Here is a 56,716-nt window from a genome sequence, read left to right on the forward strand (position 1 = left end):
CGTGCCGCGCCTCGATGAACGGCCGCACCATGTCGGCGGCGACCGGCCCGGGGCGGAAGAGCGAGATGTCGACCACGAGGTCGTGGAAGGTGGCCGGCTGGAGCCTGCCGACCAGGTCCCGCTGGCCCGGCGACTCGATCTGGAAGCAGCCCAGCGTCTCGGCGGAGCGGATCATCCGGTACGTCGCCGGGTCGCCCTCCGGTACGGCGTCCAGGTCGACCTCGGCGCCCGTCGCCCGCTTCACCTCGGCGACCGCGTGCGCCATCGCCGACTGCATCCGCACGCCGAGCACGTCCAGCTTGAGCAGCCCCAGGTCCTCCACGTCGTCCTTGTCGAACTGCGCCATCGGGAAGCCCTCGCCGCTGGTCGGCATCACCGGCGTACGGGAGAGGAGGGAGGCGTCGGACAGCAGGACGCCGCAGGGGTGCATGGCGATGCCGCGCGGGAGGGCGTCCAGGCCCTCGACCAGGTCCCAGAACTCCCCGTACCGCCCCCCGCCGTCCCGCCGGGACTCCTCGGCCAGCTCCCTCAGCTCGGGCAGCTCCTCCAGCGCGGCGCGGGCGTCGCGGGCGCGGATGTGCGGGAAGGACTTGGCGACGCGGTCGATCTCGGCCGGGTCCATGGACAGGGCGGCGCCGACATCGCGGACGGCGTGGCGCACCCGGTACGTCTCCGGCATCGCGACCGTGGCGACCCGCTCGGTGCCGAACCGGCCGATGATCGCGCGGTAGACCTCCAGCCGGCGCGCGGACTCCACGTCGATGTCGATGTCGGGCAGCACCACCCGCTCCCTGGACAGGAACCGCTCCATCAGCAGCCCGTGCTCGACCGGGTCGGCGTGCGCGATGCCGAGGAGGTGGTTGACGAGCGAGCCCGCGCCGGAGCCGCGCGCGGCGACCCGGATACCCATGTGCCGCACGTCGTCCACGACCTGGGCGACGGTGAGGAAGTACGAGGCGAAGCCGTGGTGGGCGATGATGTCCAGCTCGTGGTGCATCCGCTCCCAGTACTCCCGGTGGCCGCGCCGCCGGTCGTAGCCGCGCAGCACCATGCCCGCCGCCGCCCGGGAGGCGAGCGCCCGCTGGGCGGTGCGGCGCCCGGCGCCCACGAGGTGGGGTTCGGGGAAGTGGACGGCACCCATCCCGAGGTCGTCCTCGGGGTCGACCAGGCACTCGGCGGCCGTGGCGCGGGTCTGCTCCAGCAGACGGTCGGCGGTGTCGCGCCGGAAGCCCGCGGACTCGACGATCCGCTCGGCGGCGTGCCGCATGGCGGCGGCGTCCTTGAGCCAGGCCTCGCCGGAGTCCAGCTCCTTGGTGGCGTCGATGGGGACGAGGCGGCGGGCGGCGTCCAGGACGTCGGCGACCCGGCCCTGCCCGGGGTCGGCGTACCGGACGGCGTTGCTGAGCACCGGCCGGACGCCCTGCTCGGCGGCGAGGCCGACGGTGCGGGCGGCCAGCCGCAGGGAGCCGGGGCCGGTCCCCTCCCGGCCGTGCCAGACGGCCTCCAGGCGCAGGGCGTCGCCGTAGACCTCCCGCCAGGGGACGAGGAGCTTCGCCGCGCGGTCGGGGCGGCCGGCGGCGAGGGCGCGGCCGACGTCGGAGCCGGGGCCGAGCAGGACGGTCAGCCCGTCGGCGTGGTTGTCGGCCCAGGCGAGCAGCGGGGTCTCCTCGGCGGTGTGGGCGGCGGAGACGAGACGGCACAGGTCGGCCCAGCCGCGCGCGCCGTCCCGGGCGAGGAAGGTCACCCGCGGGGCCGACTCGTCGACGAAGGCGCCGCCGCGCACGGGGACGCGGCGCCGGTCCCGGCGTACGGAGGTCTCCGTGCGGCCGGTGCCTGACTCGGGGACGGCCACCGCCAGGTCCGCGCCGAACAGCGGACGGACGCCGGCCTTCGCGCAGGCCTTGGCGAAGCGGACCGTGCCCGCGAGGGAGTCGCGGTCGGTGAGGGCGAGGGCGTCCATGCCCCGCTTCGAGGCGCGCTCGGCCAGCCGCTCCGGGTGGGAGGCGCCGTAGCGGGCGGAGAACCCGGAGACGGTGTGCAGATGCGTGAACCCCGGCACACGCACCTCCGATCTCATGAACCGACGTCTTATCGAACGTCTGTTCCCAACTACCTCACCCCCACCATAGACCAAATTTCGAATACGTGTGCGACATCCGTTCGGCCCCGTCCCACCTGCGCAAACACCCTCCGACCCGGACCGTGGGGACATGTCACACACACCGGGCCACTCCGGCGGGCGCGGCGGTTCCTTCCTCTCCGAGGTGAAGGACGCCGTCACCCCGCGGGCCACCCTGCTCGTGCTCGGCGTGCTCGCGCTCCAGCTGCTGTTCATCGCCTCCTACGTGGGGGCGCTGCACGACCCGAGGCCGAAGGACGTGCCCTTCGGCGTGGTCGCTCCCCCGGCGGTCGCCGACCGGACGGTGAGCGCCCTCGCGGGACTGCCCGGGTCACCGCTGGACCCGCGGACGGTGGCCGACGCGGACGGCGCCCGCAAGCAGATCGAGAACCGGGACATCGACGGCGCCCTGGTGGTCGACCCCTCCGGCCGCACCGACACCCTGCTGGTCGCCTCCGGCGGCGGCACCGTCCTCGCCACCACGCTGGAGGGCCTGGTCGCCGAGGTGGAGCGGAGCCGGGACCGCGCGGTGCGGACCGTCGACGTGGCCCCGGCCTCGGCCCGGGACTTCGACGGGCTGTCGTCGTTCTACCTGGTCGTGGGCTGGTGCGTCGGCGGCTACCTGTGCGCCTCGATCCTGGCGATCAGCACCGGCGCCCGGCCGGCCAACCCGCGCCGCGCGGCGATCCGGCTGATCGTGATGGCGCTGGTGTCGATCACCGGCGGGCTCGGCGGCGCGGTGATCGTCGGGCCGGTCCTGGGCGCGCTGCCCGGCAGTGTGGTGGACCTGTGGGGGCTCGGCGCGCTGATCACCTTCGCGGTGGGCGCCGCCACGCTCGCCCTCCAGGGGGTCTTCGGGATCGTGGGGATCGGGCTGGCGATCCTGCTGGTGGTGATCGCGGGCAACCCGAGCGCGGGCGGCGCCTTCCCGCTGCCCATGCTGCCGCCGTTCTGGCAGGCGATCGGCCCGGCGCTGCCGCCGGGCGCGGGGACCTGGGCGGCGCGTTCGATCGCGTACTTCGACGCGAACGACGTGACCGAGTCCCTGCTGGTGCTGTGGGCGTGGGCGGTCGCGGGGACGGTCGTCGCGATGCTGGCGTCCGTCCTGCGCCGCGCGCGCCGGGAGCCGGAGCTGCCGCCGACGCGGGCCGGCTGACCCACGGCCTCGCACACCCGCGGAGTACACACGCGGACGTACACACGCGGAAGTCCCGCCCCCACTAGGGGACGGGACTCCTGCGTGCCGGTCGGGGCCGGTGCTCAGCCGATCTGCGTGCCGGTGGCCGACAGGGCCTCCGTCACCGGCTGGAAGAAGGTCTCGCCGCCCGAGGTGCAGTCGCCGCTGCCGCCGGAGGTGAGGCCCACGGCCTTGTCGCCAGAGAAGAGCGAGCCGCCGCTGTCGCCGGGCTCGGCGCAGACGTCGGTCTGGATCAGGCCGTTGACGACGTCGCCGTTGCCGTAGTTGACGGTGGCGTCCAGGCCGGTCACCTTGCCGTCGTGCACCTGGGTCGTGGAGCCGCTGCGGGTGACCTCCATACCGACGGTGGCGTCGGCGGCGCCCGAGATGGCCTGGGCGGAGCCGTTGTAGAGGTTCACCTCGCTCGGGTGGTCCACGTCGCCGCTGTACTTGACGAGGCCGTAGTCGTTGTCCGGGAAGCTGGACGTCACGTTCTCGCCGAGCTGGTTGCCGGACGAGTCCTGCCAGCTGGTGATGCCCTCGGTGCAGTGCCCGGCGGTCAGGAAGTGCGGCTCGCCGCCCTTGGTGACGTTGAAGCCGAGCGAGCAGCGCCCGCTGCCGTCGGTGATGGCGTCGCCGCCGGCGATGAAGGGCTTGTACTCGCCCTGCGTCCGCTTGAGTTCGGCCTTGGCGCCGAGCCCGTCGACCACCTTGGTCAGCTTGGCCAGCTCGGCCTTGGAGACCGTGCGGTCGGCGGTGACCACGACCTTGTTGGTGGTCGGGTCGGTCGCCCAGGACGTGCCCGGGATGGCCGCGTCCTCGGTGAGCGTGGTGCGCGCGCTCTTCAGCTCGGCGAGCGAGTTCTCCACGACTCTGGCCTTGGCGCCCGCCTCCTCGACGGTCTGCGCGGCGTCGTCGTCGAGCACGTTGACGACGAGGCTCTTGGCCTGGGCGTCGTAGTACGTGCCCGCGGCGTCGGTACCGAGGTCGCCGAGCAGCGTGGAGGCGAGCTTTCCGGCCGCCGTGACCGACAGGGTCTCGGGGGCGGCGGACTGCGGAGCCTCACTGGCGTTCGCAGTCTGGAAGGTGACTCCCGCCGCGACCAGTGCGGTGATGCCCGCACCTACGACCGCGGCCCGTCGCTTGGGTATGCGTCGGTGCTTCAACTCATGTCCTCCTGTGGGGGGTCGGCCCGGGAGGTTGTGGGGACCTCGCGAACCGGAAGGCTGGTTGACGAGCGCTAACTCTTCCGATTCCACAGGGAGCACACAAGGTCGACTTCAGGACGTGCGCACGACAACACCAGCGTGGTCACACGTCCTTCACCATTCATGTCCCTTCCAGCAGGATTCGCGAAGTGAACGCAGCAGCAAACGCTACGGGCGAGTAACCGAAGACCGGCCGACCCCGCACCTCCCTGTCTGAAAATCGACTCTTGCCTTTCGTCCACCGGATGTGCGTCTACACGCGGCGGTCGCGCGGGCGTCCGGTTCCGCGCACGGGAGAGCCCCCGCACACCGGTGGTGTGCGGGGGCTCTCGTCGTACTGCCTGCCGCGTCCCGGAGGAGGGCAGCGGAGCCGGGCGGACTAGTAGACGCTGACGCCGTAGGCGCTCAGGGCCTCGGTGACCGGCTGGAAGAACGTCGTACCGCCGGAGGAGCAGTTGCCGCTGCCGCCGGAGGTCAGACCGTAGGCGGTGCCGTTGCTGCCGTAGAGCGAGCCGCCGGAGTCGCCGGGCTCGGCGCAGACCGTGGTCTGGATCAGCCCGCCGACGACGTCGCCGCCGCCGTAGTTGACGGTGGCGTTCAGGGCGGTGACCCGGCCGCTGTGGGTGCCGGTCGTGGAACCGTCGCGGATGACGGTGGTGCCCACGCTCGGGGTGGCGGCGCGGGTGATGTCCACGCCGTTCGCGGTGCCGGGACGGGAGACGGACCCCGTGTACTGCACGATGCCGTAGTCGTTGCCCGGGAAGCTGGAGCCCGCCGTCTGTCCGATGACGGTGCCGCCGGAGCTGGAGCGCCAGGCCCCGGCGCCGTCGGTGCAGTGACCGGCGGTCAGGAAGTACTCGGTGCCGTTGGAGGCACGGACGTTGAAGCCGAGGGAGCAGCGCCAGCTGCTCGCGTAGATGGCGTCGCCGCCCTGGATGAGCTTGTTGAACGTGCCGGGGGTGCGCTTGACCGTGAGCGCGCCGGCCTTGTCGCCGGCCTGCTCCTTGATCTTCGCTATCTCGGCCTGGGAGACGGTGCTGTCCACGGTGAGCAGCACCCGGCCGGACTTGGCGTCGACGGCCCAGGCGGTGCCCGGGACGTCGGCCTTGAGCACCGCGCCGCTGGCACTGCTGAGTTCGGCGGCGCTGAAGGCGACCGGGGCGGGTGCCGCGGTCGCGCTGGGGATCGCGACGGCGGCCGCGGCCACGAGGCCGGTGGATACGGCGATCAGCCGAGTCCGTCTCGTGATGCCGCTGCGGGGGGTGGTGCGCTTGATCCTCACTTTTCGTTCCTCCACATGGGAAGTCGGGGGCCCTCGTGTGGGGTTGGGGCCCGTGAGGCGCAGCCAGGGACGGACCTCCGGGTTCCGGATACGTCGTGCCCCTGACAAGCGCTGAGGTTGGAGTATTCGGCCGAACGACCGGTCGGCACAAGGGCACCTTTCGGCCGTTGATCTTTGAACGATCTTTACCGACCCCCGCCGGTCCTCAGCGCAGTTCCCGTTCTCCGGCCTCGACGCGGATCCCCAGGGTGTTCCCGGGCGGCGGGAAGGGGCAGACGAAGTGGTCGGCGAAGGCGCACGGCGGCAGCAGCGCGCGGTTGAGGTCGACCGTCGTCAGACCCTCGGCGTCGGGCGCGGCGGGGCGCAGGAACCGGAAGCGGTAACTGGTGCTTCCGCTGGTGCCGTCGGCGAAGACGGCCCACAGCGAGCCGTCGTCCTCGACGCTCACCTGGAGCGTGTGCTCCCGTCCGTCCAGGGTGAAGGCCAGCTCTCCGCCGAGGGCCAGCCCGCGCTCCCTGCCGTCCGCGTTCGGCACCCGCACGCTGCGCCGCCCGGTGGCGTACGGCGTGAAGCGCCCCGGCACCGACCAGCGCGGATCGTACGGCGTGGCCGCGATGCCCCGGAACGCCCGCCGCGGACCGGCGTTCGGGTCGAAGTCGCGCACCCCCCACAGCCCCTCGCGGACCAGGACGACCAGCCGACGCTCCCCCAGCGCCACCCTGGCCTCCTCGGCCGGCCCCGGGTCCGCGGCGAGCCGCACCCGCCCGGCCGGCGGCCGCCCGTCCACGGTGAGCCCGTCGGCGGCGGTGGCCGTCAGGAGCACCCCGTCGCCGTCCGCCGTCCACCGCCCGGGGATGTCCGGAAGCCGCCCGGCCGGATGGTCCTCCAGCCAGTGCGTGCCGGTGAGGGCGAGCGGCCCGTAGGGCGCCGACACCGTCGCCGTGCGCCGCCCGTGCCACCGCTTCCACTCGTCGGACGCGTCCTTCGTCATGGCGTCAACCCTTCCACACCGGGGCGTCCAGACCGAGGTGGGAACGGAGGGTGGCGCCCTCGTAGGCGGTACGGAACGCACCGCGCTCCCGCAGCAGCGGGACCACCCGGTCCACGAACTCGTCCAGCCCGCCCGGTACCAGGTGCGGCACGAGGACGAAGCCGTCGGCGGCGCCCCGCGCCACGAGCGACTCCATCCCGGCGGCCACCTCGCCGGGGGTGCCGACGAAGGAGTGCCGGGTGCTCGTCAGGTCGACGCCCCAGACCCGCTCCAGCGTGCGGAGCGCGGCCCGCGGGGAGACCTGGCGCCGGCGGATCTCCGCGGACCGTTCGTGTGCCTCGGCGGCGGTGTCCCCGAGGACCACGGTGGCCGCGGGCATGACCTTGAGGTCGTCCGGGTCGCGGCCGTACCGCGCGAGGCGGCGCCCCAGGTCGGTACGGAGGGCGCCGCCGGCGTCCGGGGGACGGTGCCGGGTGAGGAGCACGTCGGCCGAGGACGCGGCGAACTCCCGGCCCTCGTCGGAGCCGCCGGTCCGGGCCATCACCACCGGGTGCCCCTGCGGGGAGCGCGGCAGGGTGAACTCGCCCGCGATGTCGAAGTACCGGCCGCGGTGGGCGAAGGGGCGGGGGGTGCCGTCGGGGGTCCAGGAGTCCCACAGCTGCCGCGCGGCGGCCACGGACTCGGCGGCGCGGACGTAGTGTTCGGGCCGTTCGAGGTGCCCGCCCCGACGGAAGTTCTGGTCGTCGGCGGCGTCGGACGAGGCCACCGCGCTCCAGGCGGCCCGGCCGCCGCTGAGGTGGTCCAGGGTGGCGAACCCGCGGGCGATCTCGAAGGGCTCGGTGTGCGAGGTGCCGGCCTCGGCGGCCAGACCGAGGTGCCGGGTGACGGTGGAGAGCGCGTTGAGCACGGTCAGGGGCTCGGGGCCGCCGGCCGCGTCCGGGTCGTGGACGTGGTCCCCGTGCTCGCGCGGCCGAAGCTCGTCCGCGAGGAGGAGGAAGTCGAACAGACCGCGCTCGGCGGTGCGGGCGAGGTGTTCGAAGGCGGCGAACTCGATCTGCGAGCCCGCCCCGGGATCGTCCCGGACGCTCGTGCCGCGGGCGCCCGGGAAGAGCACGGCCAGGTGCATCGTCCTGTTCCCCGGTCTCCTCGGTCCGGTGCCGCCGGGTCCGGTCATGACGCCCCCCGCGCGACGGCGTACCGGTTGGCGGGGCGGGCCAGTCCCAGGTGGTCGCGGAGGGTGCTGCCCGGGTAGAAGGTGCGGAACAGCCCCCGGTGCTGGAGCAGCGGCACGGTGCCGTTGACCAGGCGCTCCAGATCGCGGTCGGGCTCGACCGGCGTGAGGTGGAAGCCGTCGACGGTACCCTCCCGGTGCCAGCGCGCGATCAGTTCGGCCAGGTCCACGGGGCCGCCGCGGTACAGCGGGCCGCGTGGTGTGGGCCGCGGACCGCCGCCGTGGCCGGGGTGGGCTCCGTACTCGCCGGCGCCGAGGTCGACGTCCAGGGCCGCGAGGACCCGCAGGCCGTCGGGGTCCCTGCCGTGTGCCGCCGCGGAGGCCCGCAGGTCGGCCCGCGCGGCGGCGGCCCGCTCCGGGTGCGCGGTGCGGACGAGGGCCACGTCGGCGTACCGGGCCGCGACCGCGCGGGCCGGCCCGGCGGAGGCGTCCACCACGCGCACGGGGTGTCCCTGCGGGGGCCGCGGCACGGTCTCCCGGCTGTCCCACAGACGCGCCGCCACGTCGGCCGCCTCACCGGCCTCCCGCCACAGGACGTCGGCGGACGCGGCGGGCCGGCGGCCGAAGAGGCGGGCCTCGCCCTCGGTGGTGGACACCCCGATCCGCCAGCCTGCCCGGCCGCGGCTGACCCAGTCGAGGGTGGCCACGGCGGCCTGGACGCGGAGGGACTCGGTGTGGGTGGTGGTGAGGGTGGGGACCAGGCCGACACGGCGGGTCACGGGCGCCACCCGGGCGAGGACCGACGGCGCGTCGGGGCCGGGGCGGGCGAGGCAGTCGTCCAGCGTCACGAAGTCGAGCGCGCCGAGTTCGGCGAGCCGCGCCGCCGCCAGGTAGGCGCCGGCGTCGTACACGGACGGCCGGTCGAGGGCGGCGGCCAGGTGCAGCCGCCGCCGGCCGTGGGAGGTGGTCATGCGGGCCGCCGCGGGGCGCCGGGGCGGGCGAGGGTGTCGGAGGGCATGCGAAGGCTCCGTGACATGGGGTCAGTCGGACACGGTGGGTGGTGCCTTCACACGGCCGAGCCCCTCAGCAGAGCCGTGCGCCGAGAGTACGGCGGCGCTTCGGTCCGCTGTCAAGGTCGTCCGCACTGTGGGCGCCGCGTCTCAGAACGTTGACGCGGCACCGGATGCCTGTTCCACTTGGCCCATGCATCCACAGCAGTGGCTGGTCACGCGCTCCCACATCGACCTCGGTCGAGTGTGGTCCTGTTCCTGTTGAGCCGACCCCGCTGACCTCTCGCCGGTCACCAGATCCGCCGGTGCCCTCTCGGATGTGACGATCCGTCTCCCGCCTTCACGCGCGCGCCCCTCGCCCCGCCACGCACCTCTCCGGAGTCACCCGACCCTCCGGAGATCACTCAGCAACTGCACCCGCAGTCGCAGCCGTCACACCCGCAGCCGTCGCCGTCACAGCAGTTGCTGCAGCAGTCGCAGCAGCTGCAGCAGCCGTCGCACCCACCGCAGTCGCAGTTGGTGCAGGAGCCCTCCTTGCGCTCTCCGCTCCACGGGTCGGAGTAGGTGCCGCAGCACAGTTGGCACGTGCAGGCCAGTCCGGCCCACACCGCGCACCCCGCGAGCAGCCCCCGCCGGTTCCGGCGGGGCGGCTCCGGGGGCGTCGGCCCGCCCGGGCCGCCGGGCGCACCGGGAGTGCCAGGCGGGGCGTACGGGTGGCTGCCGTGGGCGCACGACACCGTGCCGAACGCGCGGTCCACGGAGGCGCCCAACTCGTGGGCCAGCAGCCGGTGCACCAGCCGCCCGTCGGTGAACTCCGCCTCGCGCAGCGCGAGCCGCACCCCGTGCACGGCGTCGTCGGCGAGCCGCCGGGCCTCGGCGAGCGGGGTCCCGGTCGCGGTGAGCGGGTTCCAGGCGCCGGACGCGGCGTCGGCCTCCCGGTCCTCCACGGCGTCCAGGAGATGGGCGAGCCGGCCGAAGAGGCGCCCGGCCTCGGCGAGCGGCTCGGCGTTGTGCGGGCGGCCGGCGAGGTGCGCGGTGTGCGCGAACGCCGCGGCGGTGGCCGTCTCGGTCGGCTCGGTGACGGTGAGCAGCGGTGTGCCGGGGCCGGCGAGCGCCTCGATGCCGCCCTGCCGGTCCACGGCGTCGACCAGTACGGCGGTGTCGAACCCGACGGCCCCGCCGCCGCGCGCGCCCGCCGCGTCCCAGCCGGTGGCGATCCGGCGGGCGGCGAGGGCCACCGGACGGCGGGCCAGCAGGCCGTCCCCGTCGGCGACGTGGTCGCGCACCTTGGCCGAGGCCAGCACCAGCGAGACGGCGGCCGCGAGCCGGGCCCCCTCGCCGTGTGCGACGGACGCGGTGCGCATGCCGCGCAGCGGGCAGGGACCGGCGTTACGGCGTCCCGCGCCGGCTCCGCCGCGGCCGGCCTGAGCCTCCGTCAAAACCGATATGAGCAGCCCGTCATAATTCGTCACGATACGTGCGAACTGTCCGTGGTCCTTGCGCAGAGCGAGGCACAGCCCGCACAAATGCGCCATCCACTGACTCGTGAGGCTCTCTCCGAGCCCGTGCCTGCACGGCCTGACGATTCCGAACACGACATTCCCCCGTGGTTGCCGAGACGCTGAGCTGCGGCATCGTACCGAGTACTCGTTCACCCGTACGCACCCTGTCTCACCCGTCCGCCGTGAAGAATCATATTTCACTCACAGTCAGCAGCCGTTTGGGAAACAGCCCTTGGGACACAAGGACTCTCGACGGATTCGCTGTGCACCAGTACCGTCACAAACCCCCCGGGCGGCGTCTATCCACTTGGCGCGACGTCCGCATCATGGATGACCATAGGGATGCGGAAGCACGAAAGACCGCTGTGAGAGGAGGCGTCCATGGGATCGGTACGCAAGGCGAGTGCGTGGCTCGGCCTCGTCGACGACAACGATGACGAGCGTTACTACGACGACGACTACTCCGAGGGCACCGACTCCGGGGACGCCTGGGTCACGGACCCGCGGGTGAAGGTGGCCACGGACGTGGCCGAGGAGAAGGGCCGCCGCATCGCGACCGTCACCCCGGACAGCTTCCGGGACGCGCGGTCCATCGGCGAGCTGTTCCGGGACGGCGTCCCGGTCATCATGAACCTGACGGCCATGGAGGCGACCGACGCCAAGCGCGTCGTCGACTTCGCCGCCGGGCTCATCTTCGGCCTGCGCGGTTCGATCGAGCGGGTCTCCACCCGGGTGTTCCTGCTGAGCCCGGCCGACACGCAGGTGATCAGCGGCGAGCCCGCCGCGCACCGTTCCGACGGTTTCTTCAACCAGAGCTGAGGCGGGGCCGCTCACCACGGCCCCGCACCACCCGCCGGACAGGCCCTACCGGAAGGCGTCGAGTCCGGTCAGCGCCTTGCCCAGCACCAACTGGTGCATCTCGACGGTGCCCTCGTAGGTGAGCACCGATTCCAGGTTCGTCGCGTGCCGCATGACGGGGTATTCGAGGGAGATCCCGTTGGCGCCGAGGATCGTACGGGCCGTACGGCAGATGTCGATGGCCTCACGCACGTTGTTGAGCTTGCCGAAGCTGACCTGCTCGGGACGCAGGCGCCCGGCGTCCATACGGCGCCCGAGGTGGTGGGCGAGCAGGATCCCCTTGTGCAGCTCGACCGCCATGTCGGCGAGCTTGGCCTGGGTCAGCTGGAAGCCGCCGATGGGCCGCCCGAACTGCTCGCGCGACTTCGCGTACTCCACGGCCGTCTCGAAGGAACTGCGGGCCGCGCCCATCGAACCCCAGACGATGCCGTAACGGGCGTGCGACAGACAGCTGAGCGGGCCGCGCAGTCCGACGACCCCCGGCAGCACGGCGTCGGCGGGCAGCCGTACGCCGTCCATGACCAGCTCGCTGGTGACGCTGGCCCGCAGGGACCACTTGTGCTTGATCTCCGGGGCGGAGAAGCCGGGGCTGTCGGCCGGTACGACGAAACCGCGGACGCCCTCCTCGGTCTGCGCCCAGACGACCGCGACGCCGGCGACCGACCCGTTGGTGATCCACATCTTGCGGCCGTCGAGGACCCAGTCGCCGCCGGCGTCGCGCTTGGCGTGGGTGCGCATGTTGGCGGGGTCGGAGCCGTGGTCGGGCTCGGTCAGCCCGAAGCACCCGATGACCTGGCCGGAGGCCATGCCCGGCAGCCACCGGTTCTTCTGCTCCTCGCTGCCGAAGCGGTGGATCGCGTACATGGCGAGGGAGCCCTGCACGGAGACCAGGGAGCGGATGCCGGAGTCGGCGGCCTCCAGCTCCAGGCAGGCGAGGCCGTACTGCACGGCGGTGGCGCCTGCGCAGCCGTAGCCCTCCAGGGACATGCCGAGCGCGCCGATACTGCCGAGTTCGCGCGCCAGCTCCCTGATGCCGGGCAGCTCGCCCTTCTCGTACCAGTCCGCCACGTACGGCAGCACGCGGTCGGCGGCCCAGTCCCGCACGGTGCCCCGGATCGCCAGGTCCTCCGGGTCCAGGAGGTCGTCGATGCCGAGGGGGTCGACGGGGTCGAAGGCGGGCAACTTGGGGGACGAGGCCATGGAACACCCTCCGGGGCAGTAAAACTAGCGCCGCTAGTTACGACTCTGGTGCCGACGTTACGACGCTGGGTCGCCGCCCGTCCACCATCCCGCTCTCCCACCCGCGCGCCATCCGTTCACCGTCGGAAGCAAGGGGAACGTCGCCCGTGGGGGTGCACCACCATCGGCGGCCGCGGGCGAACCCGAACCACCCACCCACCACCACAAGCCGCCGACGGCGCCGCACCCCCGCCGGCGACGTTCACCCCTTTCTCGGCGGTGAACGGGTGGTGCGTGGGTGGGAGAGCCCTTCGGTCACACCGAGACGCGGGACTCCACCGCGTCCCGGGGCGCCGGCACCGACACCGCCTCCTCCCCCTCGCACTGCATCACCCGCGGCAACCGCAACGCCATCACCGCACCCAGCAGCAACAGCCCCGCACTCACCACCAGCGTCACGTGCAGCCCGTGCACGAAAGCGTCCCCGGCGGCCCGCCGCAGCGCGACCCCCGCGGGCCCCCCGAGCTGCGCGGCGACCTCGTAGGCCTCCCCCAGCGAATGCCCCGCCGCGGCGGACGCCGACGAGGGCACCCCGGGCACACCCCCGGCCACCCCGGGCCCGTACGCCGCGTTCATCACGGTCCCCAGCAGCGCGATCCCGATCCCCGCGCCCAGCTGGTACGACGTCTCGCCGATCGCCGCCGCCCCGCCCGCCTGATCCTGCGGCGCCTCGCTCAGCATCGACTCGTACGCCCCGAACAGCGTCGTCTCCAGCCCGAACCCCAGCAGCACGAAGCCGGCGAGCATCAGCGCGCAGTTGTCGGTACGGCCCAGCGCCGTCAGCAGCACCACCGCGAAGGCGGTCAGGCAGAACCCCGCGCACACCATCCGGCGCGGCCCGAACCGCCGCAGCATCCGCGCCCCCGCCAGGCCCGCCGCCATCGCCGCGAAGGTCAGCGGCAGCAGCCGCAGCCCGGTCTCCAGGGGCGAGAGCCCCAGCACCAGCTGCAGGTACTGCGCCGCGATCAGCTCCAGGCCCACCAGCGCCAGCATGGCCAGCACGATGCACCCCACCGACGTACTGAAGGCCGGCCGCCGGAACATCTCCAGGTCCACCAGCGGATGCGTGCGCCGCCGCTGCCGCCGTACGAACCCGGTCAGCAGGACCGCGCCCAGCGCCAGCGGCAGCACGGTGAACACGCTGGCGACCGGCTCGCCGCCGCCCAGCCGCTTCACACCGAGGACGACCCCGAAGAGGCCGGCCGCCGCCATCAGCGCGCCGACCACGTCCCACGGTCCGCGCCCGTCGCCCTTCGACTCGGGCAGCAGCAGCCGCCCCACCGGCAGGCTGACCAGCATCAGCGGGATGTTGACGAGGAAGACCGAGCCCCACCAGAAGTGCTCCAGCAGGAACCCGCCGAGCAGCGGCCCCACCGCCGCGCCCACCGCGGCCACCGCGCTCCAGATGCCGATGGCCAGCGCCCGCTCCCGCCGGTCGGGGAAGACCTGGCGCAGGATCGACAGCGTAGCGGGCATGATCATCGCGCCGCCGACGCCGAGCAGCGCGCGGGCCGCGATCAGGACCTGGGCGCTGTCGGCGAGGGCCGCCAGCGCGGAGGCGACGCCGAACAGCGCGTAACCGAGCAGGAGGATGCGTCTGCGGCCCACGCGGTCACCGAGCGTGCCGAAGAGGATCAGCAGCGAGGCGCAGACCAGCGGGTAGACGTCGACGATCCAGAGCAGCTCGATCGCGCCGGGCCTGAGGTCCTCGGTGACGGCGGGGACCGCCACGTGCAGGACCGTGGCGTCCACGGCGACGAGCAGCAGGCTGACGCAGAGGACGACCAGGACCACCCAGCGGTTGGCACCGGCCCCGGCCGCCCGGCGGCGCAGCGCGGCGCCGGCCGTGGTCGTACCGGTCATGTACGTACCTCCAAGATGTTCCCTCGCGTGCGGCGGGCCGCGGGGTGGGGACTCCCTGCGGCTCGGCCGGAGAGGAGCGGGCCCCCGGGCCGGGCAACGGAACGCGAGTGACTCGTCAGGGTACGCGAGAGTGCGCAGGCGGCACGTGGCGGGCCTCACACATCCCCGGTCAGGGGTGTGGTGTGTGCCACTGCGCCGCCGGCCGCGGCGCCCCGGCCGTCGGGGCGCGCACCGGGCCCGCCGATAATCGGGCCCGTGACCGATCTCGAGACGCGCACGGAGCGCGGTACGCCGGGGCCGCGCGGCGCCCTGCGCCGGGCAGCCCCGGCGCTCCTGGGCTACGCGGCCGTACGCGCCCTGGGCCTGCTCGCCCTGGCCCTGTGGAGCGCGGCCCGTGACAAGAGCGCGTACCAGCTGCTCACGGCCCGCTGGGACTCCCTCTGGTACACGAGGGTCGCCGAGCTGGGGTACGGCTACGAGGTGCGGCTGCCCGACGGGGACGTGCACTCCAACCTCGCCTTCTTCCCGCTGCTGCCGTGGCTGGAGCGGCTCGGCGCGGCGGTGACGCCGCTGTCGCCGGCGGATGCCGGGTTCGTCGTGAGCCTGCTGGCCTCGCTCGCGGCCGCCTGGGGGATCTTCGCCGTGGCGGAGCACCTGTACGGGCGCCGGGCCGGTGTCTGCGCGGTGCTGCTGTGGGCGGTGCTGCCGGTCGCGGTCGTGCAGTCGATGGCGTACAGCGAGTCCCTGTTCACGGCCCTGGCCGCCTGGTCCCTTTACGCGGTGCTCACCGGGCGCTGGGTCACGGCGGGGACGCTGGCCGCGCTGGCCGGGCTGACCCGCCCGGTGGGACTCGCCGTCGCGGCGGCGGTGTGGGTGGCCGCGGTGGCTCCGTTCGTGCGAAGCCGGAGCGGTGCCGGACCGGACGGCGCCCGCGGGCCGGAGCACGCCCCCGGCGACGGCGCACGGCGCGTGCTCGGCGTGCTCCTCGCGCCCCTGGGCGCCGCCGGCTACGTGCTGTGGGTCGGCCACCGCACCGGCGGGGGCCCGCTCGGCTACCTCGACGTCCAGGCCGGCTGGCGCAACGGCTTCGACGGGGGCGCGGCCTTCGCCCGCTTCGTCGCGGGGAAGTTCACGGCGCTCCCCGGGGCCCTGGCGGGCGTGGGGCTGATCGCCGGGGTCGCGCTGCTGGTCTGGCTGTACGCGGTGTGCGTACGGCGGCGCCAGCCGCTCGCGCTGCTGACGTACTCGGGTCTCGTCGTCGTGCTCGCCCTGTGCGCGTCGAGCTACTTCGGTTCCAAGCCCCGGCTGCTGCTGCCCGCCTTCCCGCTGCTGCTGCCCCTCGCCGTGGCCCTGGCCCGGGCGCGAACGTCCAGGTCGGCGACGGTTCTCGGGGGCCTCGCGGTGGTGTCGGCGGTGTACGGGGCGTTCTGGCTGAACGGGTCGGGACCGCCCTGACCGGCCGCGTCCGCCCGGTGGCCGCCGGGAGAATTCCGTACCAGCATTCGGTTAACTAATTCATAAGCACGATAAAACCGCCGACCGGACCGATCAAAGGAATTGAAGTCCGCGACCGAAGGCGATTGCGCATTCGCCGGAAATGGATCGGCGCCTGAGAGGAATCCCACATCACATCGTCATCACAAAGCCGTTGATTCGGCCGGGATCACTCCTCACTCGCTGTAACGTCGATTGGGTGCGTACCGAACGGAAGCTCACCCGTCTGGACCGGGTGTTCGCGAGACTGGACCGGGAGCCGGAACGACCGGCGCTCCTGGACGTGCCGGAGATGAGCCGGCACAGGATCGCGCTGTTCGCCGGAACCCTCGCGTTCTACCTCGCGATCGTGTGGGCCGTGCTGATCAGCTCGTGGCTGGTCCGGCTCGACTGGCAGGTCATGTTCTTCCGGCCCTACCAGCAGTGGCCGGAGATCCACGCCTTCGTCGACTACTACGTGGTGCTGGGCCAGCGCGGCCCCACCGCCGTGATGGTCGCGGCCTGGCTGGGCTGGCGCTCCTGGCGTCAGCACACCCTGCGCCCGCTGATCGCCCTCGGCGTCTCCCTGCTCCTGCTGAACGTCACCGTCGGTGCCGCCAAGTACGGCATGGGCCGGCTCGGGCCGCACTACGCGACCACGATCGGCTCCAACGAGATGTGGCTCGGCGGCGATATATTTCCGAGCGGTCACACCGCGAACGCCGTCGTGACCTGGGGCATCCTGGCCTACCTGGCCTCGACGCCGCGGGCACGACGCTGGCTGTCGGCGCTGATGGCGGTCACTTCGCTCGGGGTCGGCATGTCCACCGTCTACCTCGGCACGCACTGGCTGAGCGACGTGCTCCTCGGCTGGGCCGCCGGGCTGCTGATCCTGCTGGCGCTGCCCTGGTTCGAACCCCTGATCACCCGTGCCGAGTCCTGGATCCTCGGCCTGCGCGACCGCTGGTACGCCCGGCTCCGCCGCGCGGGCGCCGCGACGCGTCCGGTCGGCCCGCCCGTGGCGGTCGGCCCGTCCGGCTCCGCCCGGGAGGACGCGCCGCCCCGCGAACCGGCGGCGCCGCACCGCACCCGCTCCCCCGCCTACCTGGCGCCGGGTCCGCACACGGCCCGCTCGGACCGCACGCCGGTGACCCCCGCGGGCAGCCGGCGCCCGCCGCACGCGGACCGCCACCCGCGCAACACCGCGCCGGCGGCACGCCCCCTGTCGGGCGGCTGAGCGGCCCCTCAGCCCTTCCAGGCCCGGGACACGCGGCCGTCCTTCACCTCGAAGTTGAGGCGGCCCACGCGGTACTCCATGGTGATGACGGTGCCGGGCGCCAGGGACCGCACCGTCGACCAGCCACGCTCACTCGCCAGCCGCTCGGCCTCGTCGGAGGCGAGGCCGACGTAGGCGTCCGGGCTGTCCTGGGGTTCGTCCGGGGGTGTCGGAATCGGTGCCATGCGGCCACGCTATGCCCTGCCCCGGGGCCGGGGAAGCCCGCGCCGGTAACACAGGGCACCGATGCACCTACGGTCACACTTCTGTCACAGAGTCGCGGGACGCGTTTTGCTGGAAGTCCGTCACACGAACGGACGGTTTTGTACGTCTTTCGCGGACGCGCGAGGTGAATTACCGCGTGTCGCCGCGCGGGCTCGAATAGATGGCGGCGAATGGCCCGCATTGCACCCCAGGACGGGTCGCATTCCACACTCGAACACCCCCGAACGGACTTGCGGACGACTTCGGAACCGCTTACGCGAACCGAACGCGGAGCACAGGAAACCCACTCCTCGCTCACAAGTTCTCCCCATGCCGGGTCAGGACTCCCGCGGCACGACGGCGAGCGAGAGGTCGTTGTCCCCCGTGTAGTACGGCCCGGCCTCGACGGGACCGTCCGCGGTGACCACCCGGGCGCGGGGCCAGGTGAGGACGGGGCGCTTGTCGGCGACGTCGTCCAGCAGCCGCGCCAGGCGCACGACCGGTCCGGACGCGCCGGCGGGCCGCAGCCACAGGCTCCAGTCGCCCGGCGCCAGGCCGTCGTAGGGCACGGTGAAGGCGAAGTCGGCGCGCTCGGTCACGAGGTCCAGCCGCCGCACGCGGCCCTGATCGGCGCCGGCCCGCAGCTCGGCGTGGGCGTCCGGCGTGGGCTGGGTGCCGTAGATCCGGCCGCGCACGGTCAGGCCGCCGGGCACCGGCTCCAGCTCCGCGGTCTCCGCGTGCGGGGCGCGCAGCCAGCTGCGGACGGTGAGGTTGCCCTGACGGGTGGCGTACGGGATGCGGACGGCGACGTGACCGAGCAGCCCGCCGGGGACGCGGGCGGCGAGGGAGCGCAGATCCGTGACGCCGGGGACCAGGCGCCGGGGCTCACCGTCGGACAGGGCGGCGTAGGCGTCCCAGCGGCCCTCGGGCAGGGCGACGCTGCTGGGCAGCGCGGCGCGCAGCACGCCCTCGGCGGCCGGCGCCAGGGGCAGGCCGACCGTCTCGTCGCCGTCGGTGTCCCGGCGGCGCAGGATGAGCAGGGGTGCCCCGGTGGTCCCGCGCGCGGCGACGTCGAAGGTCAGGCCGCCCGCGGAGTCGCCGACGCAGTCGGCCCGCAGCGGAGCGGCCGGTGGGTTCGGCGGCGTCATGCGATGCGGTTCCTCCCTGGGTCTCTCGTCGTCCGGTTAGACCCGGAACCCCGCCTTCTGGTTGTTCTGTGTCCGATTGCGATGTGGTCACGACCGGAGCACCGGCCCGCGCCCCGGCCATCCCCAGTCACCCAATTCATTCGCTGATTTCATGATTTGTCGACTTCATCGGCCGCGGGTTCCGCTGCCCTCGGACGGTCAACCTCCTTTTCAGGCAGGCCACTTGACCGCTCCGCGGCAGCTACGGCCCCACTCCGTCGCCCGGTTCGATTCCGTTGGCCATGGGGCGTGACTCCCGCTACCGATCGCCCGTTGTCCTTGCATGAGCCGGGGACCCGCCCGGACCACGGACCAGGAGCCACCCGGTCCGGTCACGCACCGCACCGAGGGAGCCACCCGTGCCGCGCATGCTCGACGTCAGCGACGACGTACGCGCCGAGATCGGCGACGAAGAAGCCGACCGCCTGCTCGCCGGGGAGTCCGCCCCGGGCAGCTACGACTGCACGTCCTGTCGCACCCCGGGCGACTGCGAGCAGGAGCGCACCAGCACCGTCCTCTTCATCGGCGAGGAGACCGCGGTCCTCGCCTTCGCCCACGCCGGCTGCCTGCCCTCGCAGGTCGTCAAGGTCACCGAGGAGCAGCTCCAGGGGGCGGTGCGGTCCATCAGCGCCGACCAGGCCTCCCGTCCGGAGCAGCAGCGGCCCGCCGCCCCCGAGCAGGCACCGGAGCAGGCGGTGCTCGGCGTCACCAGCGGCCTGGTCCTGATCGCCGGGGAGCTGCACCCGGCGCTCGTGGTGGAGCCGACCGCGCCGATCGCCCGGCCCGGCGCGGTCGGCGCCGGGGACGACTTCCTGCCGCTGCTGATCGAGCAGGGCTTCATGCCGGTCACCGAGCTGGCCGCCACCCCCTCCGTGCTGCACGGCTGGTCGGTGCTGCTCGCGATGGGCCAGCTGCACGCGGTGCTCCAGCCCGGCACCGACGGCGGCCGCCCGGTGGCCTGGTGGCAGGCGCACCAGCCCCTCCAGGTCACCGAGGGCTGGCGCACCGCGGCCAACAAGCACCAGCAGGTGCTGATGTTCGCGGCGCCCGTCGGCTCGATCGGCCGGCAGCCGCGCGAGGACCTGCTGCGGGACGCGCTGGACAAGGCGGCGGCGCGCGGACAGCTGGTCGCGGCGGCGCTGCCGCTGGCCGGTACCTGACCGGAGTTCACACGGGTGCCGGGCGGCCTCCACCTGGGCCGCATCCCTTCCCGCGCGAGGTCGTTTGGACATACGTGTACGCATACGACGCCTTCCACCGCCCTGGCGGCCCCTCGACCACGCCGATCTACGACGCGCTCTGCGCCGAGTACGTCCGGTCCTTCCGCTCGCTGCCCGGAGATCGCAGCGGTGAGGAGGAGCTGGGGTTCACCGCCTTCCGGAGCATTCCGCGCGGCAGAGGCTCGTACAGCGCCTACAGCGCGGGCGCCCAGAGCGCCCGCGTAGGCCAGCAGTCGGTGTGGCAGCGGGTCGGGACCCACGTGCCGGCGCTGCCACCGGCCCCGCGCAGGGGCGTGTGACGGCCACCCGGCCCCCGTAGGACGACGAGAGAGGGTGACCCCGGCCGGGGTCACCCTCTCTCGTCGTACGGACGCGGCCGCCGCCGCTACTTCTTCTTCGCGCCGCGCTTCTCGCGCACCCGCACCGAGATGTGGATCGGCGTCCCCTCGAAACCGAACTCCTCGCGCAGCCGGCGCTCGATGAAGCGCCGGTAGCCCGCCTCGATGAAGCCGGAGGCGAAGAGCACGAACCGCGGCGGCTTGGTGCCGGCCTGGGTGCCGAAGAGGATGCGGGGCTGCTTGCCGCCGCGCACCGGGTGCGGGTGCGAGGCGACCAGCTCGCCGAGGAAGGCGTTGAGACGGCCCGTCGGGACGCGGGTCTCCCAGCCGGCCAGCGCGGTCTCGATGGCGGGGACCAGCTTCTCCATGTGGCGGCCGGTCTGCGCCGAGACATTGACCCGGGGCGCCCACGCCACCTGGCCCAGCTCGGTCTCGATCTCCCGCTCCAGGTAGTAGCGGCGCTCCTCGTCGAGGGTGTCCCACTTGTTGTAGGCGACGACGACCGCGCGGCCCGCCTCCACGGCCATGGTGACGATCCGCTGGTCCTGCACCGAGATCGACTCGGAGGCGTCGATGAGGATGACCGCGACCTCCGCCTTCTCGACGGCGGCGGCGGTGCGCAGCGAGGCGTAGTAGTCGGCGCCCTGCTGGAGGTGGACGCGCTTGCGGATGCCCGCCGTGTCGACGAACTTCCAGGTCACGCCGCCGAGTTCGATCAGCTCGTCGACCGGGTCGCGGGTGGTGCCGGCCAGCTCGTTGACGACGACGCGCTCCTCGCCGGCCACCTTGTTGAGCAGCGAGGACTTGCCGACGTTCGGGCGGCCGATCAGGGCGATGCGCCGCGGGCCGCCGATGCCGCCGCCGAAGGACTCGCGCGGCGCCTCCGGCAGGGCCTCCAGGACCCGGTCCAGCATGTCGCCGGTGCCGCGGCCGTGCAGCGCGGAGACCGGGTGCGGCTCGCCCAGGCCCAGCGACCACAGGTAGGACGCGTCGGCCTCGCCGCTCGGGCCGTCCACCTTGTTGGCGCACAGCACGACGGGCTTGCCGGCCTTGCGCAGCAACCGGACGACCGCCTCGTCGGTGTCGGTGGCGCCGACCTTGGCGTCCACGACGAAGACGACCGCGTCGGCGGCCTCGATGGCGTACTCGGCCTGCGCGGCGACGGAGGCGTCGATGCCGAGGACGTCCTGCTCCCAGCCGCCGGTGTCGACGACCTTGAAGCGGCGGCCGGCCCACTCGGCCTCGTAGGTGACGCGGTCGCGGGTGACGCCCGGCTTGTCCTCCACGACGGCCTCGCGGCGGCCGATGATCCGGTTCACCAGGGTCGACTTGCCGACATTGGGGCGGCCGACGACGGCGAGGACGGGCAGCGGGCCGTGCCCGGCCTCCTCGATCGCGCCCTCGACCTCCTCGACGTCGAAGCCCTCGTCGGCGGCCAGCTCCATGAACTGCGCGTACTCGGCGTCGCCGAGCGCCCCGTGGTCGTGCTCCTCGCCCGAGCCCTCGGAGTGGATGTGGTCGTTCATGAAGTCCGTACCTCGTTCATCGTGGTGATCGGTGGAACACCCCTGTACTGGGTGATCCACTACTCAAGTGTCGCCTAGCGGCCGGTGAGCCGCCTGGCGTTCTCCAGGTGCGCGGTCAGCTGCTTCTGGATGCGTTCGGTCGCCTCGTCCAGCGCCTTGCGCGTACGGCGTCCGCTGCCGTCGCCCGCCTCGAAGGGGTCGCCGAAGACGACGTCCACCCGTGCCCGCAGGGGAGGCAGCGCCTTTATCAACCGTCCGGGACGGTCGGTGCTTCCCAGCACGGCGACCGGGACGATCGGGGCGCCGCTGCGGACCGCGAAGTAGGCGAGCCCGGCGCGCAGCGAGGCGAAGTCTCCGACGCCGCGCGTGCCCTCCGGGAAGATGCCCAGCACGCCGCCGTCGGCGAGGACGCCGAGGGCGCGGGCGATGGCCGTGCGGTCGGTGGAGTGGCGGTCCACCTTGAGCTGGCCGATGCCGGTCAGGAAGCGTCCGAGCGGGCCGATGAACGCCTCCTTCTTGATCAGGAAGTGCGTCGGCCTGGGCGCCACGCCCATGACCATGGGGCCGTCGATGTTGTGCGAGTGGTTGACGGCGTAGATCACCGGGCCGGTGGCCGGCACCCGCCAGGCGCCCAGCACGCGCGGCCGCCACAGCCCGTACATCAGGCCGACGCCGATGCGCCGCCCGACCTCGGCGCCCCGCGCCGAAGGGACCTCGGTCACTTCGCCGCCCGCTTCTCCTCGACGAGGGTGACGACACACTCGATGACCTGGGGCAGGGTGAGGGCGGTGGTGTCCACCTCGACCGCGTCGCCGGCCTTGGCCAGCGGCGAGGTCTTGCGGCTGGAGTCGGCGGCGTCCCGCTTGATCAGGGCCTCGCGGGTGGTGTTGACGTCGGCGCCCTTCAGTTCGCCGCTGCGGCGGGCGGCGCGGGCCTCCGCCGAGGCGGTGAGGAAGATCTTGAGGTCGGCGTCCGGCAGCACCGTCGTGCCGATGTCGCGGCCCTCGACGACGATGCCGAGCGGCGCGGCGCCGGCGATGGTGCGCTGCAGCTCGGTGATCCGTGCACGGATCTCGGGGACGGCGCTGACCGCGCTCACCTTGGAGGTGACCTCCTGGGTGCGGATCGGGCCGGCCACGTCCACGCCGTCGACGGTGATGGTGGGGGCCGACGGGTCGGTGCCGGAGACGATCTCGGGCTTGCCGGCCGCGGCGGCGACGGCGTGCGGGTCGTCGGTGTCGATGCCGTTGCTGACCATCCACCACGTGATCGCCCGGTACTGGGCGCCGGTGTCGAGGTAGCTCAGGCCGAGCTGCGCGGCGACGGCCTTCGACGTGCTCGACTTGCCCGTGCCGGAGGGGCCGTCGATGGCGACAATCACGGCCGGGGCGGTCGGGGCGGCGCCGTTTTCCACGAGGGGACACCTTCCTGGTGCGGTGCGGTGGGTGGTGTGCGGGACGCGAGCGCGTCCCGCACAAGGTTACCGGGCCCGCGGGCGGCCCCGGACAGGCATCCGGCGCCCCCGGTCACTGCCGGATGGCCCAGCCCCGGTCCTTGAGGGCGGCGGTGAGGACGGCGGCGGCCTTCGGCTCCACCATGAGCTGCACCAGACCGGCCTGCTGCCCGGTCGCGTGCTCGATGCGGACGTCCTCGATGTTGACGCCGGCCATGCCCGCGTCCGCGAAGATGCGGGCCAGCTGGCCGGGCTGGTCGTCGATGAGGACGGCCACGGTCTCGTAGGCGCGGGGGGCGGAGCCGTGCTTGCCGGGGACGCGGACCTGTCCGGCGTTGCCGCGCCGCAGCACCGAGGCGATGCCGGTGCCGCCGTCGCGGCGCTCGCCCTCGTCGGAGGACTGGAGGCCGCGCAGGGCCCGCACCGTCTCCTCCAGGTCGGCGGCGACGTCGGTGAGCAGGTCGGCGACCGGGCCCGGGTTCGCGGAGAGGATGTCGATCCACATCCGGGGGTCGGAGGCGGCGATCCGGGTCACGTCCCGGATGCCCTGGCCGCACAGGCGTACGGCGGCCTCCTCGGCGTGCTCCAGGCGGGCGGCGACCATGCTGGAGACCAGGTGGGGCATGTGTGAGACGAGCGCCACGGCGCGGTCGTGGGCGTCCGCGTCCATCACCACCGGTACCGCGCGGCAGTGCGAGATCAGCTCCAGGGCGAGGTTCAGCACCTCGGTGTCGGTGTCCCGGGTCGGGGTCAGCACCCAGGGGCGGCCCTCGAAGAGGTCTCCGGTGGCGGCCAGCGGGCCGGACTTCTCCCGGCCGGACATGGGGTGGGTGCCGATGTAGGCCGACAGGTCGAGGCCGCGGGCCTCCAGCTCGCGGCGGGGCCCGCCCTTGACGCTGGCCACGTCGATGTACCCGCGGGCGGCGCCCCGCTCCATGGCGTCGGCGAGGACGTCGGCCACCAGGGCGGGCGGGGCCGCGACGATCGCCAGGTCGACCGGTCCGCCGGGGGCCTCGTCGGTGCCGGCGCCGAGCGCGGTGGCCGTGCGGGCCTGCTCGGGGTCGCGGTCGGTGAGGTGGACGGTGACGCCCCGCTGGGTCAGGGCGAGGGCGGCGGAGGTGCCGATGAGGCCGGTGCCGATGACGAGTGCGGTTCTCACTGGGCGATGTCCTTGCGCAGGGCCGCGGCGGCGCCGAGGTAGACGTGGGTGATCTCGGCGCGGGGCCGGTCGGACTCGATGTGGGCGAGGACCCGGACGACGCGGGGCATGGCGCCCTCGACGTCCAGTTCCTGGGCGCAGATCAGCGGCACGTCGGTGATGCCGAGGCCGCGGGCGGCGGCGGCCGGGAAGTCGCTGCGCAGATCGGGGGTGGCGGTGAACCAGAGGCTGATCAGGCTGTCGGCCGACAGGCCGTTGCGCTCCATGAGGGCGGTCAGCAGGGCAGCGACCTGCTCGTCCATGTGCCCGGCGTCGTCCCGTTCCAGTTGGACGGCGCCCCGGACCGCTCGTACCGCCACGGCGTGCTCCTTGCTGACGTGCGTATCGCTTCCTGGCCCGACCAGCCTAGTCAGCCCGCCGGACGGCGGTCCCGGCCGCCCGCCTCATGAGACGGCCGGACGGGGCCGCCCGCGCCCGCGGGGGGACCGCCGGCGGAGGAAAAATCCGGTCGGCCCGGCGGCGGCCGCCCGCGTACGCTCCTCGCCCATGGACCCCGAACGGCTGGTACGCGACCACACGGTCTACGCCTGTGTCATGGGCTCGCGCGCCTTCGGCCTGGCGACGCGGGACAGCGACACGGACCGCCGGGGCGTCTTCCTGGCCCCCACCCCGCTGTTCTGGCGCTTCGAGAAGCCGCCGACGCATGTGGAGGGCCCGGCCGAGGAGCAGTTCTCCTGGGAGCTGGAGCGCTTCTGCGAGCTGGCCCTGCGCGCGAACCCGAACATCCTGGAGTGCCTGCACTCCCCCCTGGTGGAGTACGTCGACCCCACGGGCCGCGAGCTGCTCGTCCTGCGCGACGCGTTCCTCTCCCGCCGGGTCCACGAGACGTTCACCCGCTACGCGCTCGCCCAGCGCCGCAAGCTGAGCGCCGACGTCCGCACGCACGGCGCCCCGCGCTGGAAGCACGCGATGCACCTGCTGCGGCTGCTGGAGTCCGCGCGCGACCTCCTGCGCACCGGCATCCTCACCCTCGACGTCGGCGACCGCCGCGAGTCCCTGCTCGCCGTGAAGCGCGGTGAGGTGCCCTGGCCGGAGGTGGAGGCCCGGATGACCCGCCTGTCCCGCGAGACCGACGAGGCCACCGACCGGAGCCCTCTGCCCGCCGAACCGGACCGCCGCCGGGTCGAGGCCTTCCTCCACGCGACCCGCCGCGCCTCAGCCCTCCGGGCGGAGCCCGTCCCAGAGCGCCCCCAGCGCGAGTAGGTCGTCCCGGTACTCGACGCGGTCCGTCCAGGAGGGGGGCCAGGCGTCGGCGCCCAGGTGGGCGCCGGCGAACGCGCCCGCGAGGCAGGCGATGGAGTCGGAGTCGCCGGAGGTGCAGGCGGCGCGGCGCAGGGCGGTCAGGGGTTCGTCGACGAGGAGCAGGAAGCAGAGCAGCCCGGCCGCCAGGGCTTCCTCGGCGATCCAGCCCTCGCCGACGGCCAGGCAGGGGTCGGTCTCGGGCGAGGAGGTGCGCACGGCGTGCTGGAGGCGGTCCAGGACGGCAAGGCACTCGTCCCAGCCGCGGGCGATGAAGTGCTCGGGCGTGGGGTCCTGGGCGCGGGACCACAGGTCGCCGAGCCAGCGCTCGTGGTAGCGGCTGCGGTTGTCGTAGGCGTACGAGCGCAGCAGCCCGACCAGACCGGTGGGTTCCGCCCCCGCGGCGAGCAGCCGTACGGCGTGCGCGGTCAGGTCGGCGGCGGCGAGCGCGGTGGGGTGGCCGTGGGTGAGGGCGGACTGCAACTGGGCGGCGCCCGCGCGCTGTTCGTCGCTGAGGCCGGGGACGAGGCCTATGGGCGCGACGCGCATGTTGGCGCCGCAGCCCTTGGAGTGGATCTGGCTGGCGTCCTGCCAGGGAAGGTCGGGCTTCTTGAGGAGATTGCACGCGACCAGGCACGTCCGGCCGGGGGCGCGGTTGTTCTCGGGCGACTGATACCAGTCGACGAACTCCTCGCGCACCGGCCGTTCCATCCGCTTGGGTCCGAGCAGCCCGCGGTCCATCGCCGTCCGCAGCCCCTTCCCCAGCGCCAGCGTCATCTGCGTGTCGTCCGTCACGAGCACCGGATCGGGGAGCTTCATCTCCCGCCAAGGGCCGCACTTGGCGAGGATCGCCGGGACGTCGTTGAACTCGGTCGGGTGGCCCAGCGCGTCGCCGAGGGCGAGGCCCATGAGCGCTCCGGTCGCGGCGCGCTTGGCGGTGGTCTTCGTGGTCATGCGGGGCGTCCTTCCCGAGAGGTGCGGAGCAGCGGCGGGTGCAGCGTGGTGGCGGGGCCCGCGCGGTAGAGCGCGGCGGGCTTGCCGCGGCCGCCGGTCAGCCGGGCGGCGCCGGGGACGGGCTCCACGAAGCCCGGGGTGGCGAGGACCTTGCGGCGGAAGTTGGGCCGGTCGAGAGGAGCGCCCCACACGGTCTCGTAGACCTGCTGCAGCTCGCCGAGCGTGAACTCGGGCGGGCAGAAGGCGGTGGCCAGGCAGGTGTACTCCAGCCTGCCGCCGACGCGGTCCCGGGCGTCGGCCAGGATCCGGTCGTGGTCGAAGGCGAGGTCCCGGGCCTCGTCGTACGGCGTCCAGCGGGCCTCGGCCGCGTCGCTGCCGGCGTGCGGCTCGGGAGGGTCGGGCAGCAGGGCGGCGAAGGCGACGGAGACGACCCGCATCCGGGGGTCCCGGCCGGGTTCGCTGTAGGTCCGCAGCTGCTCCAGGTGCAGCCCGCTCACGTCCGCCAGGCCGGTCTCCTCGGCCAGCTCGCGCCGGGCGGCCGTCTCCGCCGACTCGTCCGGCAGCAGGAAGCCGCCGGGCAGCGCCCACCGGCCCGCGTAGGGCTCCTGGCCGCGCTCGACGAGCAGCACGTGCAGGGCGCCCGCGCGCAGCGTGAGGACCGCGAGATCGACGGTGACGGCGAAGGGCTCGAAGGCGTGCTTGTCGTAGCCGTGCAGAACGGCCCACCCCCTTAATAGTCACTAGGACTATAAAGAGAGCGGGCCGTTCGGACAACCCTCGCCGCGCGGCGGCTAGAGCTCGACCTCCGACATCAGCATCCCGACCTCGGTGTTGGACAGCCGGCGCAGCCAGCCCGACTTCTGGTCGCCCAGCGTGATCGGGCCGAAGGCGGTGCGCACCAGCTTGTCGACGGGGAAGCCCGCCTCCGCCAGCATGCGGCGCACGATGTGCTTGCGGCCCTCGTGGAGGGTGACCTCGACCAGGTAGTTCTTGCCGGTCTGCTCCACGACCCGGAAGTGGTCCGCGCGCGCGTACCCGTCCTCCAGCTGGATGCCGTCCTTGAGCCGCTTGCCGAGGTCCCGCGGGATCGGGCCCACGATGTGCGCGAGGTACGTCTTCTTCACGCCGTACCGCGGGTGGGTCAGGCGGTGGGCCAGCTCACCGTGGTTGGTGAGCAGGATGACGCCCTCGGTCTCGGTATCGAGCCGGCCCACGTGGAAGAGACGGGTCTCGCGGTTGGTGACGTAGTCCCCGAGGCACTGGCGGCCCTCCGGGTCCTCCATGGTGGAGACGACCCCGGCGGGCTTGTTCAGCGAGAAGAACTGGTACGACTGCGTGGCGACGGTCAGGCCGTCGACCTTGACCTCGTCCTTCTCCGGGTCGACCCGGCGGCCCTGCTCCAGCACGATCTCGCCGTTGATCTCGACCCGCGCCTGCTCGATCAGCTCCTCGCACGCCCGCCGGGAGCCGTAGCCCGCGCGCGCGAGGACCTTCTGCAGCCGCTCGCCCTCCTGCTCGGCACCGGGGAAGGTCTTGGGGAGCTTGACCTCCTTCTTGCCGGCGTACCGCTCGCGGTTGCGCTCCTCGGCCCGCGTCTCGTACTCGCGCGAGGTGGCCGGCGCCGTGCGCCGCTGCTGCTGGGGCCGCTTGGGACCGCCCTTGGCGCCGCCGCGGGCCGCCCCGCCGCGCCCGGACTTGGGGCCCTCAGGGGAGGCGCCGGGACCGACGTCGTAGCGGCGCTCCTCCGGGCGGGGCTTCTTCGGACGCCCGCCGGGCTTGTCGTCGCGGTTGTTGCCGGCGCCGCGGTGGTTACCGCGGCCACCACCACTCCCGCCGCGGCCGCCGCTGTTGCCACCACGGCTCCCGCCGTTGTTTCCGCTGCTGTTCCTGCCGCTGCTGCTTCGCATCAAAGTTCCGTCTTGTCGTCTGCGTCCTCGGAATCCGGGGCGTCCGGATCGAACGACGGGACCGCTTCCAGCGTCTCGGCCTCGATCGCCGCCGCCTCCGGGAGGAAGGGCGCGAGCTCCGGGAGCTCGTCCAGACCGCGCAGGCCCATCCGCTCCAGGAAGTAGTTCGTCGTCACGTACAGGATCGCACCTGTTTCGGGTTCCGTGCCCGCCTCCCCGACCAGCCCCCGCTGGAGGAGGGTGCGCATCACGCCGTCGCAGTTCACCCCGCGCACCGCGGAGACGCGGCCGCGGCTGACCGGCTGGCGGTAGGCGACGACGGCGAGGGTCTCCAGCGCGGCCTGGGTGAGGCGGGCGTGCTGGCCGTCCAGGACGAAGCCCTCCACGGCCGCGGCGTACTCGGGGCGGGTGTAGAAGCGCCAGCCCCCGGCGATCAGGCGCAGCTCGAAGCCGCGGCCCTGGACGGTGTACTCGTCGGCCAGCTCCCGCAGGGCGTCCGCGACGTGCCGCCGGGGTCGCCGCAGTATCTTCGCCAGCTGCTCCTCGGTCGCGGGCTCGTCGACGACCATGAGGACGGCTTCGAGTGCGGGCTTGAGCTCGAGCGCGGCGACGCCCTCCGGCTCCTCCGCGACCTCCGCGATCTGCTCGCTCACGCCTGCCACTCCTCCTCGGTCCGCTCGGTCTGCTGCGGCTTCTCGGGCTTCTCGGGCTTCTCCGGCTTCTCCGGCTTCTCCGGCTTCTCCGGCTTCTCGGGCTTCTCCGGCTGATCGGGCTGCTCCGGCGGCCGGTCGAACTCGTCGGTGACCACGGGCTCGGTGTCCCCGTCGCCGCCGGTCCAGCGCACCAGCAGGTCGCCGAGCGCGGTCTCCTGGTCCAGCTCGACCGCCTTCTCGCGGTACAGCTCCAGCAGGGCCAGGAAGCGGGCCACGACGGTCAGCGTGTCCGCGGTGTCCTGGACGAGGACGCCGAAGCTCGCCTCGCCCAGCTCCCTGAGCCGGGCCACCACGATGCCGGCCTGCTCCTGCACGCTGACCAGCGGCGCGTGGATGTGCTCGACGTAGACCTGCGGCTTCGGCTTGGGCTGCATGGCCTTCACCGCGAGCCGGGCGAAGCCCTCGGGCCCGATGCTGATGACGACCTCGGGCAGCAGCTCGGCGTGGTGCGGCTCCAGGCCGACGGTACGGGGGTAGCGGCGGGCCTCGGACTCCAGCCGCTCGTTGAAGATCTCCGCGATCTGCTTGTAGGCGCGGTACTGGAGCAGCCGCGCGAAGAGCAGGTCGCGGGCCTCCAGGAGCGCCAGGTCGGCCTCGTCCTCGACCTCGGCGGCCGGCAGCAGGCGGGCGGCCTTCAGGTCGAGCAGGGTGGCCGCGACCACGAGGAACTCGGTGGTCTCGTCGAGGTCCCAGTCGGAACCCATCCCCCGGATGTGCGCCATGAACTCGTCGGTCACCTTGGACAGGGCGACCTCGGTCACGTCCATCTTGTGCCGGGAGATCAGCTGGAGCAGCAGGTCGAACGGCCCCTCGAAGTTGGCGAGCCGGACCTTGAAGACACCGTCACCGTCGCCCTCCGGCCCGGGCCCGGGGCTCACGACCTCCGGCGGGACCTCGGCGGGCGCCTCCTCCGCCAGGAGCGCGACGGGCGGTTCTTCCGCCGGAACCTCGGCGGGCACCTCATCCGCCGGCACCTCGGCGCGCACGTCGTCCACCAGGACCTGGGCGGGTTCCGCCTCCGACGGCGGCTCGGCGCGGGTGTCGCCGGACCCCGTGAGCGGCGGCGCCTGCTCCAGGGTGGCCGGCGCGGGCGATTCCCCGGGGCCTCGGCCCAGCGCGCGCCGACGGCCGGCGCGGGGGCCGGGGCTGGAGGCGTCGTTCGAGGTCATGGCCTCCGCAGGCTACCGCTACCGCCCGCGCAACCGTCGTACGAGGATGCTGGCGTCCCCGCGGGTCTCCAGGTCGGCCAGGACCACGGCGACCGCCTCGCGGACGATGCGGCCGCGGTCGACGGCGAGGCCGTGCTCGCCGCGGAGCACCAGACGGGCGTGCTCCAGGTCCATCAGCTCCTCGGCGGAGACGTACACGGTGATCTTCTCGTCGTGGCGCTCACGGCCGCTGGGGCGGCGTGCGGCGGCCCTGCCGCGCTTGCGGGACTGTGCGGCGGCAGAACCTTCCTGCGCGCCGGCACCCGGCACCGAGGGCCGCGCGGAACGCTCCGCGCCCCGGCTGCGCGACTCCCCCGCCGAGCCCGGTTCCGCGTCCGCCGCCGCGTGCTCGGCGCCCTCGCCGTCGCCGCCCTGCGCGGGCACCGACTGCGGCGCGTCCTCGGCGGCGGCCTGGTCGCTCTCCCCCGCCGGCGCCGGCACACGGGCCTCGCCGTTGGCCGGCCGCCGCGGGGTGGACGCCTGGAGCGCCATCCCCCCTGTCGTACGGAAGAGTTCGTCGGCCCCCGGCAGACTCACTCGGCGTGACACCGGGCGAGCACCTCCCTGGCGAGCTGGCGGTAGGCGGCGGCACCGACGGAGTTGGAGGCGTACGTGGTGATCGGCTCACCGGCGACCGTGGTCTCCGGGAAGCGGACGGTGCGCCCGATGACCGTGTGGTACACGTGGTCGTCGAACGCCTCGACGACGCGCGCGAGGACCTCACGGCTGTGCACCGTGCGCGAGTCGTACATGGTGGCGAGGATGCCGTCGAGCTCCAGGTCCGGGTTGAGCCGCTCCTGGACCTTCTCGATCGTCTCGGTCAGCAGGGCCACACCGCGCAGCGCGAAGAACTCGCACTCCAGCGGCACGATCACCTTGTGCGCGGCGGTCAGCGCGTTGACCGTGAGCAGACCGAGCGAGGGCTGGCAGTCGATCACGATGTAGTCGTAGTCGTCCATCAGCGGCTTCAGGGCCCGCTGCAGCGTGGACTCGCGCGCGACCTCGCTCACCAGCTGCACCTCGGCGGCCGACAGGTCGATGTTGCTGGGCAGCAGGTCCATGTTCGGGACCGCGGTCTTCAGCAGCACCTCGTCGGCCGCCATGCCCCGCTCCATGAGCAGGTTGTAGACGGTGAGGTCGAGCTCCATCGGGTTGACGCCGAGACCGACCGACAGCGCGCCCTGCGGGTCGAAGTCGACGAGCAGCACCCGGCGCCCGTACTCGGCGAGCGCGGCACCCAGGTTGATGGTCGACGTGGTCTTGCCCACGCCGCCCTTCTGGTTGCACATCGCGATGATCTTCGCGGGGCCGTGATCGGTCAGCGGGCCGGGGATCGGGAAGTACGGCAGCGGGCGTCCGGTCGGACCGATGCGCTCACGGCGCTGACGGGCCGCGTCGGGCGCGAGCGTGGCGGCGTACTCGGGATCCGGCTCGTACTCCGCGTCCGGGTCGTAGAAGTGCCCCTCGGGCAGTTCGTCGTAGTCGGCGAAGTGGTTGCGGGGCGCGCCACTTCCGTCGCCGGCCATGGCGTTCACGTGTTGGCCATCCATACTCATGTGTGCTGTCAGAGTTGCCTGCGGACTCTGGTGGGCGGCTGCGAAGGTACGTACGGCGACGGAGCCGACAGCCTCAAGACGCCCGGGGCCGTGGGCCCGTGCAGGCATTCCTGGTTGACCACCCCCGGGAAGAAATGTCGACTCATTCACAAGTCGTCTTACCTCCTTGGTGACCAGGGAACTTCTAGACAGGTCAGCGTGGCACCATGCCGACGTTCGGCGACTCTATGGCGTGTCGGCCGTCCGCAGCAACACAATCCGCCGGACCCGGCCCGATGTGTCGGCAATGAAACATCCCTCTGTCAAGGGCGTACGGCCGTCGCACAGCAGGTTTCACCGGTGCGCGAATCGGTTGAAGCGTTACGTTCGAGGCGAGTTGACCGAGAATCGCAAAGTGACCATACACACACCCGGCCGGACCTTGTCGGGCAAGGTCCGGCCGGGTGCGCGGGGTTGACGACGACTGTTGACGTATCGCCTTTCCCGGGTGATGACTTAGCCGACATACCGGCCACCGGGGCCGGTGCGGGGCGTCAGCCGAGCAGCGAGGCCAGCTCGACGTGCTCCATGCCGTGGGCCTCGGCGACCTCCTTGTAAACGACCTTGCCGTCATGGGTGTTGAGGCCCTTGGCGAGCGCGGGGTCGCGGCGCAGCGCCTCGACCCAGCCGCGGTTGGCCAGCTCCACGATGTACGGCAGCGTGGCGTTGGTCAGCGCGTTGGTGGAGGTGTTGGACACCGCGCCCGGCATGTTGGCCACGCAGTAGAAGATCGAGTTGTGGACCGGGAAGGTCGGCTCGGCGTGCGTGGTGGGACGCGAGTCCTCGAAGCAGCCGCCCTGGTCGATCGCGATGTCGACAAGAACACTTCCCGGCTTCATCCGGGAGACCAGCTCGTTGGTGACCAGCTTCGGGGCCTTGGCGCCCGGGATGAGCACCGCGCCGATGACCAGGTCGGCGTCGACGACGGCCTTCTCCAGCTCGAAGGAGTTGGACATGACGGCCTTGACCTTGGTGCCGAAGATCTTGTCGGCCTCGCGCAGCTTGTTGATGTCGCGGTCGAGCAGGGTCACGTCGAAGCCCATGCCGACGGCGATCTGCGTGGCGTTCCAGCCGGAGACGCCACCGCCGATGACGACGGCCTTGGCGGGGATCACGCCGGGCACGCCGCCGGGCAGCACACCGCGCCCGCCGTTCGAGGCCATCAGGTGGTAGGCGCCGACCTGCGGGGCGAGCCGGCCCGCGACCTCGGACATCGGGGCGAGCAGCGGGAGCCCGCGGCTGGGCAGCTCGACGGTCTCGTAGGCGATCGCGGTGGTGCCGGACTCGACGAGGGCATCCGTGCACGCCTTGGAGGCGGCCAGGTGCAGGTAGGTGAAGAGCGTCTGGTCCTTGCGGAGGCGGTGGTACTCCTCCGCGATCGGCTCCTTGACCTTGAGCACCAGGTCGGCGGTGGCCCAGACCTCGTCGGCGGTGTCCAGTATCCGGGCACCGGCGGCGATGTACTCGGCGTCCGGGATCGAGGAGCCGACGCCGGCCTCGCGCTCGATGACCACCTGGTGGCCGTGGCGCACCAGCTCGTGCACGCCGGCGGGGGTGATGGCCACCCGGAACTCGTTGTTCTTGACCTCGCGGGGGATGCCGACCTTCACGGGGATCACGGTCCTTGGCTCAGAGGATGGGCTATTACAAGGCATACCCGCTCAAGCGCGGGCACACCGGGAGAGACCGCAGGAGAATGTGCGGCAGAGCCAGTCTAATGAAGGTGTTCCCGCTGTCTAGCCTTTCAAAGCATCAATCTTCTGAGGAAGCGCTACGGATTTCGCAGGCATCTTCGGGATCTTCCCTCAGCATGCGGTCCGCGGCACTTCGTTCCAGGCCCGCCGACACGGGGTCACCGAGCCGGTCGAGGGTGTCGGCGAGACGCAGGTGCAGGGCCGCTTGGAGCCGGACGTCCTCGGCCCGGCGGGCCCACTCGACGGCCTCCCGGCAGGTGCGCAGCGACTCCTCGGGGCGTCCGGCGTACTCCTGGACCCGGGCCAGCTCGGACAGCGCCCGCGCCTGCGCGGCCACGTCCCCGGCCTTGCGGTGCCCGGCGACCGCGGCACGCCACGACCGCACCGCCTCCCCGTAGCGGCCCGCGTAGGTGTGGGCGGCGGCGATGCGGCCGTAGATCCGGGCGGCGTCCGCGCGCTCGTCCCGGGCCAGCCGCTGGGCCAGGGCCCGGCCGAACCAGTCGGCGGCCCGGTCGTAGTCCCCGAGCTCCAGGTGGGCGCCGCCGACGGATTCCATCGCGCGGCCGGTGGCGTACGGGTCGTTCGCCTCGCGTCCGGCGTCCAGCGCGGCCCGGTAGCGCACCAGGGCCTCGGCGGTGCGGCCGGTGCGGGCGTCGAGGTCGGCCAGGTTCAGCAGGGCCGCCGCCTTCTCCCGGGGCAGCTCGCGGCGCTCCGCCACGTCGAGCACGAGGCGGTGGATGCCGTACAGGTCGGGGGCCGCGGCCTGAGTGCCGAAGTGCGCCACCATGGCCCACACCAGCTGGGACATCAGCCGGCGGGCCAGGGTGTCCAGCTCGCCGTCGGCGACCGCGAGGCGGGCCGAGGCCAGCAGGGCGGGGCGCCGGGCGCGCAGCCAGTCGGCGGCCGCACGCGGAGTGGGGAAGCGCAGGTCGCGCGGCATGCCCACGAGCTTCTCGCGGGCCTGCGGACTGTCCGTCTCCGTGACCGCCCGGCAGGACTGCAGCAGCCGCACCGTGCGCTCCAGCATCCGGGCCCGGGCCAGCTGCAGCTCGGCCGGCCGGTCGTGGGTGTCGGCGAGGCGGGCCAGCCGGGCGTGCAGGCAGGCGGGGACCTCGTACGCGGGCGGGGTGGAGCCGGCCTCGCGCAGCAGGCCCAGGCCGACGAAGTCGTCCAGGGTGGCGCGGGCACCGCTCACCGAGCAGCCGGCCAGCGCGGAGGCGGTGTGCGGGTCGACCAGGCCCGCCGGGGCGAGGGAGAGCAGCCGCAGCATCCGGGCGGCGGTGCTGGGCAGGGACGCGTAGACGAGCCCGAAGACGCGGCTGAGCGCGGTGCCCTCGTCACCCTCCGCGTGCACGTGCTTGGCCAGGTCGGCGACGGCCGCCTGGGGCCGGGCCGCGAGCCAGCCGCCGGCCAGGGTGAGCGCGGCGGGGTGGGCCTGGCACAGCTCGACCAGCTGCTCGGCGGCCCGGGGGTCGACGGTGACGCGGACCGAGCCGGTGTAGCGGGACAGCAGCTCCATGGCCGACTTGGTGTCGAGGCCGCCCAGCGTGCACGGGCGGACGTCCGCGATGCCGGTCAGGGGCCCCTCGGCGACCACCACGGCCAGGCATTCGGGGGCGTCCGGCAGCAGGGCGTCGACCTGCTCGGCGTCGGCGGCGTCGTCGAGCAGCAGCAGGACCCGGCGGTCGGCCAGGGCGGTGCGCAGGGCCTCGGTGAGGTCGTCCTCGTCGGCGCCGGGCGGGCTGGGCCGGTCCAGTCCCGCGAGGAGTTCGCGGGCGACGCGCGCGACCGGCACGCGGGTGCCGTCCGGTTCGCCGAGCCGGGCGCGCAGCACGCCGTCGGGGTAGTCGGCCGCGACCAGGGCGGCCAGTTCCTCGGCGAGCGCGGTGCGGCCGGAGCCGGGGCGCCCGGCGATGAGCAGCACGCGCGCGCGTGGAGCCTTGCGTCCGGCGAGGGTGTCCAGGCCCGCGCGCTCGATGTCGGCGCGCAGCTCCTTGAGTTCCCGGGTGCGGCCCAGGAACCGACTCTCCTCGACAGGGTCGTCCGACAGCCGTACGCCGTCCGTGTCCACCGCCTGATCCGTCACGGGCCACACTCCCGATCCCACCGCACCGGCGCCCGCCGGAACCCCGGTTCGGGCGTTTCCCGAGCCTAGTTCACGCTCTGCGACGTTCCCGGCGGAGCGCGGCGGGCAGGTCCCTCGATCGGATCAACAGATGGTCACACCGGTGGGGGTGGAAGCGCGTCCCGACGTCATGCGTCAGCGCGTCGGGCGCGTGGAGCGCGTCAGGCCTCGAACGGGCGGGCCGGCCACGGCGCCTCGGCCGGGCGCAGCGTGTCGAAGCCGTCGCCCCGCTCCGCGGCGAGCAGCGAGAGCACGCCCACGACCAGGCAGTTGTTGTGCAGCTCGCCCGCGAGCACGCCGCGCACCAGGTCGGCGACCGGCACCCGGGCCAGCTCCATGTCGGCCTCTTCGTCCTCGACCTCGAAGCGCGCGCCCTCGGCCTCGGACAGGTTCCGGGCGAGGAAGATCCGCACGGCCTCGTCGCAGCCGCCGGGGGTGGTGTAGACGTCGGTCAGCACCCGCCAGTCCTCGGCCTTGACGTGCGCCTCCTCGTACAGCTCCCGCTGGGCGGCGTGCAGCGGGTTCTCCCCGGGGACGTCGAGGAGGCCGGCGGGGATCTCCCACAGCCTCTCGCGCACGGGGTGGCGGTACTGCTTGATGACCAGCACCCGGCCCTCGCCGTCCAGGGCGACGACGGCCACCGAGCCGGGGTGGACCTGGTAGTCGCGGGTCACCACGGACCCGTCGGGCATGACCACGTCGTCCGTGCGGACGGAGGTCTTCTTGCCCCGGAAGGGCGTCGCGGTCCCCCGGACCTCCCACTCCTCGCGGGTGTCCTTGATCGTGCTGCCCGTCATGCCTGACCTGCCCTTTCAGACGTACGCGAAAGCCGGGGCCCGCGCCGTTAAGTGCGCGTGCCCCGGCCACCGTACAACTGGTGTGCTACTTCGATGTCTTCCGCTCGACCGCGGCCTTGACCAGCCCGGCGAAGAGCGGGTGCGGGCGGGTCGGGCGCGAGCGCAGCTCCGGGTGCGCCTGCGTGGCGACCAGGTACGGGTGGACGTCGCGCGGGTACTCGACGTACTCGACGAGCTTGCCGTCCGGGGAGGTGCCCGAGAAGACGATGCCGGCCTTCTTCTCCAGCTCCGCGCGGTAGGCGTTGTTCACCTCGTAGCGGTGGCGGTGCCGCTCCTCGACGTACTCCTTGCCGTCGTAGACCTCGCGCACGAGGGAGCCCTCGGCCAGCTTCGCCGGGTACATGCCGAGCCGCATGGTGCCGCCCATGTCGCCCTCGCCGGCGACGATGTCCAGCTGCTCGGCCATCGTGGAGATGACCGGGTGGCCGGTGGCCGGGTCGAACTCGGTGGAGTTGGCGTCCGCGATGCCGGCCAGGTTGCGCGCGGCCTCGACCACGATGCACTGCAGGCCCAGGCAGAGGCCGAGCAGCGGGACGCGGTTCTCGCGGGCGTACTGGATGGCGCCGACCTTGCCGAGCACACCGCGGTCGCCGAAGCCGCCCGGGATGCAGATCGCGTCGACGTCGCCGAGCTGGGCCGCCGCGCCGGCCGCGGTCTTGCAGTCGTCGGACGTCACCCACTTGATCTTCACGCGGGCCTTGTTGGCGAAGCCGCCGGCGCGCAGCGCCTCGGTGACCGACAGGTAGGCGTCGGGCAGGTCGATGTACTTGCCGACCAGGGCCATCGTGATCTCGTGGTCGGGCTTGTGGACGCGGTCGAGCAGGTCGTCCCAGGTCGTCCAGTCCACGTCGCGGAACGGGAGGTCCAGCTTGCGGACGACGTAGGCGTCCAGGCCCTCGGTGTGGACGACCTTCGGGATGTCGTAGATCGACCGGGCGTCGGGGCACGCCACCACGGCGGCCTCGTCGACGTCGCACATCAGGGAGATCTTGCGCTTGATCGCGGTCGGGACCTCGCGGTCGCAGCGCAGCACGATGGCGTCCGGCTGGATACCGATGTTGCGCAGGGCCGCGACCGAGTGCTGGGTCGGCTTGGTCTTCAGCTCACCCGAAGGGCCGATGTAGGGCAGCAGCGAGATGTGGACCACGAACACGTTGTCCCGGCCGACCTCGTGGCGGACCTGGCGGACGGTCTCCAGGAACGGCAGCGACTCGATGTCGCCGACGGTCCCGCCGACCTCGGTGATCACCACGTCGACCTCGTCCGTCGCCATGCGGCGGATGCGGTGCTTGATCTCGTTGGTGATGTGCGGGATGACCTGCACCGTGTCGCCCAGGTACTCGCCGCGGCGCTCCTTGGCGATCACCGTGTTGTACACCTGGCCGGTGGTGACGTTGGCGGAGCCGTCGAGGTCGCGGTCGAGGAAGCGCTCGTAGTGGCCGATGTCCAGGTCGGTCTCGGCGCCGTCGTTGGTGACGAACACCTCACCGTGCTGGAAGGGGTTCATCGTGCCCGGGTCGACGTTGAGGTACGGGTCGAGCTTCTGCATCACGACGCGCAGGCCACGTGCCTTGAGCAGCATGCCGAGGCTGGAGGCGGTCAGCCCCTTGCCGAGCGAGGAGGCGACACCCCCGGTGACGAAGATGTGCTTGGTCGTCGAAGATTTGGGCGGCATGGCCAAAGGGGGGCTCCCGTGGTCGCGGTCTGGGGTGCGGTGCGTTCGCCCTCCGCCCCGGTCGTGCGGGGTGTCGGCGGCGGCGCCGTCGCTGCGGTTCCGGGGTTTTTCTCCCACCGGTCCACGGGCTACCAGCGTATCAGCGCCTCGGGGCGGCGGCTTCCGGCCACCCTCCGCGCACGCCCGGACACACAGGTGGGAGGGTCACACTTTCCTCACCCGGTGGTCACCCGTTCGGCGGACCCGGGTTGCCCGGAGCGGCACACAGATCATCTACGTGCGTCGTATCCTGCTCGGACGTTCGCTGCCGGGCCGGCCCGGCGACACGGCACCACCCCCGCCGGTCACCAGCCGGAACAACGAGAGCGCGTCAGCTCGTTGAGCGACAATTGTCGTTTGCGGCGCAGGTTTGGCTTCACGGCCGGACGACTGCTTTGCTTCATGGCTCAACGACACATGAACACATCCCTGACCCCACCCCTTGACCGCACTAGCGACCGCCCCATCGCGGGGTGACGTGGCCGTTCGACTGGAGTTGCACGTGGCCGGGCGCATCGAAGACTACGCACTCATCGGAGACATGCAGACCGCCGCACTGGTCTGCCGGGACGGCACAGTCGACTGGCTGTGCCTGCCCCGCTTCGACTCGCATGCCATCTTCGCCGGTCTGCTGGGCACCGGGGAACACGGCTTCTGGCGGATGGGGCCGGCCTACGCCCCCGGCGCCGAGCCGCCGACCGCGGCCCGGCGGACCTACCGCGGCGACTCGCTGATCCTGGAGTCCGAGTGGGACACCGGACGGGGCACCGTCCGGGTGACCGATTTCATGCCGCCGCGCGACGGCGCGCCGCAGCTGATCCGGATCGTGGAGGGCGTCTCCGGCCGGGTGCCGATGCGCTCGGAGCTGCGGATGCGGTTCAGCTACGGCCGGGTCGTCCCGTGGGTGCACAAGCACGAGGGCCGCACGGTGGCGGTCGCGGGACCGGACTCCGTGTGGTTCGACACGGACGTCGAGACCTACGGCAAGGCGCTGACCACGTACGCGGACTTCACGGTCGCGCCGGGTGACCGGATCGCGTTCACCATCTCGTGGGAGCCCTCGCACAAGCAGCCGCCCCCGCTCCCCGAGCCGGAGCAGTCCCTGGAGGCCACCGAGGACTTCTGGCGCGACTGGGTCGAGCACTGCACGTACCACGGCCCCTACCGGGAGGCCGTGGTCCGCTCGCTGATCACGCTGAAGGCCCTGACGTACGCCCCCACCGGCGGGATCGTCGCCGCGCCCACCACCTCCCTCCCGGAGGAGATCGGCGGCGTCCGCAACTGGGACTACCGCTACACCTGGCTGCGCGACGCGGCGATCACCCTGTCCTCACTGCTGCGCACCGGCTACCGCGAGGAGGCCCGCGCCTGGCGCGAGTGGCTGCTGCGCGCGGTGGCCGGCGACCCCGAGAACCTGCAGATCATGTACGGCATCGCCGGTGAGCGGGAGCTGGGCGAGGCGGAGCTGGACTGGCTGCCGGGCTACGAGAACTCCACCCCGGTCCGGGTCGGCAACGGCGCCGCCCACCAGCTCCAGCTGGACGTCTACGGCGAGGTCACCGAGGCCCTGCACCTGGCCCACATGACGGGCCTGGCCCGCAACGACTACGCCTCGGTGCTCCAGCTGAAGCTGATCCGCTACCTGGAGGACCACTGGCAGGAGCCCGATGAGGGCATCTGGGAGGTGCGCGGCCCGCGCCGGCACTTCGTGCACTCGAAGGTGATGGCCTGGGTCGCCGTCGACCGCACGATCAAGCTGATCGAGTCCGGCGACGCCGACGGCCCGCTGGAGCGCTGGAAGCAGCTGCGCGACGACATCCACCGGGACGTGTGCGAGAAGGGCTACGACAAGGAACGCAACACGTTCACGCAGTCCTACGGCTCCCAGGAGCTGGACGCCTCCCTGCTGCTGATCCCGCAGATGGGCTTCCTGCCGCCGGACGACAAGCGGGTCATCGGCACCATCGAGGCCATCCAGCGTGAGCTGTCCACGTCGGACGGGTTCATCCTGCGCTACCCGACGGACGGCAAGGACGAGGGCGTCGACGGCCTGCCGGGCGACGAGGGCGCGTTCCTCGCCTGTTCGTTCTGGATGGCGGACGACCTGGCGATGATCGGCCGGGTGGACGAGGCCCGCAAGCTCTTCGAGAAGCTGCTCTCCCTGCGCAACGACCTCGGCCTGCTGGCCGAGGAGTGGGACCCGCGCCTCCAGCGCCAGGTCGGCAACTTCCCGCAGGCCTTCAGCCACGTGCCGCTGATCGACACGGCGCTGCGGCTGACGGCCAGCGGAGCCTACGGGGGCTAGCGCGGCGTACCGAGGCTCCCGGGCCCGGTCCCTCGCCGTACGCGGTGAGGGACCGGGCCCGGCGGCTCAGCGGGCCGGCGCGGTCCGTGTCCGACCGGTCGGCCGAAGAGCGCGGCCACCGACGCGGCGCCCAGAGGCCGCGCCGGTGTTCGAGGGCCCCGACCCGCGGATGTCCCGGGCGGGCGGCTGCGGGTAGCGTCCGGCTCATGGACAGCGGCAGGAACAGCGCATTCGACACCCAGGGCGCCGGGATCACCGTGCAGCGGGCACTGGAGCTGCCCGGGCTGCGCAGCGGCCTGCCGGAGATCGTGGCGGGCGCCGACCGGCTGCACCGCACCGTGCGCTGGGTGCACGCCGGCGAGGTGCCGAACATCGCCTCGCTCCTCAAGGGCGGCGAGCTGCTGCTGACCACGGGGTACGGCCTGGGGACCCGCCCGGCCGAGCAGCGGGCCTTCGTCCGCACGCTGGCCGAGCGCGGCATCGCGGCCCTCGTCGTCGAACTGGGCCCGCGCTTCGCCCGCCTGCCCTCGGCGCTCGTGGACACCGCCCGGGCGGCGGGGCTGCCGCTGGTGCAGCTGCACCGCGAGGTGCCGTTCGTGACGGTGACCGAGGAGATCCACACCGAGATCGTCAACGGCCACTACGCGCTGCTCCAGCGGGCCGAGGAGGTGCACCGCCGGTGCACCCGGGCCCTGCTGGGCGGTGGCGGGGTCCCCCAGGTGCTCGGCATCCTGGCCGACTTCGGCGACAACCCGGTCTTCCTGGAGACCACCGACGGCCGCCTGCTGTACGCGGCGGGTGCCGGGCCGGAGGGGGCCGATCCGCTCCAGGTGTGGGAAGGGCTGCGCGGCCCGCACAAGGACGCGCCGCCGCCGGCCGGCTCGGTGCTGGTGGACGTGCCCGGCGGCGGTCCGGGCGCCGGGTCGGTGCGGGCGCGGCTGGTGCTGCTGCCGGTGTGCTCGCCGCTGGCGCCGGTGCACCGGATGGCGGCGGAGCGGGCGGCGGGCATCCTCGCCGTGGTGCTGATGCAGGCGCGGCAGGAGGAGGAGCTGGCGGCGCGCGGGCGCGGCGACTTCCTCAGCGACCTCGCGGAGGGCCGCGTCACGGCGGAGGACGCCCCGGCGCAGGCCCGCGTGCTGGGCTTCAAGCCGGGCGACGGTCCGCTGCTGCCGGTGGTGATGCGGCTCGGCGACGCCCTCTCCCCCGCCGGCGGCGGCTGGGCGGTGCTGGCCCGGGCGGTCGCCGAGGAGCTGGCGTCGGTGGGCGTGCCGGTGCTGCTGGGCGTACGTCCGGTCGAGGGGCGGGTGCCGCTGCTGCTCGGCCTGCGGACGGACTCGGAGCGGGCGGCGGTCGCGGACCGGGTGGCGGCGGCGCTGCGGGCGGGTGTGGAGCGGGCCGGGATGCAGCGGCCGGGGGCGCAGCCGCCCGTCGTGGTGGTCGGGGTGGCCGGGAGCTGGGCGGCGGCGTCCGCGGGGCTGCGGCACGCAGCGGAGACGGCGACCGCCGCGCAGGGGCTGACCGACCGGCCCTGGTACGACGCGCGGCGCCTCGACATCGACCTGCTGCTGTGGCGGCTGCGCGACCATCCGGACCTCGCGGCCTTCGTGGACCGGGCGATCGGCCCGCTGCGCGACCACGACGACCGCTCGAAGCCGCCGCTGCTGCCCACGCTCCAGACGTATCTGGCGCACGCGGGCCGCAAGGCGGAGACGGCACGCGAGCTGCACCTGAACCGGCAGACGCTCTACAACCGGCTGGCGCGGATCGGCGAGTTGCTCGGCACGGACCTGGACGACCCGCAGACCGTGCTGGCCCTGAGTCTGGCGCTGCGGGCCCGCAGGCACGTGCCGTGAGCGGAGCTAGAGCAGCGGCGTGGGCTGGGTCAGCTCGTCGTAGACGCTGAGGACCTGGGCGACGGTCTCGTCCTCCGTCGGCCAGGTGGCCGCCTGCCGCACGCCGCGGTCCCGGAGCCGGTCTTGCCGGTCGGGGTCGGCGAGCAGGCGGACGACGCTGTCGGCGAGGGCCGCGGCGTCACCGGCCGGGACCAGTTCGGCGGCGTCGCCGACGAGTTCGGGGATGCCGCCCACGTCGGCGGCGACGAGCGGCACGCACGCGTGCAGCGCCTCCTGGGCGAGCACGGAGCGGCCGGTCTCCCGGCGGGCCGGCAGCAGCGCGAGGTCGGCGGCGGCCAGCAGGTCGGGGACGTCGTCGCGGCGGCCGGCGAGAAGCACGGGCAGCGCCTCGCGCTCGATCCGTCGCTGCAGTTCCCCGCGGAGCGGTCCCTCCCCCGCGACGACGACCAGCGGGGCGGGGTCGAGGCGGCGCCACACGTGCGCGGCGTCGAGCAGGACGTCGTAGCCCCGGTGTTCCTCCAGGGAGCCGACGGCGACCAGCAACGGGCGTTCCACGGCGCCGAGTTCGGCCCGGAGCTTGGGGCGCAGCCGGTCGGGGTCCTCGGGTCCGGCCGGGCGGGCGGTGCGGCCGGGGAGCGCGACGGGGCCGAGCCGGGCGTCGCGCGCGCCGGTCTGCCGCGCGCCGTCGACGAGTTGCGAGGTGGTGCCGAGGACGACGGTGGCGGCCCGCATCACCCGGCGTTCCAGCGCGCGCAGCAGGTGGGCGCGGGCTCCCTCGGCGTGCGCGCGGTCGTGCCAGGTGACGACGAGCGGGGTGCGCACCCGGCGCCCGCTGAGGGCCAGCGCCGCGCGGAAGGAGGCGTGCAGCCCGTGCGCGTGCACGAGGTCGGCGTCCGCGCACGCCGCCCGCAGCGCGGCCACCGAGACGGGGTCGCTGCTGCGCGGCACGTGCACGTGGTCGGCGCCGGTGCCCGTGAAGTCGTAGGTGCACTCGGCCTCGACGGGGGCGCACACCGTGACCTTCACGCCCCTGGCGACGAGCCCCGCGGCCAGCGAGCGCACGTGCGCGCTGCTGCCGGCGTTGCCGCCGCCCAGCACCTGCACGGTGCGCAGCGGCGACTGGCCGTGCGGTGGGTGGCTGCTCACGGGGGTCACCTGGCCCGGGGCTCCTGGTTCGGCGGGGGTGGGACGGGGGTGGAACACGAAGAACGTACAGAACGATGGTGCGGAGGGTGCGCGCCGCGCGTCCTTGGCGCGTCACACCGTCAAGGATGCCAGGCCGTACGGGTGTTCCGGGAACGACGACCCCCGCGACCGCCCGATCACCTGGGCAACACAACGACATCGTTTCACCCACACGAGTGACCCTGGCGGCCCGCGGCCACCTCGGCCCGCACCGCCGCGCCGACCAGGGCCACCGCGTGGACGGCGAGCGTTCCGCGCCCGCCCGCCGCCGCCACCGCCACGCCGAGCGCCGCGCCGAGGGCGTGCGCCCCCGTGTCCCCGAGCATGGTGCGCTCCGCGAGGTCGTCGGGCAGTACGGCCGCGGCCGCTCCCATGGCGACGGCGGCCGTGCGCGCCCCGGGGCCCGCGCGCAGCAGCCCCGGCGCCCCGAGCGCGAGGACCGCTGCACCGGCCCGGCCGGGGCGGACGTCGACGAGGTTGACGAAGTGCGCGGCCCCGGCGACGACGACACCGGCCAGCAGCCTGTCCAGGGGCCGCCGCCCGAGCGCGGTCCCCGCGGCGAGCGCGGCCGCGGAGATGCCGAACAGCTTCACCGCACCGCTGGTGACCTCGCCCCGCCGCAGCGCCGTCAGATGCGCCCGGAACCCGCGCCGGGCGTCGCCCGCGCCGGCCAGGTCGTCGTAGGCGCCGCACGCACCGGCCGCGAGCACGGCGAGCCCGGCGGCGGGCCCGACCCGCGCGGCGCCGCCCGCCGCCGCCAGGGCGCAGGCGGGGCCGGCGTACAGATCCACCGTCCGGCCGGCGTGGTTCACCCGCTCCCAGCGCGCCCGGCCGCCCGGCGGCACGGTACGCAGCGCGGTCAGGGCTGCCCGGGCCACTCCGGCGGCGAGGGCGAAGGAGGCGGCGCGGCCGCCGGGTCCGATCATCCGGACACCCTACGGGGCGCCCGGGACCGTGCCCCCGGAGCCGGCCGGACAGGCCCTAGGCGTCCGCCCGCGCCGTTTCGAGCAGTTCCTCCGCGTGGGCGCGTGCCGTCTCCGAGTCCTCCTGGCCGGCCAGCATGCGGGAGAGCTCGCGGATGCGCTCCTCGCCCTCCAGGACCTTCACGCCGGAGCGGGTGACCGAACCGTCGTTGGTCTTCTCCACCAGGAGCTGCCGGTCGGCGAACGCGGCGACCTGCGGCAGGTGCGTGACGACCACGACCTGCGCGCTCTTCGCGAGCCGCGCGAGGCGCCGGCCGATCTCCACCGCCGCCTTGCCGCCGACACCGGCGTCGACCTCGTCGAAGAGGTACGTCGGCACCGGGTCGGTCCCGGCGAACACGACCTCCACGGCCAGCATCACGCGCGAGAGCTCACCCCCGGAGGCGCCCTTGGCGATCGGCCGCGGCGGAGCCCCGGGGTGCGGGGCCAGCAGCAGCTCGACCTCGTCGGCACCCGACGGCCCGTACGCGACGGTGCGGCCGCCGACCTCGACGCCCTCGGGATCCTCGGTCTGCCGGATCTCGAACGACACGCGCGCGTGGGGCATCGCGAGCGAGGCCAGCTCGGCCGTGACCGCGGCGGCGAACCGCTCGGCGGCCTCCGTCCGCGCGTCGGACAGCGCCTGCGCCAGCCCGCCCAGCTCCTCCCGCAGCGCGTCCCGTTCCGCGGTCAGTTCGCCGATCCGCTCGTCGTCGCCGTCCAGCTCGGTCAGCCGCGCGGCGCTCTGCTCGGACCACGCCAGCACCGTGGCGACGTCCTCGCCGTACTTCCGGGTCAGCGCGGTGAGCGCGGCCCGCCGCTCCTCGACCGCGGCCAGCCGCAGCGGATCGGCGTCCAGGTCGTCGGCGTACCCCGCCAGTTCACCGGCCACGTCCCGCAGCAGGATGCCGACCTCGCCGATCCGCTCGGCGAGCGCGGCCAGCGCCGGATCGTGCGACCGCACGGCGTCCAGGGCCCGCTGCGCGCCCGCGACGAGGGTCGCCGCGTCGACGCCCTCGGGGTCCTCGGGGTTGCCCGCCAGGGCGGCGTGGGCGGCGGTGGCGGCCGAGGCGAGCGCCTCCGCGTGTCCCAGCCGCTCGGCCTCCTCCGCCAGCTCCACGTCCTCACCGGCGCGCGGCTCGACGGCCGCCACCTCTTCGAGGCCGTAGCGCAGCAGGTCGGCCTCCTGGGCGCGCTCACGCGCGCGCGTCGTGATCTCGTCCAGCTCGGTGGCCACGGCCCGCAGCCGCCGGTAGGCCCCCGCGTACTTGTCGAGCGGTCCGGCGACCGCGTCGCCCGCGTACCGGTCGAGCGCCTGCCGCTGCCGGGACAGCTTCAGCAGCCCCTGCTGGTCGGTCTGCCCGTGCACGGCCACCAGTTCGTCGGCCAGCTCGGCGAGCATCCCCACGGGCACGGACCGCCCGCCCAGATGCGCCCGCGAGCGCCCCTCGGCGGACACGGTGCGGCTGATCAGCAGTGCCCCGTCGTCCAGCTCGGCCCCGGCCTCCTCGGCCCGGACGGCGGCCGCGGCGCCCCCGGGGACGGCGATCCGCCCCTCGACGACCGCGTTCTTCGCGCCGATCCGCACCAGCGCCGCGTCCGCGCGTCCGCCCAGCAGCAGCCCGAGGCTGGTGACCACCATGGTCTTGCCGGCGCCCGTCTCACCGGTGACAGCGGTGAACCCGGGCGACAGCTCGACCACGGCGTCGTCGATGACTCCGAGCGACCGTATCCGCATCTCCTCAAGCACGGACACGACCTTACGAGGTCGAGGCCGCGGAGTGCACACAGGCCGCCCTCCCACGCCGGGGACCGCATGCCGCTCAGGGGCGCGGGGAACCGCGCAACCAGCCACGACGCACCCGCGGCCGCCGACCCACCGAACCACCCCATCGAGTCCGCTAGTGCGGCGCCCCGCGCCACCCGGACACCGGCAACGCGAACTTCGCCACCAGCCGGTCGGTGAAGGACGCATGATGCAGCCGAGCCAGCCGCACCGGCACCGCCCCCCGCCGAACCTCCACCCGCGCCCCCGGCGGCAACTCCACCGTCCGCCGCCCGTCGCACCACAGCACCCCCGGCGGGATGTGCGGCAGCACCTCCACGGCGAGCACGGAGTCCGGCGAGGTCACCAGCGGCTTCGCGAACAGCGCGTGCGCACTGATCGGCACCATCAGCAGCGCCTCGACCTCGGGCCACACCACCGGCCCGCCGGCGGAGAAGGCGTACGCCGTCGACCCGGTCGGCGTGGACAGCACGATGCCGTCGCAGCCGAACCCGGTCACCGGCCGCCCGTCGATCTCCAGGACGACCTCCAGCAGCTTCTCGGCGCCCGCCTTCTGCACCGCCGCCTCGTTGAGCGCCCAGTCGGTGTGCACGATGTCGCCGTTGCGGTGCACGACGACGTCGACGGTCATCCGCTCCTCGACCTCGTAGGCCCGGCTCACCACCCGGTCGACGACCTTGTCCAGGTCGTCCCGCTCGGCCTCGGCGAGGAAGCCGACCCGCCCGAGGTTGACCCCGAGCATCGGCACGCCGGACGCGCGCGCGAACTCGGCGCCGCGCAGCAGCGTGCCGTCACCGCCCAGCACGATCAGCAGCTCGCACCCGTCGAGGCACTGCGGGGTGGCCTCGCCGACCAGCTGCACCTCGCTCGGCAGCGGCAGGTCCCGCGCCTCCGCCTCCAGCACCCGGACCCCGATCCCGGCCCGCAGCAGCCCCTTGACCACCAGCTCCGCGCTGCGGATGGCGGCGGGACGCCCGGTGTGGGCGAGCAGGAAAACAGTACGCGCTCGGTTCTGTGTCAACGCGGCCCCTCCGCCACTGCACGGTCAACGTCGGCCGGGTCCACTTCACCGGCCCCGGCCCGCAGCCACAGAAAGTACTCGACGTTCCCGGAGGGACCCGGCAGCGGACTGGCGGTGACCCCCTCCGCACCGAGTCCCAGTTCCCAGGCCCTGCGGGCCACGCCCAGCACGGCCTCGGCCCGCAGCTGCGCACTGCGCACCACTCCCCCGCTGCCCAGCCGCTCCTTGCCCACCTCGAACTGCGGCTTGACCATCATCACCAGGTCGGCGCCCGGCCGGGTGCATCGCGCCAGAGCGGGCAGTACCAGTCCGAGCGGAATGAAGGAGAGATCACCCACGACAAGATCCACCGCCTCCCCGTCAATCGCCTCCAGCGTCAACTCGCGTACGTTCGTACGGTCCTTGACGGTGACGCGTTCATCCTGCCGGAGACTCCATGCGAGTTGTCCGTATCCCACGTCGACGGCGACCACGTGGGCGGCACCCGCCCGCAGCAGTACGTCGGTGAAGCCGCCGGTGGACGCGCCGGCGTCCAGGGCGCGCCGGCCGGCGACGACGAGCCCTTCGGGTCCGAAGGCCGCGAGGGCGCCGGCGAGCTTGTGGCCGCCGCGCGAGACGTAGTCGGGATCGCCGTCGTCGTCGGTGACCACGATCGCGGCGGCCGTCTCCACCTGCGTGGCGGGCTTGGTCGCGACGGTCTTGCCGACGGAGACCCGCCCGGCGGCGATCAGCTGGCTCGCGTGCTCGCGCGAGCGCGCCAGCTTGCGGCGGACCAGCTCCGCGTCGAGACGGCGGCGTGCGACTCCTGCCACGTTCGGTTCAGCTCCTGCGGTCGTACGGTGATGGCGGCGACGGGGGCGCCGGGGGTCCCGGGCGGGCGTCGAGCGCGGTGAGCGCGTCGCGCAGCCCCCGGTGTACATCCTCGTACACCTCGACGTGCCCGTCCGTGGCCAGGTGGTCGGCGTCGGCCAGCCGCGCCAGCCGGGCGTCGACCTCGGCGTTCCCGGTGGGGGTGCGGGGGACGTCCAGGGGCGCGGGGGCCGCGGGCTCGTACCCGGCCTCCGCCTGCTGGGGCTCGGGCGCGGCCCCGTTCTCCTGGCCCGCCGGCTCAGGTACTGCGTCGCTCATGCCCCGACGCTACCGCGTGCCGCTGGGGTACGGTTCGTCCCGATGGCGACGACTGAGGAGTGCCGCGCCGCACTCGACAAGCTCTCGGACCACATGCGGGGCGCCGAAGGGGACGTGCGGTCGGCCGCCGGGCTGGACCGCTCGGTGAGCTGCCACATCACCGACCTGGACGTCACCTTCGCCGGGCGCATGGCCGACGGCGCGATCGACGTGCGCGAGACCCTGGCCGGGCCGCCGCGCGAGAAGGCCGAGATCAGGCTGGCGATGACCGGCGACGACCTGGTGGCGCTGGTCGCCGGCGAGCTGAACTTCGCCAAGGCCTGGGGCTCGGGCCGGGTGCGTCTCGAGGCGGGCCTGCGCGACCTGTTCCGGCTCAGGAAACTTTTGTAGCCGCCGCCCTCGCCGGCGCGGGACCGGCACCCCGCGCCCTGCGCGCGGCCGGCACCACCAGCGGCGTGCCCGTCTCGGGGTCGTCGATGACCTGGCAGCGCAGCCCGAAGACCCGCTCGACGAGGTCCGCCGTGACGATGTCGCCGGGCGCGCCCTCGGCGATGATCTCCCCGTCGCGCAGCGCGATGAGGTGGGTGGCGTACCGGGCGGCGTGGTTGAGGTCGTGCAGGACCGCCACGAGCGTGCGGCCCTGCTCCTCGTGGAGCTCGGCGCACAGGTCCAGGACGTCGATCTGGTGCTGGATGTCCAGGTACGTCGTCGGCTCGTCGAGCAGCAGCAGCGGCGTCTGCTGGGCGAGCGCCATGGCGATCCACACGCGCTGGCGCTGACCGCCGGAGAGCTCGTCCACGTAGCGCTCGGCGAGTTCGGCGACACCGGTCTGCGCCATGGACTCCTGCACCACCCGCTCGTCCTCGGCCGACCACTGCCGCAGCAGGCCCTGGTGGGGATAGCGGCCCCGGCCCACGAGGTCGCCGACGGTGATCCCGTCCGGCGCGATGGACGACTGGGGCAGCAGTCCGAGGGTGCGGGCGACCTGCTTGGCCGGCATCGACTGGATGACCGCGCCGTCGAGCAGGACCCGGCCGTCGGCGGGCTTGAGCATCCTCGACAGCGCCCGCAGCAGGGTGGACTTGCCGCACGCGTTCGGGCCGACGATCACCGTGAAGGAGTTGTCGGGTATCTCCACCGACAGCCGCTCGGCGATGACCCGCTGGTCGTAGGCGAGGGTGACGTTCTCTGCGGTCAGGCGGTTCACGTTGCTCCTTTGATTGGTCAGCCCGCTGGGGACACCGGTGCCGGGCCTCATATCCGGCCCGCCTTGCGCTCGGTGACCAGCAGCCACAGCAGGTAGACGCCGCCGACGACGCCGGTGACCACGCCCACGGGCAGCTGGTCGGCGCCGAAGGCCCGCTGGGACACCCAGTCGGCGCCGACCAGCAGCGCGGCGCCCATGCACAGCGACGGCAGCAGGTTGGGGCCCGGCGAGCGGGTCAGCCGGCGGGCCAGCTGCGGCGCCGTGAGCGCCACGAAGCTGACCGGACCCGCGGCGGCCGTGGCGGCGGCGGTGAGCAGCACGGCGGCCACCATCAGCAGCGCACGCACCCGCTCCACGCGCACCCCGAGGGCGTACGAGACGTCGTCGCCCATCTCCATCATCCGCAGCGCCCGCCCGTTGCCGAGCACGAGCGGCACGAGCACGGCGCACAGCGCGAGCAGCGGCCAGACCTGGTCCCAGTCACGGCCGTTGAGGGAACCGGTCATCCAGACGACCGCGCGGGAGGCGTCGACGATGTCGGCCCGGGTGAGGAGATAGCCGTTGACCGCGGTGACGATCGCGGACACGCCGATGCCCACCAGGACCAGCCGGTACCCGTGCACGCCCCGCTTCCAGGCGAGCAGGTAGATGGCGGTGCCGGTGATCAGACCGCCGGCGAGCGCGCCGAAGGTGACCTGGGCGGAGCTGCCGGAGAACAGGACGATCATGGTGAGCGCGCCGGCGGTCGCCCCCTGTCCGAGGCCGAGCACGTCCGGACTGCCCAGCGGGTTGCGCGAGATGGCCTGGAACAGCGCCCCGCCCACCCCGAGGGCGGCGCCGACCAGCAGGCCGACCAGGACCCTGGGCAGCCGCAGCTCGTTGACGATGAACTCCTGCCCCGCGTTGCCCCCGCCGAACAGGGTCCGCAGCACGTCGGCGGCGGGTATGTCGAAGTCGCCGGTGCCGATCAGCAGCACGCTCGCGGCGAGCGCGACGACCAGCAGCAGGGCGACGACGACCACGGCCCGCACGTCCAGGCGGAACGACAGGCCGCCCGGACCGCGCACGGCCCGGTTGCTCCTCACGGTCGGCACGCTCTTCGCGTTCCTGGCGCTCTTCGCGTTCCTGGCGGTCCTCACAGCTGGGCCGTCCTCCGCCGTCGTACGAGATAGATGAAGACCGGCCCGCCGAGCACGGCCGTCACGATGCCGACCTGGAGCTCCGCCGGCCGCGCGACGATCCGGCCGAGGACGTCCGCGCCGAGCAGCAGCACCGGCGACAGGATCGCCGCGTACGGCAGGATCCAGCGCAGGTCGGGCCCGGTGAAGGAGCGGACGATGTGCGGGACCATCAGTCCGACGAACACGATCGGCCCGCAGGCCGCGGTCGCCGCCCCGCACAGCACGGTGGCGGCCAGCATCGAGAGCGCGCGGGTGCGGTTCAGGTTGGCGCCGAGCGCCTTGGCGGTGTCGTCGCCCATCTCCATGGCGTTGAGCGGCCGGGCGAGCGCGAGGGCGAGGACCGTGCCCACGGCGAAGAACGGCAGCACCTCCATGATGGTGTCGTCGGTCGCCGAGGCGAGCGAGCCCACCGTCCAGAAGCGCATCCTGCCCAGCGCCGCGTCATCCATGATCATCACGGCCTGGAGATAGCCGAACAGCGCGGCGCTGATCGCCGTGCCGGCCAGCACCAGCCGCACCGGCGTGGCTCCCCGGCTGCCGCCCAGGAACCAGACCAGCGCGCCGACCCCGGCCGCACCGGCGAAGGCGAACCAGACGTATCCCGTCAGCGAGGTGACGCCGAGGAAGGTGATGGCCGTGACGACCGCGGCCGACGCTCCCGCGTTGATGCCGAGCAGTCCTGGGTCGGCCAGCGGATTGCGGGTGAGCGCCTGGAGCACCGCCCCCGCGAGGCCGAGCGCGGCCCCGGCCAGCAGCCCGAGCACGGTGCGCGACTGCCGCTCGCCGACCACGACGTCTCCGTAACCGCCCGAGTCGTGGAACAGACCGTGCCAGACCTGCGCCAGGGACAGGTCCTTGGCACCGATCGCGATGCTGGCCAGCACGATGAGGACCAGCAGGGCCACGGAGACGAGCAGCCCAGCGGCACGCAGGGCACGTCGCTTGGCGGGCGGCGCGGGAGCGGACTCCGCGCGCTGTTCGGGGGGACTCTCGACCAACACGCTGGTTAGGCTAGCCTACCCTGCCAAGCGATCACGATCCCGTGGTCCGGGCCCGCCCCGCACGTCCCGTGGGGCTCCTCACAGTCCCAGCCGCGCCAGCGCCTTCCCCGCGTCCAGACCGCACGCTTCCTTCCCGCCCGCCGTCCAGGCCGCCGCGCACAGCGCGCGCAGACCGTCCAGCGCCTCGCCCTCGCCCGCCAGCTCCAGCCGCTCCTCCCCCGCCGTCGCCGTCCAGCCGCCGCAGCCGAAGCCTCCGTCCGCGTCGCCGGTGACCTCGGGCTGCCCGGTGAGCAGTCCGCGCAGATCGGCGTCGACGTACGTCGGCCGGTGCCGGGGCGGCGCGGCCAGCAGCTGGGGTGCGTCGGTGACGCCGGTCAGCACGAGCAGCGAGTCGACCTCGCCGTTGAACGCGCCCTCGATGTCCGTGTCCAGCCGGTCCCCGACGACCAACGGCCGCCGCGCACCGGTCCGCAGGATCGTCTCCCGGTGCATGGGCGGCAGGGGCTTGCCCGCGACCTGGGGTTCGGCGCCGGTCGCGATCCGCACGACCTCCACCGCCGCGCCGTTGCCCGGGGCGATGCCGCGGTCGCCCGGGATCGTGAGGTCGGTGTTGGAGGCGTACCAGGGCACACCCCGCGCGATCGCGTAGCACGCCTCGGCGAAACGCCCCCACGGCAGCTCGGGTCCGCCGTATCCCTGCACCACGGCCGCCGGATCGTCCTCGGCGGACTCCACCGGTTCGAGGCCGCGTTCACGCAGCGCCACGCGCAGTCCCTCGCCGCCGATCACCAGCACCCGCGCGCCGGACGGCAGCTGTTCGGCGATCAGCCGGGCCACCGCCTGCGCCGACGTGATGACGTCGGCGGCGTCCGCGGCGATCCCCAGCTCGGTGAGGTGCCCGGCCACCGCGTCCGGGGTCCGCAGCGCGTTGTTCGTCACGTAGGCGAGGTGCATGCCGCCGTCGCGGGCCGCGGCCAGCGAGTCGACCGCGTGCGCGATCGCGTCGCCGCCCGCGTACACCACACCGTCCAGGTCGAGCAGCGCCGTGTCGTACGCCTCGCTCAGGTGCCGCCCACTGCCCGCGGGCCTCGTCCTGACGCTCCGGCTCATTGCACATCGCTCCTCGTTCGACGCCTTTCCCCCGATCATCCCCCATGCCACCGACAGACGTACGATGCCGGGATGAACTCTGCAGGTCACCCGGAAGCAACGGCGCACCGGGGCCTGGAACTCACCCCGTTCCGAGGCCTCCGCTACGACCCCGACCGGGTCGGCAGCCTGGCCGCCGTGACGTCCCCGCCCTACGACGTCGTGGTCCGCCCCGACGGCCTGCTCCACCTCGAGTCCGCCGACCCGCACAACATCGTCCGCCTGATCCTGCCGCAGGCCGCCACCCCGGAGGAGCGCCACCGCCAGGCCGCCCGGACGCTGCGGCGCTGGCTGGCGGAGGGCGTCCTCACCACCGACCCCGAGCCGGGCCTGTACGTCTACGAACAGCGTGCCGACGACGGCCTGCTGCAACGCGGCATCATCGGCGCCCTGCGCGTCTCGGACCCCGACGAGCGGGTCGTCCTGCCGCACGAGGACGTCATGCCGCACGTCGTCGCCGACCGCGCCGCGCTGATGCGCGCCACCTGGACGAACCTCGAACCCCTGCTCCTGACCTACCGCGGCGACGACACCACGGCCGCCACCAGCGCCCTGGTGGAGCACACGGCCGGGCAGCCACCACTGCTCGCGACGACCACGGAGGACGGATACCACCACCGCCTGTGGTCGGTCACCGACCCCGGCACCGTGGCCCGGGTCCGTGCCGAACTGGCGCGCCACCAGGCCCTGATCGCGGACGGCCACCACCGCTGGGCGACCTACCGCACACTCCGCGCCGAGCACCCCTCCCCGAGCCCCTGGGACCACGGCCTGGTCCTCCTGGTCGACACGGTCCGCTATCCCCTCCGGGTCCGGGCCATCCACCGCCTGCTGCACGACCTCCCGGTACGGGACGCGGTGAGCGCCCTGGACGGCCACTTCCGCGTCCGCCGCCTGGAGACACCGCCGGCGGAGTCCCTGAGCACCCTCGCGGAGGCGGCCGCCACGGGCAACGCCTTCCTGCTCGCCGGCGACGGCGCGTTCCACCTCGTGGACCGCCCGGACCCGGCGCTGCTGGCCCGCACGGTCCCCGCCGACCGGCCCGAGGCATGGCGGACGCTGGACGCGACCGTTCTGCACTCGACGCTCCTCGCGCACGTGTGGCACGTCCCCGACGACTCGGCGGCCCACGTCTCGTACATCCACGACACGGCGGCGACCGTGGAGAAGGCGGAACGCGACGGCGGCACGGCGGTGCTGATGCACCCGGTCCGCGAGGAGGTCGTCCGCGAACTGGCCCGCCAGGGCGTGACGATGCCCCGCAAGTCGACGTCGTTCGGCCCGAAGCCGGCCTCGGGCCTGGTACTGCGCGCACTCGACGGCTGACACGCGAAAGGGGCGGGACCGTGTGCACGGTCCCGCCCCTTCCGTCAGCGCGTCAGCCCCTGCCGTCGCTCTCGGCCTCGTCGCCCGAGGTGGTCCCCCGGCTCTCGCCGGCCTCGTCCTCGTCCTCGTCGAGGGCGTCCACGAAGTCCACGCCGTCCAGCTCGGCCAGCCGGTCGGAGGCGTCGGTGCTGCCGTCCCGGTCGGACTCGACGGCCTTCGCGAACCACTCCCGCGCCTCCTGCTCACGGCCCGCGGCCAGCAGAGCGTCGGCGTACGCGTACCGCAGCCGCGCGGTCCACGGCTGTACGGAGTTGGAGGCCAGCTCGGGGCTCTGGAGCGTCACGATGGCCGCGTCCAGCTGCCCCATGTCGCGCCGGGCGCCGGCCGCCACGAGACGCATCTCGACCTGACCGGCCTTGTCCAGCTTGTGCACCTCTGGGGTGCCGGCCATGTCGAGCGCCTTCTCCGGCCGGCCCAGCCCGCGCTCGCAGTCGGCCATCACCGGCCACAGCTCCACGGAACCGGTCATCCGCCGCGCCGCCCGGAACTCCGCCAGCGCCTCGCTGTACTTCTGGTTGGCGTACGCGGCGAACCCGGCCGCCTCCCGCACGGCGGCGACACGGGACGCCAGCCGCAGGGCCACCCTGGAGTAGCCGTACGCCGACTCCGGGTCCTCGTCGAGCAGCCTGGCGACCATCACCAGGTTCCTGGCGACGTCCTCCGCGAGCGTCTTGGGCAGGCTCTGCAGCTCCTGCCGCACGTCCTTGTCGATCTCGTCACCCGTGACCTCCTCGGGGATCGGCAGGCGCTTGATCGGCTCCCGGTCGCGGTCCCGCTCCTCACGGAAGCGGCCGCCGCCACCCTGCCGGTCGTCGCGTCCTCGGAACCCTCCGGGCCGGCCTCCCCGGTCGTCCCGACGGGGGCCGCGCCCACCGCGATCGTCCCGGCCACGGAAGCCACCGCGGTCACCGCCGCGGTTGTCGTCCCGACGGAAGCCACCCCGGTCGTCACGGCGGTCGTCGCGGCGGTCGTCACGGCGGTCGTCACGTCGGTCGTCACGTCGGTCATCGCGCCGGTCGTCCCGGCGGAAGGCGGGGCGGTCACCGCGGTCGTCCCGGCGGAACGGCGGACGGTCGTCACGACGGTGGGCCGGACGATCCCGACGGTCGTCACGTCGGTCATCGCGACGGTCGTCACGGCGGTCATCCCGACGGAACGGGGGACGGTCACCGCGGTCGTCACGGCGGTCATCGCGACGGTACGAGGGACGGTCGCCACGGTCGTCACGGCGGAAGGAGGGACGGTCGCCCCGGTCGTCACGGCGGCCATCCCGCCGGTCGTCACGGCGGAAAGGAGGACGATCTCCACCCCGGTCGCCGCGATCGTCACGACGGAACGAGGGACGGTCACCGCGGTCGTCGCGACGCGGTCCGCGGTCGCGGTCGTCCCGACGCCCGTATCCGCCACCACGGTTGTCATCGCGGCGGTCGTCACGGCGGAAGCCTCCCCGCTGGCCGCCCCGGTCGTCTCGGCGGTCGTCGCGGCGGTCGTCACGACGGAAGGAGGGACGGTCGCCGCCCCGGTCGTCACGGCGGTCATCCCGCCGGTCGTCACGGCGGAAGGAAGGACGATCCCCACCCCGGTCGCCGCGATCGTCACGACGGAACGAGGGACGATCGTCGCGGCGGAACCCGCCGCGGTCGCCGCCGCGATCGCGGTCATCACGACGCGGCCCGCGGTCACGGTCGTCCCTGCTGAAGCCGCCACCGCGCTGCCCGCCACGATCGTCGCCACGGCGGAACCCGCCGCGGTCGTTGTCGCGACGGAAGCCACCGCGGTCACCACTGTCCCGGCGCCGCTGATCGCGCTCCGGTCGGTCGTCGGGAGAGTTGGTGGACATCGGGTGACTCCTGTCTTCGGTACCGCAAAGTCATTCTCGCGCAGCCGGGTACCCGGTGCGCCCTGGAAAAACGAAAGGACCCCTGGTCCCCAGCTGAACGCTGGGGACCAGGGGTCCTTCCCAAAGATTGTTCGGCGGCGTCCTACTCTCCCACAGGGTCCCCCCTGCAGTACCATCGGCGCTGTAAGGCTTAGCTTCCGGGTTCGAAATGTAACCGGGCGTTTCCCCTACGCTATGACCACCGAAACCCTAATGGTTTCGAGCGAACAAGCACACTCTTCAATTGTTCTGTTCAGCTCGAAAGCCGGCAACTGTTCGTTGCCTCAGAACTAACACAGTGGACGCGAGCAACTGAGGACAAGCCCTCGGCCTATTAGTACCGGTCACCTC

50 protein-coding genes and 1 rRNA gene (1 of these 51 cut by a window edge) are annotated in these 56,716 nt (G+C 73.4%); 11 read left to right on the plus strand and 40 right to left on the minus strand.

Annotation, left to right across the window (positions count from 1 at the left end):
- Positions 1-2,059: the 5' portion of a DNA polymerase III subunit alpha gene (locus tag IE108_RS22005; RefSeq protein WP_189397733.1), read on the minus strand. Its footprint begins 1,421 nt before the window's first position; the window shows 2,059 of its 3,480 coding nt (coding positions 1-2,059); its start codon is at positions 2,057-2,059; its stop codon lies beyond the left edge, outside the window.
- Positions 2,060-2,210: 151 nt separating this feature from the next.
- Here IE108_RS22005 and IE108_RS22010 point away from each other — a divergent pair, with 151 nt between their 5' ends.
- Positions 2,211-3,275, plus strand: a complete 1,065-nt coding sequence (locus IE108_RS22010) for an ABC-2 transporter permease (RefSeq protein WP_189397731.1) — start codon at positions 2,211-2,213, stop codon at positions 3,273-3,275.
- A 104-nt stretch (positions 3,276-3,379) separates the two neighbouring features.
- On the opposite strand, the gene IE108_RS22015 is transcribed toward IE108_RS22010, so the two are convergent.
- From IE108_RS22015 to IE108_RS22040, 6 genes are all read right to left on the minus strand, one after another.
- On the minus strand, positions 3,380-4,462 hold the full coding sequence (locus IE108_RS22015) for a S1 family peptidase (protein WP_064727120.1): 1,083 nt from the start codon (positions 4,460-4,462) through the stop codon (positions 3,380-3,382).
- Between the two features lie 421 nt (positions 4,463-4,883).
- A complete protein-coding gene (locus tag IE108_RS22020) occupies positions 4,884-5,786 on the minus strand; it encodes a S1 family peptidase (protein ID WP_064727121.1) in 903 nt (300 codons plus the stop codon).
- Between the two features lie 205 nt (positions 5,787-5,991).
- A complete protein-coding gene (locus IE108_RS22025) occupies positions 5,992-6,777 on the minus strand; it encodes a DUF1684 domain-containing protein (RefSeq protein ID WP_064727122.1) in 786 nt (261 codons plus the stop codon).
- A 4-nt stretch (positions 6,778-6,781) separates the two neighbouring features.
- On the minus strand, positions 6,782-7,903 hold the full coding sequence (locus tag IE108_RS22030; protein WP_373297026.1) for an LLM class flavin-dependent oxidoreductase: 1,122 nt from the start codon (positions 7,901-7,903) through the stop codon (positions 6,782-6,784).
- A gap of 44 nt (positions 7,904-7,947) precedes the next feature.
- A complete protein-coding gene (locus tag IE108_RS22035; protein WP_064727124.1) occupies positions 7,948-8,919 on the minus strand; it encodes an LLM class flavin-dependent oxidoreductase in 972 nt (323 codons plus the stop codon).
- Between the two features lie 443 nt (positions 8,920-9,362).
- On the minus strand, positions 9,363-10,553 hold the full coding sequence (locus IE108_RS22040; RefSeq protein ID WP_079163462.1) for a DUF5685 family protein: 1,191 nt from the start codon (positions 10,551-10,553) through the stop codon (positions 9,363-9,365).
- Positions 10,554-10,841: 288 nt separating this feature from the next.
- Here IE108_RS22040 and IE108_RS22045 point away from each other — a divergent pair, with 288 nt between their 5' ends.
- Positions 10,842-11,279 carry a cell division protein SepF gene (locus tag IE108_RS22045; protein WP_064727126.1) on the plus strand — a complete coding sequence of 146 codons (438 nt, stop codon included), beginning with the start codon at positions 10,842-10,844 and terminating at the stop codon, positions 11,277-11,279.
- A 45-nt stretch (positions 11,280-11,324) separates the two neighbouring features.
- On the opposite strand, the gene IE108_RS22050 is transcribed toward IE108_RS22045, so the two are convergent.
- Both IE108_RS22050 and IE108_RS22055 read right to left on the minus strand, forming a co-directional pair.
- On the minus strand, positions 11,325-12,518 hold the full coding sequence (locus tag IE108_RS22050) for an acyl-CoA dehydrogenase family protein (RefSeq protein WP_064727127.1): 1,194 nt from the start codon (positions 12,516-12,518) through the stop codon (positions 11,325-11,327).
- 294 nt (positions 12,519-12,812) lie between these two features.
- Positions 12,813-14,420 (minus strand): MFS transporter, encoded by a 1,608-nt coding sequence (locus tag IE108_RS22055; RefSeq protein WP_064727128.1) that lies wholly within the window; start codon positions 14,418-14,420, stop codon positions 12,813-12,815.
- A gap of 255 nt (positions 14,421-14,675) precedes the next feature.
- Here IE108_RS22055 and IE108_RS22060 point away from each other — a divergent pair, with 255 nt between their 5' ends.
- Positions 14,676-15,875 (plus strand): glycosyltransferase family 39 protein, encoded by a 1,200-nt coding sequence (locus IE108_RS22060; RefSeq protein WP_064727129.1) that lies wholly within the window; start codon positions 14,676-14,678, stop codon positions 15,873-15,875.
- Between the two features lie 238 nt (positions 15,876-16,113).
- Positions 16,114-17,130: a phosphatase PAP2 family protein gene (locus tag IE108_RS22065; RefSeq protein WP_064727130.1), complete on the plus strand. Its 1,017-nt coding sequence runs from the start codon at positions 16,114-16,116 to the stop codon at positions 17,128-17,130.
- 8 nt (positions 17,131-17,138) lie between these two features.
- On the opposite strand, the gene IE108_RS22070 is transcribed toward IE108_RS22065, so the two are convergent.
- Entirely contained in the window at positions 17,139-17,354 is a 216-nt protein-coding gene (locus tag IE108_RS22070; RefSeq protein WP_064727131.1) for an I78 family peptidase inhibitor, read from the minus strand.
- Between the two features lie 357 nt (positions 17,355-17,711).
- A complete protein-coding gene (locus IE108_RS22075) occupies positions 17,712-18,521 on the minus strand; it encodes a hypothetical protein (RefSeq protein WP_064727132.1) in 810 nt (269 codons plus the stop codon).
- Between the two features lie 398 nt (positions 18,522-18,919).
- Between IE108_RS22075 and IE108_RS22080 the strand changes: the two genes are divergently transcribed.
- Positions 18,920-19,720, plus strand: coding sequence for a DUF8842 C-terminal domain-containing protein (locus tag IE108_RS22080; protein WP_064727133.1), 801 nt, complete (start codon positions 18,920-18,922; stop codon positions 19,718-19,720).
- A gap of 74 nt (positions 19,721-19,794) precedes the next feature.
- Complete coding sequence (locus tag IE108_RS22085) at positions 19,795-20,079, plus strand: hypothetical protein (RefSeq protein ID WP_064727134.1); 285 nt, start codon at positions 19,795-19,797, stop codon at positions 20,077-20,079.
- Positions 20,080-20,165: 86 nt separating this feature from the next.
- Here the strand turns inward: IE108_RS22085 and der are convergent, their stop codons facing one another.
- The 5 genes from der to aroH form a co-directional block, all read right to left on the minus strand.
- Positions 20,166-21,644 carry a ribosome biogenesis GTPase Der gene (gene der / locus IE108_RS22090; RefSeq protein WP_064727135.1) on the minus strand — a complete coding sequence of 493 codons (1,479 nt, stop codon included), beginning with the start codon at positions 21,642-21,644 and terminating at the stop codon, positions 20,166-20,168.
- 74 nt (positions 21,645-21,718) lie between these two features.
- Positions 21,719-22,366: a lysophospholipid acyltransferase family protein gene (locus IE108_RS22095; RefSeq protein WP_064727136.1), complete on the minus strand. Its 648-nt coding sequence runs from the start codon at positions 22,364-22,366 to the stop codon at positions 21,719-21,721.
- Positions 22,363-23,058 (minus strand): (d)CMP kinase, encoded by a 696-nt coding sequence (gene cmk / locus IE108_RS22100; RefSeq protein ID WP_064727137.1) that lies wholly within the window; start codon positions 23,056-23,058, stop codon positions 22,363-22,365. The genes IE108_RS22095 and cmk overlap by 4 nt, the downstream gene beginning before the upstream one ends.
- A 112-nt stretch (positions 23,059-23,170) precedes the next feature.
- The gene (locus tag IE108_RS22105; protein WP_064727138.1) at positions 23,171-24,256 is read right to left on the minus strand and encodes a prephenate dehydrogenase; all 1,086 of its coding nucleotides are present in this window, start codon (positions 24,254-24,256) and stop codon (positions 23,171-23,173) included.
- Positions 24,253-24,615 (minus strand): chorismate mutase, encoded by a 363-nt coding sequence (gene aroH, locus IE108_RS22110; RefSeq protein WP_064727139.1) that lies wholly within the window; start codon positions 24,613-24,615, stop codon positions 24,253-24,255. Before aroH ends, IE108_RS22105 begins: the two co-directional genes overlap by 4 nt.
- Positions 24,616-24,802: 187 nt before the next feature.
- On the opposite strand from aroH, the gene IE108_RS22115 reads away from it, so the two are divergent.
- A complete protein-coding gene (locus IE108_RS22115; protein WP_064727140.1) occupies positions 24,803-25,519 on the plus strand; it encodes a nucleotidyltransferase domain-containing protein in 717 nt (238 codons plus the stop codon).
- On the opposite strand, the gene IE108_RS22120 is transcribed toward IE108_RS22115, so the two are convergent.
- The 11 genes from IE108_RS22120 to pyrG all read right to left on the minus strand — a co-directional run bounded on the left by IE108_RS22120 (position 25,472) and on the right by pyrG (position 38,283).
- Complete coding sequence (locus IE108_RS22120; RefSeq protein WP_064727141.1) at positions 25,472-26,509, minus strand: ADP-ribosylglycohydrolase family protein; 1,038 nt, start codon at positions 26,507-26,509, stop codon at positions 25,472-25,474. The genes IE108_RS22115 and IE108_RS22120 overlap by 48 nt on opposite strands.
- On the minus strand, positions 26,506-27,225 hold the full coding sequence (locus tag IE108_RS22125) for an NUDIX hydrolase (protein WP_064727142.1): 720 nt from the start codon (positions 27,223-27,225) through the stop codon (positions 26,506-26,508). Before IE108_RS22125 ends, IE108_RS22120 begins: the two co-directional genes overlap by 4 nt.
- A gap of 75 nt (positions 27,226-27,300) precedes the next feature.
- Positions 27,301-28,416 carry a pseudouridine synthase gene (locus tag IE108_RS22130; protein ID WP_064727143.1) on the minus strand — a complete coding sequence of 372 codons (1,116 nt, stop codon included), beginning with the start codon at positions 28,414-28,416 and terminating at the stop codon, positions 27,301-27,303.
- Entirely contained in the window at positions 28,416-28,985 is a 570-nt protein-coding gene (gene scpB, locus IE108_RS22135; protein WP_202544563.1) for an SMC-Scp complex subunit ScpB, read from the minus strand. The genes IE108_RS22130 and scpB overlap by 1 nt, the downstream gene beginning before the upstream one ends.
- A gap of 80 nt (positions 28,986-29,065) precedes the next feature.
- Positions 29,066-30,298 (minus strand): segregation and condensation protein A, encoded by a 1,233-nt coding sequence (locus tag IE108_RS22140; protein ID WP_079163463.1) that lies wholly within the window; start codon positions 30,296-30,298, stop codon positions 29,066-29,068.
- 18 nt (positions 30,299-30,316) lie between these two features.
- A complete protein-coding gene (locus IE108_RS22145) occupies positions 30,317-30,829 on the minus strand; it encodes a hypothetical protein (protein ID WP_064727145.1) in 513 nt (170 codons plus the stop codon).
- Positions 30,830-30,870: 41 nt separating this feature from the next.
- Complete coding sequence (locus IE108_RS22150; protein ID WP_079163465.1) at positions 30,871-32,001, minus strand: ParA family protein; 1,131 nt, start codon at positions 31,999-32,001, stop codon at positions 30,871-30,873.
- A 425-nt stretch (positions 32,002-32,426) separates the two neighbouring features.
- Positions 32,427-33,542 carry an alanine dehydrogenase gene (gene ald / locus IE108_RS22155; protein ID WP_064731689.1) on the minus strand — a complete coding sequence of 372 codons (1,116 nt, stop codon included), beginning with the start codon at positions 33,540-33,542 and terminating at the stop codon, positions 32,427-32,429.
- 142 nt (positions 33,543-33,684) lie between these two features.
- Positions 33,685-35,712, minus strand: a complete 2,028-nt coding sequence (locus IE108_RS22160) for a tetratricopeptide repeat protein (RefSeq protein ID WP_064727146.1) — start codon at positions 35,710-35,712, stop codon at positions 33,685-33,687.
- A 200-nt stretch (positions 35,713-35,912) separates the two neighbouring features.
- Entirely contained in the window at positions 35,913-36,548 is a 636-nt protein-coding gene (locus IE108_RS22165; RefSeq protein ID WP_064727147.1) for an NUDIX domain-containing protein, read from the minus strand.
- Positions 36,549-36,633: 85 nt separating this feature from the next.
- Positions 36,634-38,283: a CTP synthase gene (gene pyrG / locus IE108_RS22170; protein WP_064727148.1), complete on the minus strand. Its 1,650-nt coding sequence runs from the start codon at positions 38,281-38,283 to the stop codon at positions 36,634-36,636.
- Between the two features lie 541 nt (positions 38,284-38,824).
- Between pyrG and IE108_RS22175 the strand changes: the two genes are divergently transcribed.
- Positions 38,825-40,627 carry a glycoside hydrolase family 15 protein gene (locus tag IE108_RS22175; RefSeq protein WP_064727149.1) on the plus strand — a complete coding sequence of 601 codons (1,803 nt, stop codon included), beginning with the start codon at positions 38,825-38,827 and terminating at the stop codon, positions 40,625-40,627.
- Between the two features lie 206 nt (positions 40,628-40,833).
- Entirely contained in the window at positions 40,834-42,480 is a 1,647-nt protein-coding gene (locus IE108_RS22180; protein ID WP_064727150.1) for a PucR family transcriptional regulator, read from the plus strand.
- 6 nt (positions 42,481-42,486) lie between these two features.
- Here the strand turns inward: IE108_RS22180 and IE108_RS22185 are convergent, their stop codons facing one another.
- The 6 genes from IE108_RS22185 to IE108_RS22210 all read right to left on the minus strand — a co-directional run bounded on the left by IE108_RS22185 (position 42,487) and on the right by IE108_RS22210 (position 48,562).
- The gene (locus tag IE108_RS22185) at positions 42,487-43,635 is read right to left on the minus strand and encodes a glycosyltransferase family 4 protein (RefSeq protein ID WP_064727151.1); all 1,149 of its coding nucleotides are present in this window, start codon (positions 43,633-43,635) and stop codon (positions 42,487-42,489) included.
- 194 nt (positions 43,636-43,829) lie between these two features.
- Entirely contained in the window at positions 43,830-44,591 is a 762-nt protein-coding gene (locus IE108_RS22190) for a hypothetical protein (protein WP_064727152.1), read from the minus strand.
- A 55-nt stretch (positions 44,592-44,646) separates the two neighbouring features.
- On the minus strand, positions 44,647-46,365 hold the full coding sequence (gene recN, locus IE108_RS22195; RefSeq protein ID WP_064727153.1) for a DNA repair protein RecN: 1,719 nt from the start codon (positions 46,363-46,365) through the stop codon (positions 44,647-44,649).
- A gap of 163 nt (positions 46,366-46,528) precedes the next feature.
- Entirely contained in the window at positions 46,529-47,434 is a 906-nt protein-coding gene (locus IE108_RS22200; protein ID WP_064727154.1) for an NAD kinase, read from the minus strand.
- Positions 47,431-48,246 (minus strand): hemolysin, encoded by an 816-nt coding sequence (locus IE108_RS22205; protein WP_064727155.1) that lies wholly within the window; start codon positions 48,244-48,246, stop codon positions 47,431-47,433. Before IE108_RS22205 ends, IE108_RS22200 begins: the two co-directional genes overlap by 4 nt.
- A gap of 7 nt (positions 48,247-48,253) precedes the next feature.
- Positions 48,254-48,562, minus strand: coding sequence for a hypothetical protein (locus tag IE108_RS22210; protein WP_064727156.1), 309 nt, complete (start codon positions 48,560-48,562; stop codon positions 48,254-48,256).
- Positions 48,563-48,604: 42 nt separating this feature from the next.
- On the opposite strand from IE108_RS22210, the gene IE108_RS22215 reads away from it, so the two are divergent.
- A complete protein-coding gene (locus tag IE108_RS22215; protein ID WP_064727157.1) occupies positions 48,605-48,952 on the plus strand; it encodes an SCP2 sterol-binding domain-containing protein in 348 nt (115 codons plus the stop codon).
- On the opposite strand, the gene IE108_RS22220 is transcribed toward IE108_RS22215, so the two are convergent.
- From IE108_RS22220 to IE108_RS22235, 4 genes are all read right to left on the minus strand, one after another.
- Positions 48,936-49,820, minus strand: a complete 885-nt coding sequence (locus IE108_RS22220) for an ABC transporter ATP-binding protein (RefSeq protein WP_079163466.1) — start codon at positions 49,818-49,820, stop codon at positions 48,936-48,938. The two genes, IE108_RS22215 and IE108_RS22220, sit on opposite strands and share 17 nt — an antisense overlap.
- The gene (locus IE108_RS22225) at positions 49,817-50,854 is read right to left on the minus strand and encodes a FecCD family ABC transporter permease (protein WP_064731690.1); all 1,038 of its coding nucleotides are present in this window, start codon (positions 50,852-50,854) and stop codon (positions 49,817-49,819) included. The genes IE108_RS22220 and IE108_RS22225 overlap by 4 nt, the downstream gene beginning before the upstream one ends.
- Before the next feature lie 50 nt (positions 50,855-50,904).
- Positions 50,905-51,951 carry a FecCD family ABC transporter permease gene (locus tag IE108_RS22230; RefSeq protein ID WP_064727159.1) on the minus strand — a complete coding sequence of 349 codons (1,047 nt, stop codon included), beginning with the start codon at positions 51,949-51,951 and terminating at the stop codon, positions 50,905-50,907.
- A gap of 78 nt (positions 51,952-52,029) precedes the next feature.
- On the minus strand, positions 52,030-53,061 hold the full coding sequence (locus IE108_RS22235) for an HAD hydrolase-like protein (protein ID WP_064727160.1): 1,032 nt from the start codon (positions 53,059-53,061) through the stop codon (positions 52,030-52,032).
- A 72-nt stretch (positions 53,062-53,133) separates the two neighbouring features.
- Here IE108_RS22235 and IE108_RS22240 point away from each other — a divergent pair, with 72 nt between their 5' ends.
- Positions 53,134-54,426 carry a DUF1015 domain-containing protein gene (locus IE108_RS22240; protein ID WP_064727161.1) on the plus strand — a complete coding sequence of 431 codons (1,293 nt, stop codon included), beginning with the start codon at positions 53,134-53,136 and terminating at the stop codon, positions 54,424-54,426.
- Positions 54,427-54,478: 52 nt separating this feature from the next.
- On the opposite strand, the gene IE108_RS34690 is transcribed toward IE108_RS22240, so the two are convergent.
- The 3 genes from IE108_RS34690 to rrf all read right to left on the minus strand — a co-directional run bounded on the left by IE108_RS34690 (position 54,479) and on the right by rrf (position 56,572).
- The gene (locus tag IE108_RS34690) at positions 54,479-55,231 is read right to left on the minus strand and encodes a tetratricopeptide repeat protein (protein ID WP_194548301.1); all 753 of its coding nucleotides are present in this window, start codon (positions 55,229-55,231) and stop codon (positions 54,479-54,481) included.
- Positions 55,123-56,220 (minus strand): hypothetical protein, encoded by a 1,098-nt coding sequence (locus IE108_RS34695; RefSeq protein ID WP_159394595.1) that lies wholly within the window; start codon positions 56,218-56,220, stop codon positions 55,123-55,125. Before IE108_RS34695 ends, IE108_RS34690 begins: the two co-directional genes overlap by 109 nt.
- Before the next feature lie 235 nt (positions 56,221-56,455).
- Positions 56,456-56,572 (minus strand): 5S ribosomal RNA (gene rrf / locus IE108_RS22250).
- Between the last annotated feature and the right edge of the window lie 144 nt (positions 56,573-56,716).

It is taken from the genome of Streptomyces parvulus (genome assembly GCF_014648855.1).
Classification (GTDB): domain Bacteria; phylum Actinomycetota; class Actinomycetes; order Streptomycetales; family Streptomycetaceae; genus Streptomyces; species Streptomyces parvulus.

Bases quoted from the DNA above. Each gene is read 5' to 3' on its own strand.
- IE108_RS22130 (WP_064727143.1), bottom strand. From the start codon at position 28,416: ATGCGAAGCAGCAGCGGCAGGAACAGCAGCGGAAACAACGGCGGGAGC.
- IE108_RS22025 (WP_064727122.1), bottom strand. From the start codon at position 6,777: ATGACGAAGGACGCGTCCGACGAGTGGAAGCGGTGGCACGGGCGGCGC.
- IE108_RS22050 (WP_064727127.1), bottom strand. From the start codon at position 12,518: ATGGCCTCGTCCCCCAAGTTGCCCGCCTTCGACCCCGTCGACCCCCTC.
- IE108_RS22030 (WP_373297026.1), bottom strand. From the start codon at position 7,903: ATGCACCTGGCCGTGCTCTTCCCGGGCGCCCGCGGCACGAGCGTCCGG.
- der (WP_064727135.1), bottom strand. From the start codon at position 21,644: ATGAACGACCACATCCACTCCGAGGGCTCGGGCGAGGAGCACGACCAC.
- pyrG (WP_064727148.1), bottom strand. From the start codon at position 38,283: ATGCCGCCCAAATCTTCGACGACCAAGCACATCTTCGTCACCGGGGGT.
- recN (WP_064727153.1), bottom strand. From the start codon at position 46,365: ATGCGGATACGGTCGCTCGGAGTCATCGACGACGCCGTGGTCGAGCTG.
- IE108_RS22165 (WP_064727147.1), bottom strand. From the start codon at position 36,548: ATGACGGGCAGCACGATCAAGGACACCCGCGAGGAGTGGGAGGTCCGG.
- IE108_RS22055 (WP_064727128.1), bottom strand. From the start codon at position 14,420: ATGACCGGTACGACCACGGCCGGCGCCGCGCTGCGCCGCCGGGCGGCC.
- IE108_RS22215 (WP_064727157.1), top strand. From the start codon at position 48,605: ATGGCGACGACTGAGGAGTGCCGCGCCGCACTCGACAAGCTCTCGGAC.
- IE108_RS22075 (WP_064727132.1), bottom strand. From the start codon at position 18,521: ATGACGCCGCCGAACCCACCGGCCGCTCCGCTGCGGGCCGACTGCGTC.
- IE108_RS22240 (WP_064727161.1), top strand. From the start codon at position 53,134: ATGAACTCTGCAGGTCACCCGGAAGCAACGGCGCACCGGGGCCTGGAA.
- IE108_RS22010 (WP_189397731.1), top strand. From the start codon at position 2,211: ATGTCACACACACCGGGCCACTCCGGCGGGCGCGGCGGTTCCTTCCTC.
- IE108_RS22070 (WP_064727131.1), bottom strand. From the start codon at position 17,354: ATGGCACCGATTCCGACACCCCCGGACGAACCCCAGGACAGCCCGGAC.
- IE108_RS22190 (WP_064727152.1), bottom strand. From the start codon at position 44,591: ATGATCGGACCCGGCGGCCGCGCCGCCTCCTTCGCCCTCGCCGCCGGA.
- IE108_RS22180 (WP_064727150.1), top strand. From the start codon at position 40,834: ATGGACAGCGGCAGGAACAGCGCATTCGACACCCAGGGCGCCGGGATC.
- IE108_RS22235 (WP_064727160.1), bottom strand. From the start codon at position 53,061: ATGAGCCGGAGCGTCAGGACGAGGCCCGCGGGCAGTGGGCGGCACCTG.
- scpB (WP_202544563.1), bottom strand. From the start codon at position 28,985: ATGGTCGTCGACGAGCCCGCGACCGAGGAGCAGCTGGCGAAGATACTG.
- IE108_RS22120 (WP_064727141.1), bottom strand. From the start codon at position 26,509: ATGACCACGAAGACCACCGCCAAGCGCGCCGCGACCGGAGCGCTCATG.
- IE108_RS22220 (WP_079163466.1), bottom strand. From the start codon at position 49,820: ATGAGGCCCGGCACCGGTGTCCCCAGCGGGCTGACCAATCAAAGGAGC.
- IE108_RS22035 (WP_064727124.1), bottom strand. From the start codon at position 8,919: ATGACCACCTCCCACGGCCGGCGGCGGCTGCACCTGGCCGCCGCCCTC.
- IE108_RS22140 (WP_079163463.1), bottom strand. From the start codon at position 30,298: ATGACCTCGAACGACGCCTCCAGCCCCGGCCCCCGCGCCGGCCGTCGG.
- IE108_RS22150 (WP_079163465.1), bottom strand. From the start codon at position 32,001: ATGCCTGCACGGGCCCACGGCCCCGGGCGTCTTGAGGCTGTCGGCTCC.
- IE108_RS22115 (WP_064727140.1), top strand. From the start codon at position 24,803: ATGGACCCCGAACGGCTGGTACGCGACCACACGGTCTACGCCTGTGTC.
- IE108_RS22145 (WP_064727145.1), bottom strand. From the start codon at position 30,829: ATGGCGCTCCAGGCGTCCACCCCGCGGCGGCCGGCCAACGGCGAGGCC.
- IE108_RS22210 (WP_064727156.1), bottom strand. From the start codon at position 48,562: ATGAGCGACGCAGTACCTGAGCCGGCGGGCCAGGAGAACGGGGCCGCG.
- IE108_RS22045 (WP_064727126.1), top strand. From the start codon at position 10,842: ATGGGATCGGTACGCAAGGCGAGTGCGTGGCTCGGCCTCGTCGACGAC.